This is a genomic window from Trichocoleus sp. DQ-A1 (genome assembly GCF_039961955.1).
Taxonomy (GTDB): Bacteria; Cyanobacteriota; Cyanobacteriia; order Cyanobacteriales; family FACHB-T130; genus FACHB-T130.
The window spans coordinates 57,672-115,342 of record NZ_JAMPKE010000014.1; the positions used below are offsets into that span (position 1 = coordinate 57,672).

Consider the following 57,671-nt stretch of genomic DNA (forward strand, 5'->3'; position numbering starts at 1 on the left):
TTTGAGCGCTGTACCCAAAGCGTCCCTTACTGGCTTGCGACCAGAGAGTATCTATGGTAAGAAAGTCTTCACAGGGAAGACTATTGAGCAGGGTTTTGCTGCCGTAGAGTAAGTCAGCACCCTGTCCTTGGAGTTTCTGCAATCGCTGGAAGATGGCGCGAGTCTCTACATCCGCACCCCGCCAGTCACCTGCTGCCAAAAGGCTTTTGAGGCGGCTGTAGTTGATGCGCCATTTGTTAGGAGAAGTGCTAGCGATCGCATCGAAGGTAAAGCTTTTAACGGTGTCCTGATATACCTGCCGGATGGAATCGTTCTTTTGCAGGTAGGCTCCTTGTAGGCGAAATACATAGCGACCATCGGGACTGCTGAATAGCACGTTATCAGACTCGTAGAGTCCAGTGGAAGTGTAAGCGATCGCTTTCTGTCCCGCAACGGTGAGGGGGCGATCGTCATTTTGGCTGAGTTCGCCTTTCCAACTGGTTAGGGGCAACCGCTTGGAGTTGTCGTAAATAGTGATGCTGACGATCGGAGGAGTTTCAGGTAAATTCTCCCGGTTCAAAAAATCTTTCTGCTGCCAGACTTCTAGGACTTCCAGCGGGGGACTTGGCTTCGTCGATTGAGTCGTTTCGGTAGGCGTGATGACATAGCCACGCGGGGAAACGAAGCGAAACCCAAAGCGATCGCTCAGATAAAACACATCCCGACTTTGGACAGTTGAGGTGTTGGCAGCAGGTTTGGCAGCAATTGCTACAGGTGTGGGAGATTGAGTGGAGGATGTTGGAAGATTGGTGCTACAGCCAATAGCCAGAAATGTCAGTAGCCCAACTGCAATAGAGCGCTTCATATCGCTAGCTTAAGTATTCTTTAATCTTGATGTCGTCTCCAGTCTGGCAAGTTTGCGATTGAATCGGTTGCTTTGTTTCAGTTTGAGATACAAAAGCGATCGCTCTATTGGTTCGCGAAAGGCGATCGATATGGCAATTACAGCGATCAGGCTGATATCTGCGTGCAGCAAAAGCTAACCTATGCGAGCGATCTATTTGTGCTGGGTTGAGATCGCACTTGATACATGAGAGGTATGTTAATTAAGAAAGAGTAAGCCCTGAGCGAATCAGGGTTTATATAAAAAACATGAGAAATTTGAAGTTATCAAAATGAGTAATTTTCCCACAAGTGTTCCTGTTCCGATTGGGACAGGGGATGTCAGCATCAATGGAAACATCGCAACATTCCAGACTCCGTATGGTATAGTCAAATTTGATACGAACCAGAATCCTGTCCGAGTTCTTGACAAAGAGATGCGTCAGAGTCTTATGCAAAGTACAGATGGTGAATGGTTTATTGAAACGATTTCTGGCGGAATCAGCCTTCTAGTAGTGAGATTATTCCATCAGGTCTATCTGATGAAGTTACCACCTACTCATGAATTGATTCCCAGCAATCAAGGCAAGTAGAGGCAGGTTTGTCTAACACCTCACTGCACCGGACAGCTAGGTAATACATCAAATTGCCCGATAGCGACCCGCCTCAAAATCAGCGATCGCTTCAATAGCTAAATCTTCTAACAAGTCATTAGCAATGTCTTTCTCTAACTGCTCGGAAGTTTCTGAAATTCGTCAGGCGGAAGCTTAAGAATGGCAGCTTCAATTTGCTCAACAGTCATAATCGCCATGCGTGGTTAGTGACTACATTTTAATATGCGCGTAGATGCGTTTGTGGAGCGTTGCCGAAGGCTCGAAGCTTGTCGTCAGACACCGCTTTCCTTGTTCGCAAAAAGCGATCGCTATGACACTTACACATGAGTTTTGAGAATAAGCGATCGCAGTGATACCTACGCGCAGCGTTGTTTTACCCATCAGCTCAAAGCAGTGTCTTACCGGCAACCTTGCCCTAACTTAAGCCTAAACACAAATAGATAACCTTCATAGTGCCATAGTGCTGTGTGCCCTAGTGCTGTCCGCACGGATAAACTAAGAAGACTCACGGCAAAGTTAAGCCGCCTTTGCTGCCGACACTCGGCTGAGCTTCGTTGTGGTGCAACACTTACAAGCCTATGAGACTGGTAAACCAATTTGCGTGAACCAAGTGTACTTGTCTATGTAGCCACGCTGGAAACGAATTTTGCCATCAATGACCTGAAAGAAGCCACACCCGCGTAGTGTAAAACTCTTGCCGGTTGGTGGGTTGCCGCCAAGCTCACCCAAGAATGTACCGCCACCGCTCCACTCAATGATGACCCACTCACCATCCTCGAAGATATTTTCCGGATGCGTGTAGTTGTCTGGAAAGGCATTGAAGAAGGCGATGAAACTCTCAAGCAGTACCTTGCGCCCTTGAAGTGGGGCACCAAAAGCAACTTGATGGTTGATGGCATCATCGTGATAAAGCTCGATGAGTGCGTAAGGATCGCGAGCGTTATAGGCAGCAACCCAGTCGTGTAGAACTTCTTTGGGCGATTTCATATCGCTAATCATACCAAAGACAATTGCGACCAAATATTATTTGGCTGCACAACGGTGATGCTAAGTGCTGGCAAACAACCGCAATGCTGCCAAATGAATCACATAAATATTGTTAGTGGGTGATTGACAACTGAGCAGGTATATAAAACTTATGATGGTCCAATCCGATATATCGCGATAGATTAGTTTTAGATTTAAACGATATATCGCGATAACTCACAACCACAAGGAGCAAAGTATGTTCAGACACAGACAATTTCATCCCAGTTTTTTTGTACCAGCATGGGCAGGAGAAGGACAAGGACTGAGCAATCCATTCTTTATGAGTGGGCGACATGGACGCAGAGGTTCGTCGGGTGGCGGATGGGGAGATGAGCCTCGCACTCGTCGCGGTGACATTAAGTTCATTCTGCTTGGGCTTCTATCTGAGCGTCCCCAGCATGGTTATGAATTGATGAAAGAGCTAGAAGCACGTCGCGGTGGCTTTCGCCGCCCTAGTCCAGGCTCTGTCTATCCAACGCTTCAGATGCTGGAAGAAGGCGGTTATTTGACCAGTGAGGAAGTCGAGGGCAAGCGGGTTTATACGATTACCGAGAGTGGCAGACAATTCTTGAGCGATCGCAACCAGCACTCTCATTCAAGAAACCCTCACGACAGTTTTACGGAAAATAAGCCTTCTGAATTGATTGAATTGCGGCATACTTTAACCCAGTTGAATGATGCTGTCACCCAAGTTGCTCGAAGTGGCAATGTGGAGCAAGCCAATCGAGTACGCGATCTGCTTGTTCAGGTAAAGCGTGAGATTTACAAGCTGCTTGCAGAGCAGTAAGCGGGAGGTTGTTATGTTAGAGGGAGCGAACTGCCCAACTTGCGGTGCTGTCTGTCGTATTCCCGGTCAAGACGCTGAGGGTTTACCACAGATGAGAGCCTTTCAAAACACTGATGCACAGCAGAAAATTGAACGGTTGAAGAAATCTCTACACCATCTTCGGGAAACGCTTCACCAGGAACGGGCGACTGCAAAAGCCAAGATTCTAGATCGAGAAACGGAACTCTCAAACTTGCGAAAACCGATTGGCGTCGATTGAGGCAAGTTGCTGTAAGCATTCAAAACCAAGCTATCAGAGCTTGTATTATATTGTAGTATGTTGGATGAAGCTTGCAGAGTTAACTGGAGTTCATGTGGGAATGCAAATTGAACCATACGAGCCTCGCCACCTTGATGCTGTTATTCGTCTTTCGCTTCGGGCGTGGACTCCAGTCTTTGATTCGATTCAGAACGCGATGAACGCTGAGGTGTACCAGGCATTCTATCCCAATCATTGGCGTGTGAGCCAGCAAAAAGCTGTTGAGGATGTCTGTGCTGCGGAAGACACGAACGTATGGGTTGCTATCGATGCAGGTTCTACTGTGGGATTTGTAGCCGTGAAACTACACTCAGACGACAGCATGGGTGAAATCTACATGGTTGCTGTCGATCCAGACTTTCAAGGTCATGGCATTGGTAGTGCTCTGATAGAATTCGCTCTGGCTTGGATGAAAGATGCTGGGATGTCTATTGCTATGGTTGAGACTGGAGGTGATCCTGGTCATGCCCCAGCGCGTCACACCTATGAAAAGGTGGGCTTTGAGCTATTCCCAGTTGCCAGATACTTCAAGAAGCTCTAAGTGCAGATGTATTGATTTCGCGATCGCATTGTATCCTTCAACTTAATGCGATCGCCCGATCTTGTAGTTCGGGTTGAAGTATGAAACCCGACACTCATCACTGCTTCTCCACCTGAACCCTGGTGCGATCGCCCAATCGAGTCATGTTTGTCACGTTACCTACTGATTCATACGCAAGGACTTGACACTACTCAACCCAACCTACAGCGAGAGGCGATCACACCCCAATCAACTAAAGCACAGCCGTCCGACTTCACCCAAGCCGTAAAACAGACCGCGCAACGACTGAACACCAAAGCCGAATATCTCCTAGGGGTGATGTTGTTTGAGACGGGTGGCGCTCTTGATCCGTGCCAGAAGGGTGCGATCGCGCTCGATGGAACCAGAGCCACTGGCTTGATTCAATTTATGCCGGATACTGCGAAGGAACTGGGGACAAACTCAGAGGAACTGTGCCGCATGAGTCAGGTTGAACAGATGCAATCGGTTGAGAAGTATCTAGTGCAGCGCGGTTTTAGTAGTGGTGGGATTGAAAAACTTTACAGCACTGCGTTTGCGGGGCATCCAAGCGATGACTCAAGCATCGGCGATGGATACCACACACTCAGCGGCGCTGTGAAAAGGATTGAACGCGAACACTTACCCCTAGCAAAGAATGTGTTAGGAAAATGAGCAGCTAAAGGCACTTGAGGGGTTTGAGTAGCAATCGTGCAGAAACTTACGCGCTTGGCTGAAACTTTAGACCACACCAAGAACGGCAAGACTTCCACAGGTAAGCAAAAGTTCAAGTGTAAACAATGTTCTAAAACTTTCAGCATCTAATTTATTCAGCCTAGTAATTGCGTAAGCGGGTTTTCGCTTCCCGCCTAGGCAACCTACAAAGGGGAAATCAAGACTATACAAGATTAACTACTATGCGAAATTAGTAACCATAGGATATCAAGTAATCTGCAATATTTGCAACGACAGGAAAAGCCTCAGCCATTTGTATGGGTGCAAGGATGATTGTAATTAAAATTGTTTGTTTAGTTTGTGCTGTGATAGCTCCATTAGCTCCTAGCTTTGCCAAAATCAAGTTTTCCTCAATATTTAGAAGCATATATTTTTTTCCATCAAGAGTAATACCGTCCTCATAGGCTTTCTGAGGATTATTGTATATATCAGCTAATGCCTTCCTTTCATTTGCTGAGGGTTCAAATCCTTTACTATGCGCCCATATACTATTACCATCTTTGCTAAGAATAGCGGCTTGAGATATCTTCCCTGTCCCAATAAGGTTAGTATCAATGTAATCTTGCCAGCTCATAGCTATGATTTTCTATGTGTATATACAAACATTTAGAAAATTAGCACGACTGAGAAAAGGAATGCAAGGACAGTTAAAACAGTTAAAAATATTTAATAAAAATTTTAGATTTCGAGAGCATAGATTCTCATTCTCATACGATTAACTCCCAGTCTCCCGGTGCGATCGCCCGCTCTTGTAGGTCGGATTGAAGGATGAAACCCGAAACCGATCGCTACTTCTCCACCTCAACCTTGGTGCGATCGCCCCATCGAGTCAGAAAAGCTATCTGTGGGACAATTGCAAACGTACTTAAGCTTGGGGATCAACTGAATGCTATGGCTTGTTGTACCCCTTGGGGTATTGATTGGAGTAGTCGGGCTTGGAGCAATTTATCAAGCATTTGCCACAAGTCGTGATCGCCTTATGTTTCTGCCACCTGGAAAATTAATTCAAATCAATGGTAAAAATTGGCACTGTCAAATTATGGGTAAAGGTTACCCAACAGTCATTGTAGATAGTGGAACCGGAGGGACTCACCTAGACTGGGAATTAGTGCAGCCTGAAGTTGCAAAATTTACAAAAATCTTGACCTACGATAGAGCAGGCTATGGCTGGAGTGCTATAAGTTCAGAACCACGCACAGCTGAGCAAATTGTTAGTGAGTTGCGGCAACTTTTGAGAGAGGTTGAAATTGAGCCGCCTTATGTCTTAGTGGGGATGTCTTTAGGTGGTTTATTCAGTCGCTTATCTGCCTATCACTATCCAGAAGAAGTCGCTGGGATGGTTTTAGTGGATGTTGCTCATGAAAGAATGTATGAGGACACACCAGTCCAATGGGTTGAATTAAACAAACGACTGGAAGGACTGTTAACTCATCTAGTGCCCATTATGGGACGTATCGGTCTGCTTCGTTTGCTTGTCGCTTTTGATTCTGTGCCTATGGCGGCTGGTTTATTCCAAAAATTTCCACCTTCACTTCAACCTCTGGCTAAAGCACTCTATTCTCAAACTCAGTTTGGGAAAACTTTTGCTCAGGAATCGGCAGCGGTATCAATCAGCATGAACCAGGTTGAACAAGCACGGCAAACAAAGCCGTTTCCTGATATTCCTCTGATTGTTTTGTCGGCTGGAAAGCCAGACTTCGACATAACACAAGATGTGCTTGAGAAACTGCAAGAATTACACGCAGAGCTAGCCAATGAGTCGCCTCAAGGCGTTCACATTATTGCTCATGAAAGTGGACATGCAATCCAACTTGATAAACCAGAATTAGTCATTGATGCAATTCGTCAAGTTGTTGAAAAAGTGCGTTGCAGTAGTGATCCTTAACAACCCTATTGGAGCGGAATGTCGATAGATGCTAGTCATGTTGCAAAGGTTAGTTGATTTCGCGATCGCATTGTATCTTTCAACTTAATGCGATCGCCTTTTCGTTCTTGTAAATCCTTGTTTAGAATCGGTGTCTAGTGCAGTTTTGGCTCAATTAGTGTTTGTTTAGGCAATAGTACAACTCAAATACGATAAGAGCATGGAATGTAATGATAGAGGAAAATACGCGGACAGACTTGCAACAACGGCAATGGATTTTTGATGTCAAAGATATAAATCTGATACCACAAGGAGCTTCATTTGTTAGCTTGTGGAAACAGTATACAAATGGCGTTGCGATCGCGCTGTCTATTCACTCTGAGAACGGTCAGTTTGCGTTGTATCAAGATGTGGGTCATGCGGCATCTGGAACAAAAAGAACTAATTGCGGTACATTTTCAACCGCAGATGCTGCGGTACATCAACTGATTCAAGAGTGCGATAGCTGGGATAATACGTGGGGTATCTAATAGCAAGCTGAGGGAAATAACGGGTGGATAAATGAGCATTGTGTAGATAGCATCACGCTTTATTACCGAGGGCATCAGAGTATGGTGACTGAAGTGCTATGGTTTGACGATACTGGAAAAGTAAAGAAAGCTTTGGTTTGTTACGCCATTAATATAACAAGGAAAGGTGAGTTATGAAGCAATCGCCAATTTCATCTGAATCGATTTCAGCACCGAGCGGTAAGACGATATATCCAGAACCTTATGCTTCCCTTGTGAAGGGACGACAAAAGCGAAAACTGGGTGACTATTTTGGGTTGACTCATTTTGGAGTTAATTTAACCCATCTCTCACCCGGTGCAATTTCTGCTCTTGCTCACAGCCACTCAAAGCAAGAAGAATTTATCCTGGTATTGGAAGGCAACCCAACGCTGGTACTCGGCGAAGAGGAATTCGTTTTGCATCCCGGTGACTGCTATGGATTTCAGGCAGGCACAGGTATCGCCCATCAACTGATTAATCGATCTGAAGAAAACGTAACCTATCTTGAGGTTGGCGATCGCACTGAGGGAGATGAGGTTGTATTCCCAAATGACGATCTCAAAGCAACACAATTGCCGAATGGCGAATGGGCTTTAACGCACAAAGATGGTCGCGCATATTAATAGCACTGCCTAACAACCGCGCTGCATCGAAACGTTGGGCGATCGCATTCTATCTTTCAACTGAATGCGATCGCCCAATCGAGTCGTGTTTGGTTTCACATTACCTACTGATTCACAAGCAAAGACTTGACAGACTCAACCCAACTTACAGCGGGGGGCGATTGGACTCGTTCCAATACTTTGTCTTAAAGATAAAGGTGTTATAATTTAAACTCGTTTTTTGTGTTCTTACTGACATGAGTGACTTTCAAACTCCTGAAGGCTCCAGTATCATTTCGCAGCAATCTGGGCAACTTGTACCTCTTGATGAATTTAAGTCACTCTTCTATCAACTTAATGCAAAGCCAGATACCGAAATTCGCTTGTTGCGTGGTAATAAAAATTTAGAGTTAGCGGATATTATAAGCATTAACGAACGGATATCAGATAAACTTCGCAATCATGATTTAATTGCAGAAATTGCCTCGATCAACTTTATACTATCAAACAGAAAAATAAAGGACTATTCTACTTGGGCTGAATTTGAAAGAGAAAATTGGGATACAGTCAACGAAAAAGTCCGCACAGTTACTATTAAGTGGGATGTTGCAATTAAATTACCTCAGTATAAATTACCCCAAAGACATTCTTTGAAGGTAAGAATTGGAAGCGAGATTCCACCCAAGGATATTTTTCAACTAATTCTCACAAGTGACGATATTACAGAGCTAATGGAGGCACGAACACAAAGTATATGCAAAGTCGATTTTGTAAATGACATTCTTGCTGCTGAGTTGATGAATATTGTAGTTAACTGGTATGAAGGATTGCGCGATTTACCAAAAAGCAATTTCATCAACAGCTTTCTCAGCAATCAAGGTAAGTTGTTAAGTGAAATAATTCGATATGCCTCGCCCATTGTTTTACTACTAATCTTTTATCAATATTATGATTACTGCATACCTTTGCTTAGAATACAAGAGCAAGTTTCTCTCAAAAGCTTGGGGGCGTTGCTAATTCTGCTGTTATTCATATCCACAACTGGCAGTTTTTTAGGTGTTAAGTTTGAAAGATTTATAGATAAACGAATTGACAAATTTGAAAAACATCCTACATTTTCTATAACAAGAGGCGACAGAAAAGCGGCTGAAGAATTTGAAATAACAAATAAGAAGTTGACGAATCAAATTCTAGGTCGTTCCTTTTGGGTATTGTTTAGCTTAATAGTATCTTCCTTGGTCAAGTTTGTAGTCAAATATATTTCCTCATGAGGTTCAGGCTAACAATTCAAATGCAGCGGGCAGTCGATATCTATTGATGCTGAGTTCGAGGTTGTCTGCCGCCGTTGCATTTTGCTATTAGATCGCTATGTATCCGACATAAGCTAAAGGTCGTAATCCAATAAAGGCGGATCGTAAGAGGTTCTAACTGGAACTTCTAGAGATTGCAGGTACGACCAATGCTTGGAGAGTGAAGTGCGATCGCTAGATACAGTTTGAAATCTAATTTCGCGATCGCATTCTATCCTTCAACTGAATGCGATCAAGCTATATCGCAGATAAAGTTAAGCGCTGGGTAATCGCCTGCTAACAGCATTGCGAATTAAAATGATGAGAATGCCTAAACCTGTAAACACTAACGCCAAAATGCGACTTTCACGAGAGGCAAAGGCAATCAGAACTAAGTTGGAGATTAGCGCTAAAGCTGGAATCGCAAAAGGAACTTGAAAACCGGAGATTCGGGGTTCTTGCCGTTTAATGACCAGCAATGAGAGGTTGACAAGAGAGAACATTGCCAGAATCAAGGTTGCGGTTGTTCCAGCTAGGAATTTAAGTGTACCTGAAAGCGCCAGAAAAATCACGAGCGGCAGAATGACCAGCAGCGTTCGGTAAGGAGTTGCGCGGCGTGGATGTAATTTTCCTAACCAAGATGGAAGCAGCCCTTCGCGGGACATTCCGTAAAGCAGGCGCGATGCTGTGACAAAATTCAGCAAAGCAGTATTGAGAACAGCGAACAACGCAATCAGTGAAAAGACGATTGCTGGGAAATTTGGCTGCGATCGCTGAACGACTTCGAGAAGAGGAGCTTTCGAGGCGGCAAGTTCCGCCGAACTGATTACCTGAACGGCAAGCCAGGAAACGAGAACATAAATGATACCAGCAATCCCCAGGGAAAGCAGAATCGCTCTCGGAACATTGCGCTGGGGATCTTTCACTTCCTCGGAAACATTGACAATATCCTCAAACCCAATGAAGGCGTAGAAGGCGAGTGCTGCTCCCTGAACCACGGCTATCCAACCAATCGGTGGTGCGTTGGGGACGGGAATGGGAACCGGATTCGCTGCGCCTGCTGGGTTCCCGATGAGGAAAACGGTGGCGACAAAGATAACAATCAGAAGACCTGAAACCTCAAGAGACGTGCAAAAAATATTTAAGGCTGAGGACTCCTGCATTCCCCTAAAATTGACAAATGCAAGACCCGCAAATAGCGCCAGGATAATCAACCAATCTGGAATTGCTGGAGCAAAAGCATTGAGATAGCCTGCAAACGCTTTTGATAGCGTCGCCATTGAAACCAGACAGGTACAAAACATCAACCAGCCTACCAAGATTGAGAGCCAATCCCGGCGAAATGCTCTGTGGATGAAACTAGCGACTCCTCCGCTTTGAGGAACTCGATTACCAAGTTCTGCATAACTTAATGCAGTGAGTGCGGCAACAGTCATGGATACCAGGAAAGAAACCCAAACCAAAGAACCGGAAAGTCCGGCAATTTTTCCAACCACTGCATATATTCCGGCACCGAGAATATCACCAACCCCATAAATCACCAGCGTCGGCAATCCAAACACTCGCTTGAGTGAATCCGCTTCTGCATTCGGTTCCATAAAATTTTTCTTATCCTTGTATTTACCCAATCTTGCAATCTTTCTGCTCGTCAGTATAGGGGGTAGGAGGTGGAAGCGCGATCGCAAATTGCTAAGACACAAGCCACGATTAAACAAGGCTTGCAAATAAGGACTGTTTCGCCACATTTAGGCGATCGAGAATGGCTTGGGTAGCAGCTTCATCAAGAATAATTAGTGCAGCAGCAGCAGATCCGGCATCTGAAATAATGATTCATAAACCAGTACTGCACCACCAATCGCCGCCGAATCTTCTCCAAATTGGGAAATCTCTAACCGGAATCGGGCTGCACTGTCAAAGCCATATCCGCTTCTATCGGGCAGACAATTTTGCAACATCTCATCCAATTGCTCTTGTACGTAGGGCACCAGCACCGCCAGCGATCCTCCAAAGACAATCCGTTCCGGGTTGAGTACACCCACTAACCCCCGTACACCCCAACTCAGATACGTTCCCCACTGTTTCACAACCGCTTGCGCGATCGCATCCGCTTGTTCCAACCGAGACAGCAGCGTATTCAGGTCGATCGACTCTCCACTTTGTTGATGATAGGCACTCAATAGCCCAACCTTGCTGCATAAAGCTTCTAGCGTCCCCGCACGCCCCCCTACGGATGTCTGAGAACTATGCGGGTCAATCATCAGTTCGCGAACTTCGCTCGCAGTGCCCCCCGCGCCCCGTAACAAACGATTATTCAGTACCATTCCCGCCCCCACCCCGACACCCAGAAACAGGTAGAGCAAGCTCTGGCTGGCCATCGAGCCACTCAAATACGTCTCGACAAGCGCACCTGCATTCGCATCATTCTCGATAAACAACGGCACATCCAGATGAGGATTCAAATAAGGTCGCAAGTCCACATTCTGCCAATGCAATCTAGGGGCACGAAGGATAATACCTTCCCGATTTAAGGAACCGGGAACCGTGATGCCAATTCCCCGATATTTCTCTTGGCACTCTGGATTTGCCTGCCAGACTTGTTGAATCAAGCCGACTAATTGCCGGGTAACGGTTGCTGGATCGGTGTCTGCGGTCATGGATGCTTCTACTCGACGAGTAACTTGTGCTGCCAGGTTGAGTTCAATGACGCGGATATTTTCATCCCCAAGGGCAACTCCGATAAAAAAGGCTCCCTCTGGATCGAGTTCTAACTCCACCCCAGGACGCCCCCCTTCTGTTCCTGATGCAGTTTCCTTTCCTTCTCGCAGGAGTCCAGTTGCAATCAGTTCTGCCGTAATCACGGTGACGGTTGAACGAGTTAAGCCGGTTCGTCGTGCAATCTCGGCGCGGCTGAGGCGCGGGTGATAGCGTAGCAAACTGAGAATCCGAGCGAAGTTGATTTGCTTGAGCAGGCTGGCGTCAGTCGTGAGTTTTTTCTGGTTGGCATTTGTCTTCATAAGAAACTATCCGCCCTGTTGTTTGTTGTAATGACAAACTATCATAAGTTAGTTTGTTCGTTAAACAAACAATCTAAGATGAAATTATTGAAGTTAATCGGTCTCAGTTATGCGAACCTTCCAACAAAAACGGAATTACAACCAGCTTGAACAACTTTCTCCCCAGGTAGGTGAGTTAGTCGGTTTAAATCTAAAGGGGATGTGGCAGGCTTTTGTCAATTACTGGTACACACCCGCTGGCGAACCGCGAATCCAGCAAAAAAGCGATCGCGCTGGCAACAAATACTGGCGAGTTTGCGATCCGGCAAGCGATCGCACTATCCGCTTTGACGACAGGCAAGAATTGACGATTTGGCTGGATGAACGACATTATCGCAGATCGCAACCGAATCTCTGGAACATCAGCGACTAAGCCCATACGGTAAGCGATGTTCTTGAGAACATGAAAACTCAATTTTGCTGTGTCAAGGTTATTACCCCATCATCTCAACCCCGATTGCACTGTGCTAACCCCTGTGTAACTTCCCGCGCAAGCAGGATAGGGGTTCTAGATTTCAACCTGTGCAGCACTCGACAAACCCACTGATGAAGGAAATATCCATGAACTCCACAAAGAATATGATGACCTCTCTGTTCTCAAAAGCTCTCACCAGCCTACCGGAGCAACCCTCCTCGGCAAAAAGCCTAGGTCGCGTGCTACTGGTGGCTTCTAGCACGAACACACTGCAACTGAAAAATTATCGCGTCGTTCCCACAGGGTACTCCCTAGAAGACCTTACCGTGCCAGTCCAGCAGTTCATTGAAGCTGGCTACGAGGTGGTCATTGCCACACCCGATGGCAAAAAACCCGTCATTCTTGCTCATGCCAACGACTCCCGCTTCGACAACGATCCAGAAGCGCTACAACACGCGATCGCATTCGTTGACACCTACCCCAGTATGCAGAATCCGAAGACATTGAAAGCAGTTTTGTCAGAGGACTTGGATCGCTACATCGGTGTCTACGTTCCCGGTGGTTATGCACCGATGAATGACTTAATGCAAGATCCGGATCTCGGACAGATACTGCGCTACTTCCATAAAACGTCGAAGCCAAGCGCCTTCTTGTCCCACGGCTCAGTGGCAATGCTAGCCGCTTTGCCGGACACCACCGCCTACCGGAAGGCTCTCGTAGATGGCGATCGAGAGGCGGCGAAGACGGCTGCTGCGGATTGGCAATATGCTGGCTACCGCATGACCAGCTTCTCGAACGAAGAAGAGTATCCGATTGAACGGGAGATCCTCGACAGTCAGGTGCCGTTCTACGTCGCCGATGCGCTAGCCAGCGCTGGCGGTCGGGTTGAGCATGGTTCGAGCGACCAAAGCTTTGTTGTGCAGGACAGAGAGCTGATCTCCGGTCAGAATCTTGCCTCGGCTCGCGCGATCGCCCAAGAGTTCGTCGAAGCGCTCGACGAGGCGCGAGTTATCCCCATCTGGGTCAGGAAGCATTTTTTAGGAAAGGCTTAATGTAAATTTGCCAAGACACTGACGCTTGTCCCTTGCACCCCAACCCGTTTCGCAATCGTCTTTGTCTGTAACCCTCATCTCACAGGAGCAGAATGGCTGTTCGGATCTTAAAACGAACAGCCATTCTTGCCTTTGGTCGTGATGTCCAATAACGGTTGACGTTGCTTGTGGTTGATGTCCCTAATCGCTACTCAGCGCTTTAACTTTCCAGAAAGGTTTGATCGCTGGATTTTGCCTGTACTTGTTGTTACATTTTTGGCAACGGAGATATCAATAAGCTAAATTTAGCTGAAATTAGCAGAAAATACTCCTTTATCCAGCAATTAAAAAATCTATGCAGAAAATAACTCAGATTTTATTCGCTACAGCCCTAACCTTAAGCATTCTATGTTTTCCCACCAAAGCATTTGCTAAAGCTAAGATTCAGATCGCCATCCTTTTAGATTCTAGTAATAGTATGGATGGACTCATAGACCAAACTCGTACCCAACTTTGGCAAATTGTCAACTCTTTAAATAAAGTAACCAAAGATGGCGAAGTCCCAGAATTAGAAGTTGCTTTATACCATTATGGAAATGATAATTTACCCTCAGAAGAAGGTTTTGTCAGACTTTTAACTGGATTTACTCCAGAATTAGATTTAGTTTCAGAAAAGCTATTTAGTATCCAAACCAACGGCGGTCAAGAATATGCTGGCTGGGTAATCCGCTCAGCCGTAAAAGAATTAAACTGGAGTAAAGATAAAGCAGATTTTCGGGTTATTTTTATTGCGGGTAATGAATCATTCGATCAAGGCCCGATAGTTTGGCGTGAAGCAGTCGATCTCGCTGCTAAGGGAAATACTTTAGTGAATACTATCTACTGTGGTTTATCAGAAGATCGGGAGCGACAACTTTGGGCTTCAGGAGCTGATTTAGCACAAGGTAGCCACTTCAATATTAATCAAGACGAAAAAACTGAATTTATTAAGTCTCCTTACGATGAGCAAATTGCTACTTGGAATGATAAGCTCAATCAAACTTATATTCCCTATGGTGCAGAAGGAGAAGTTGGACAACAGCGTCAGACGATTGAAGATAGTAACTCCGGCATGAATTTGGCTATGCGTGGGAACTCCAAAGCTTCTGTCTATTACAACAATGCTTCTTGGGATTTGATTGATGCTCTCGATAAGGGAATCGTTAGCCTAGAGAAATTACCGAATAATGCTTTGCCGAAAGCTATGCAAGGGATGACTTTAGCTAAAAAGCAAGAATATGTAGCAGCGAAGAAGGCCGAAAGAGAGACAATTCAAAAAACGATCCGCGACTTATATCAAAAACGTAGCGAATATGTTGAAAAACAGCGCCAGGTTAGTGCTAGTAGTAGCAAAAATACCATTGATTCTGTAATTATTCAAAGTCTCCGCAAGCAATTAGCAGCTAAAGGATTTAAGCTTCAATAACTCCTGGGCTACTCTAGAGTTAATTCAAACTTGGTTTGAGATATTCAGGACTTACGCAGAAGCCGAAAAGGAAACAAAGATGCAACCGTAACGGGTTGGTGCATAAGCCCTATTGTGTATTAGGTGTATTAGCGATAGGGCGAGAGCGGGATACAATTTTCCTGTCCCAAAAACAGCTTGTAGGCGGGATTCTTGCTTTCATCCCAATAGCGATAACCGAGGGTATCGAGGAATGCTTGCCACTCTTCCATCTCGCGGGGAGGCACTTGCATCCCTACGACAATTCGCCCGTAGTCTGCGCCATTGTTGCGATAGTGGAACATACTAATATTCCAGTTGGGACTCATAGAACCGACGAACTTCATTAATGCGCCGGGACGTTCGGGAAACTCGAAGCGATAAAGCAATTCATCGCAAGCGAGGGGAGAACGTCCGCCAACCATGTGACGTAAGTGCAATTTGGTCAGCTCGTCATCGGTTAAGTCAAGGGTTTTGAACCCGCAAGCTTCAAAACTTTCTGCCATCTTTGCAGCATCGGCACGGTTTTGAATTTGCACGCCGACAAAAATCTGGGCTTCTTTTTCATCAGCAATGCGATAGCTAAACTCAGTAAGATTGCGTCTGCCAAGACATTCGCAAAACTTGCGGAGACTGCCCGGTTGTTCGGGAATTGTAACGGCATAAATAGCTTCGCGGCGTTCGCCAAACTCGGCTCGTTCTGCGACAAAGCGGAGGCGATCGAAGTTCATATTAGCACCGCAGGCAACAGCAACTAGCGTTTGTCCTTCGATTTGCTCCCGTTCGGCGTAGGCTTTCGCACCTGCGATCGCTAATGCACCTGCGGGTTCTAAAATCGATCGCGTATCCTCAAATACGTCTTTAATTGCAGCACAAGTGTCATCCGTATCCACCAAAATGATTTCATCGACGTACTCTTGACACAGCCGGAAGGTTTCTTCCCCCACTTCCCGCACGGCAACCCCATCGGCAAATAAGCCCACATTCGACAAGCGCACCCGATGTCCTGCTTTCAGGGATTGAGACATAGCATCAGCATCGACGGGTTCAACGCCAATAATCTTAATATCGGGACGCAACCGTTTTACATACGCCGCAATCCCAGAAATCAATCCGCCTCCCCCAATCGCCACAAAAATAGCATGAATGGGTTGCTGGCACTGCCGCAGAATTTCCATTCCAATTGTCCCCTGTCCAGCAATAACGTGAGGATCGTCAAAGGGGTGAATAAAGGTTAAGCCTTTTTCGGCTTCCATCTGACGGGCAAAAGCATAAGCATCGTCGTAAGTATCTCCATGCAATACAACTTCTCCCCCACGCGCTTTAACGGCATCCACCTTGACTTGAGGCGTGGTGACTGGCATGACGATAAGCGATCGCGTTCCTAGCTGACGTGCAGCCAGGGCGACTCCTTGGGCATGGTTCCCTGCGGATGCAGCAATGACACCCTGCGCCAGCATATCCGGCGACAGGTGCGCCATCTTGTTGTAAGCACCCCGCAACTTGAAGGAAAAGACTGATTGCATATCCTCCCGTTTGAGCAGGAGTTTATTATTCAGCCGTGCGGAGAGATTTGGGGCGTATTCTAGGGGCGTTTCTTGGGCGACATCATAGACACGAGCCGTCAGGATTTGTACCAGGTAGTCGCAAAGCATGGGGTGAAGGGGGTTACAGATGGCGGATGGAAGACAATTTTACTTCACTGGCGATCCTGTGGTGTGGAAGTGAGAAGCGATCGCACTTCATGACTCAACAGGTGATCGCTCAGATTAGTTCTAGCTGTAAGTGCGAAGTGCGATCGCTCACTTTCATGCAGATGATCAAGTAGCTCTACCATTAGTGGTACACACCTGATAAGGAGCGATAGAAGATTTTATAATCATAAATTCAGTCAAGTTTTAGGGAACCCTAGAACTAGCTCCTAAGCAGTTGAGGGATGATATAGCCATGCAACCACTTTCTGAAGAACAACTCCGCCATCAATACGAAAAACTGACTGATTTTGTTGAAAATGGTGCAATCTGCCTGCATTGGGTTGGCTCGGATGGCACAATTTTGTGGGCAAATAAATCTGAGTTGCAATCTCTGGGCTACTCTCCTGAAGACTATATCGGTCAACACATCGCCGAGTTCCATGCTGATGAAGATATCATCAACGACATCCTCTGTCGGTTGACTGCAAACGAAACCCTCCATAATTACGAAGCCAAAATGGTGTGCAAGGACGGATCGATCAAGCACGTCCTGATTGATTCCAGCGTCTATCGAGATGAGAAGGGTCAGTTTATTCACACGCGCTGCTTTACTAGAGACAATACAGCCCGCAAGCTGGCAGAAGAAGCATTAAAACAAAAAACTCAACAGCTAGAACAAATTCTGCAAGCTCTGCAACAAACCCAATCGCAACTCGAACAAACCAACAAAGACTTGGAATACCGAGTTGAGGAGCGCACAATTGAACTGCAACAAGCCAAAGAACTTGCTGATAGCGCCAACAAAGCCAAAAGTGAATTTTTGGCAAACATGAGCCACGAACTCCGCACCCCGTTAAACGGCATTCTGGGCTATGCTCAAATTCTTCTGCGCGATAAAGCGACAAACCCCAAACAAAAAGATGGTGTCGGCATCATTCACCAGTGCGGCTCCCATCTCCTGACGTTAATTAACGATATTCTGGATCTCTCCAAAATAGAAGCCCGCAAGCTAGAATTTTTCTCCAAAAATTTCCACCTTGACTTCTTCCTAAATAGCATTGTGGAAATGTGCCGCATCAAAGCCGAACAGAAGGAAATTCACTTTACCTACGAAGCTCTCAACCATCTGCCTAATGCCATTTTTGCTGATGAAAAACGACTGCGGCAAGTGCTGATTAACCTGCTAGGCAATGCGATTAAATTCACTGACCGAGGAGGCGTGACCTTTAAAGTTGGCATTATTGCACAGTCTCCTGCTATAGAGGCGCAACCATCCGCCGTTGCGACAAACTCACCCCTCACCAAGATTCGTTTCCAAATTGAAGACACTGGCGTAGGCATGACCTCAGAGCAGGTCGAGAAGATATTCATGCCGTTTGAACAGGTTGGGGACAAAGAACGGATGGCAGAAGGAACTGGCTTGGGACTGGCGATTAGCCTGCAAATCGTCCAGATGATGGGCAGCGAAATCAAGGTTGAAAGTCTTCCTGGCAAAGGCAGCAAGTTTTGGTTTGATGTAGAACTGCCAGAATCCAAGGAGTGGATAGAGTCAAACAATGGTAATGCAGCGAATCTGATCGTTGGCTATGAGGGCAAGAAACGCAAAGTCCTGATGGTCGATGACCGTTGGGAAAATCGTGCTGTTATTGTCAACTTGCTGGAACCATTGGGATTTGAACTGATGGAAGCGGTGAACGGACAAGAGGGCTACGAAAAAGCGGTGGAGTGGCAGCCTGACTTGATTATTACTGACTTGGTGATGCCTGTTCTGGGTGGGCTGGAGATGACCCAAAAGGTGCGATCGCTCCCGGAATTCCAAAACACTGCGATTATTGCCTCTTCTGCTAGCGTGTTCAACTTTGATCGCCAGCAAAGTCAGCAAGCAGGCTGCAACGATTTTCTCCCCAAACCCGTACAATCCAATGAATTGCTTGAACAATGCCGCCAATATCTGGGTTTAACTTGGATTTACGAGATGAATCATACGCAAGCACAACGATCGGGGAACACTCCAGCCTCTGCTTCGTCTGCGCTGATTGCACCGACCTTTGAGGAACTGAAAGCATTGTACGCAGCAGCTCGCATCGGCGACATCGACAGCGTTGAGCAGGAAGCTCACCGACTCGCACAACTCAACGTTCAATATCAGCCCTTCGCCCAGCAGTTGCTTCAGTTTGTGCAAGCAATGGATGATGAAGCCATATTTAAATTTGTGAAGCAACACGTTGAACCAGCTGAGTAATTCTAACTATGAGTGCTCATCAAACCAGTCTAATTATGATTGTCGATGACAATCCGAACAATACAAAGGTCTTGTTTGAGTTGCTCAAAGAGGCAGGGTATCGAGTGTTAGTCGCTAAGAGTGGCGAAAGTGCGCTGGAGAGGTTGCAATCTGTCTCTCCAGACCTGATCCTGCTAGATGTGATGATGCCGGGAATCGATGGCTTTGAAACTTGTCGTCGTCTCAAAGCCTCGCCAGCTACTCAAGAAATTCCGGTAATCTTTATGACCGCTCTTTCTGACACCTTAGATAAGGTGAAAGGATTGACACTAGGGGCAGTAGATTACATTACTAAACCTTTTCAACAGGAGGAAGTGCTTGCGCGTGTGAAAATTCACCTCAAGCTCTATCACCTCAACCAAGAACTAGAGAATCGAGTATTGGAGAGAACAGCAGCGCTATCAACTGCACTAACCCAACTGCAACAGTCGCAATTGCTGTTGGTGCAAAATGAAAAAATGTCTGCACTGGGTCAGCTTGTGGCAGGAATTGCCCACGAAATTCACAACCCGATTAATTTTGTGGATGGTAATGTAGTCCACGTTGATAAATATATGCAAGATATCCTGAGTTTACTTCAGGTTTATCAGCAACACTATCCCAATCCTGTGCCAGCAGTGCAAGCGAAAGCACAAGAAATCGATCTCGAATTTCTTCTATCCGATCTGCCGAAAAGTTTATCTTCTATAAAAGTAGGAACGCGCAGAATTTTTGAGATTGTCCAAGGCTTACGCAATTTTTCTCGACTCGACGAAGCTAGCGTGAAAACCGTAGATATCCATGCAGGCATTGAGAGTACTCTTCTGATTCTGCAACATCGCTTGAAACCAAATCCAGAGCATACGGGTATTCAGGTAATAAAGGAGTATAGTGTTTTGCCTGAAATTGAGTGTTATCCAGCTCAACTGAACCAAGTGTTTATGAACTTAATTGTTAATGCCATTGATGCCTTAGAGGAGTCAATGCTGAATAGTTCGCTTTCGGAGGAAAATAGCCAAAAAAACAACGGTGCCACAATCCGGATTCGCACTGAAATGTTAGATCAACGTCATGTTTGTATCCGAATTAGTGACAACGGAACGGGAGTTAAGGAGGAAGTCAAACATAAGGTGTTCGATCCATTCTTTACGACCAAGCCTATTGGCAAAGGTACAGGTTTGGGGTTGCCGATTAGCTATCAAATTATTACCGAGAAACATGGCGGTCAACTTGAGTGCATTTCAGCACCAGGTCAGGGTACAGAGTTTAAGATCGCCATACCAATCCGGCTAGCCACTCTAGCAGCAGCTAGGGTCACGTAGAACTCACTGCTGCTATTAAATACCTCATACGGTGAAAGTTCTGAGTTGAGCAATGAAGCTATTTAGGGTGTGTCTAACCCTGCCATAAGAGCGCGATCGCAAGCAGGAATGAAGAAAGCGATCGCTCGTGGAGGTTGGTTTTGGCTGTATGTAGAAGTGCGATCACAGTTGCAACCGTGTCAAGTTACCGCTAGGTTATCTGTGGAACGACCAAGATTACATTGCCTCGTCAAGTTCGGTTATAAGTGAGTTTCAGGCTCTTGGATTAGAACAGAACAGTACAATGATTACAGAGTATTTTCTGCAACAATGCAACAACCATGACCAAGCTACTTGAACAGGCGATCGCAAGAGTCATGCAGCTTCCTGAAACCGAACAAGATGCAATCGCAGCATTTATCCTTGAAGAGCTTGAAGATGAAGCTTGTTGGGATAGAGCGTTTTCACAGTCTCAGGATATGCTTGCCAAACTTGCAGCAGAGGCATTAGCTGAAGATCGGGCAGGCAAAACCCAAGAGTTAGATCCAGAAACCCTGTGAAATCTAGAACAACATCTCAGTTTCGCAAAGCATTTGCCACTATTCCTCAACAGGTTCAGCAACAAGCACGCGACGCATATTGGCAGTTCAAGCAAGATCCTTGGCATCCTAGTCTTCGCTTCAAGCAAGTCCATCCCACCCTTCCTATCTATTCTGCTCGTGTTAGTAAAAGTTATCGTGCTGTCGGCGTGAGAAACGAGAATGGTATTGTGTGGTTTTGGATTGGTACACATACAGACTACGACAAGTTGCTCTCCCAGTTATAGCGATCGCGCACATTGGTTTCGGCTGTATATACAAAATGCGATCGCCTTTGGTACGCTACGCGATCGCTTTTCATGAGTGAACAATTCAGAGAATCTCTTAGCCGCCCATTTCATTGCGTAGTAAAGGCCGTAGGCAATACATCTGAGATATGTGGCTTTGCAGAACACGATGAATTTTAACCAAGACTGAACCATCCTTAACCTTGCCAGGTCTAAGGTAATACAACAATCGAATGCGTTGTTGCTGCACACTAACAACCTGGAATTCTCACACTTATGAAGATGAAATCTTTGTTCTTCTTGCCAGGAGCGATCGCGTTGATGCTTGCCGCTTCCCCAATGATTCCCGCTTTCACCAACGTTGCCTTTGCAGGTCCTGGCCGTGGCGGTGGCGCAGGAATGAAGTACGACCAGCTGAATTTGACTGATGCTCAAAAAGCACAAATGCAGCAAATTAAAGAGTCTACGCGGCAGCAAATGGATGCTATTTTCACCGCAGAGCAAAAGGAACAAATGCGCCTTGCTAAAGAGCAACGGCAAAGACCGAATCTAAACCTGACTGAAGACCAGAAAACAAGACTCCAAGCGGTTCGCCAGAGTAGCAAGAGCCAGATGGAAGCAGTGTTGACTGCTGAGCAAAAACAACAACTTGAGCAATTACGCCAGCAATGGCGTCAACGCCGTCAACAACCACAGTCCTAACGGGGCGTTGCTATTGCTTTGTAAGAAAAAGTAGCTTGCAAAGAGTTTACCTATCAAGTACACAGCATCAAGGGGGCATGGGAATAATCACTTCCCATGCCCCCTTGTTTTCATCAAACGCAGACTGCATTTGGTCTAGCAAAACATCTGTTTCAATTTCCAATAATATTGAACAATAATTTTATAAATATTCTTTCATAGCTATTAATTATAGGCTTGTTTTGCCTCTAAAAGTTAATCGATCCAAAAGAGTTATGAAATATAAATAAATCCAAGGCTCAAATTTTTATCGAGTACAATTCAAGAAAAACCTTATTTTTCAAGGAAGCAACGTATGGAAAAATCAATTATTCAGTTGGTTGATGAACTACCAACTGATAATATTACGGTTAAAGTTTTAAAGGCTCTTGATTATGTAGTGCCAAGTCAGTGGAATAACTTAGTAGGGTTTGATAATAGTATCCGTAGTATTACTGGAGAAACTGATGCCAAGATAATTCAAAAAATCCGCGATCGCGCTGTTGCTTTATATCACGATCCTCAACAAGGCTATCAGACCGCAATCAAACTTTATCAAACAATTGATAAAGCAGATACAGCGATGGCAGCGGCGGCTTTAGCCAATAAAGTTAGTGAAAAAATAAGCTTTCTCTCTTTTTTGGGCAACATCACTCCCAAAGCAGATGTAACTCAAAGTATTGACCTTGTTCTAAAAATCGCTATCGAAATTATCGCCTTCTGTAAACTGAATGGCATTCCCCAACCGAATCCACAAGAATTTGCTAATTCTCTCGCTAACAACTATAAAGATGCATCCCTAACGCGGATGATGGCTTTAGTTTCTATAGATGGAATTCTGCCATTGGGTCCTGACTTTCTCAACAAGATTCAGGGAGTGATTAGTGGTGCTGATACTGGCGTATTAGCTCAAAATCCGGTTTTTTCAGCCGTCCAGAACTTTCTACCAGGGAATAATCCCTCTGATAAACTTGGTTTTCTCACTCAGGGTTTCAATTCTGTGCAAGGCTGGATGCAGAATTTAGTATCTAAGACAGGCGTCACGCCGCAATCTATTTCTAATAGTTTGGGTAACTTTATCCAGATTGCTGATGATAACTTAGACTTTGTGGCAGCTTTTTTGGATCAAACCACCAATTACTACGAGCATACAGGACTTCAAAGTGTGGCTCGCAATCTAATTTTAAAAGCCCATACTTTAGTAAAAGAGGAAGTTACGGAAGAGGAGCCAAAGCTCCATCAAGATGTTTCCTCAACTGTAATATCAGATACCTATCAGTATGCAGTAGGTCAAACAGTAGAAGTCTGGGATAGTGAGGAAGAAGATTGGTATCAAGCAACGCTTCAGAAAATTAAAGATAACCAATACTTTGTTCATTACATCGGTTACGGTTCATCCCATGATGAGTGGATTGACGAAGATGACATTCGTATTCCCAATAGTGGCTCATCCGATGACAACGGATATACTGTGGGTCAAAAGGTAAAAGGTTGGGATGATGAAGAAGAAGATTGGTATTCTGCAACGATTGAGAAGATCCAAGGCCAGCAATACTTTATTCATTACATTGGTTACGATTCATCTTATGACAAGTGGGTCGATCTGGACGAGATTTGCTAACTGCTGAATGAGCAAGGAGCCGAATCAGCGATCGCTCTCACGGTTCATTTCAACCATTAGAGCGATCGCTCTGTTTTTCAGGCGGGAAACAAAGGCGTAATCCTATAATGTAATTTAGAGGTATTTCATCCACAAGCTTATCTGTGAATCAGGAAGCATAAAATGCTTAAAAGTCAATGGTTGAAATAATTATTATTTTTCTGCTCGTTGGACTGATTATCACTGGGATTTTAGTCAATCCCGCCCTAGTTAAACGGCGACGGAACCGTCTGCAACAGCGCCCTTTTTTACCTCTATGGAATGCGATTGTTGAGAATAATCTTCCTGTTTACCTTTTTCTTTCTCCCGCTGAACGAAAACGGCTTCAGGGACACATTCAAGTGTTTTTAGCAGAAAAACAATTTATTGGTTGTGGAGGATTAGCGGTAACGGAAGAAATGAAGGTGATTATTGCGGCTCTCGCCTGCTTACTCCTACTCAACGAGCGAGAAACCTACTTTCCTAAACTTCGTTCGATTCTGGTTTACCCTAGCACATATCTTGTTAATGAAACCGCTTACACCGGGAATTATATTGTTGAAGAAAGACGTGTAGCCAGATTGGGGGAATCGTGGACAAATGATCAATTGGTACTGTCTTGGGAACAGGTGAAGCGAGACACCTACAATTGGCGGGATGGACATAACGTAGTGCTTCATGAATTTGCCCATCAGTTGGATCAAGAAGATGGTAAAGCTGAGGGTGTTCCTATTTTGCAGCGAGATTCAGACTATGACCTTTGGGCAAAGGTGATGACAGAAGAATATCAACAACTCTGCAATGATATTCAACGAGGCGTAAAAACCGTAATGAATAGTTATGGTGCAACGAATCCTGCTGAATTTTTTGCTGTAGCAACAGAGACTTTTTTTGAAAAACCCCGCCAATTGCTGAAGCAGCATCCAGCACTTTATGATCAACTGCAACGCTACTATCAACTAGATCCAGTGCAATGGGTTTAAATAGTTTTAATTTCATCGAAGGTTAGCGCGATCGCCCAACTACACCGATCGCAAGCGAGGCTGTTTAATCGCAGACTGCAACGAAACCACGCAATTCTCCCAAAGGCTTAAGCTGCGATCGCTCTCGTTTAAGCCTTTCTACTGAAACTTAAGCTCAAATGATGTTTCTAAAGTAGATTCGGGAACTATAAGGTAAGATTCCATACTTTTGTGTACTTCCTTGAAACCTTCTGCTGAGCGACCCCCTTGAATATCAAAACAGCTCGTCCTGCTAAGTCTACGCACCAGTTTCCCTTGCGTCTGATTCTTATCGTTCCCTTTGTATTACAAATATTTGCAGCGGTAGGGTTAGTTGGCTATCTGTCATTTAGAAACGGACAGAAAGCAGTCAATGACCTAGCCAATCAACTGATTGACAAAGCGAGTCAACAGGTTGATGAACACTTGGATACATATCTGGCGCTCCCACAGCAATTAAACCAAGTCAATGCAGATGCGATCGCTTCTGGACGATTGAATCTGAATGACCCTAAAGCTAGCGAACAGTATTTCTGGAGTCAAGCTAGAGCATTTGAAACAATCAGCTACATTGGCTATGCTCTACCGAATGGTGCCGAATCAGGCGCTGGGCGTTGGGTAAATGGCGTGAATCTCCTGGTTTTTGAAAATCTCCCTGGAAACGGTGTGGCATCGGATTACATCGCCGATCAACGGGGCAACCGGAAAAGCCTTTTGCAGAGTTATCAGGCCGATCCTTTTTTACCACCAGGAGTGAAAGACATCATTAAAGCAGGTAAGCCAGCCTGGGCTGGTATCTACACATACGCATTTGAGAACACGGTACAGATTACTGAAGCAGGTAAGGCAATAAAAAGCCACAGCGGCACTTCTGACATTGGTCTTAATTACTATGTTGCAGTCCCTGCTAGATACCCAATTTATGACCAGAAGGGCAAGCTACGCAGCCTTCTGATGGTAGATTTGCTACTCACGAATGTGAGTGAATTCTTGAGGAACTTGAAAGTTAGCCCTTCCGGACAAGTCTTTATCATGGAACGGGATGGCTTGCTGATTGGCAGTTCCAGCACTCAACCCGTTGTACACAAAGTCAAGGATGAGACAAAACGCCACAGTGCCCTAGACAGCCCAGATCCCTTGATTCGCACCGTAGCAGAAAAACTCAAACAACAATTCCAGAATTTCACAACCCTTCAAAATACTCAAGAACTTGAGGTGACTTTCAACCGACAGCGTCAGTTTATTCAAGTCACGCCCTGGCGCGATCGCTTTGGCTTAGACTGGCTGGTGGTTGTCACCGTGCCGGAATCGGATTTCACTTCTCAAATTAATGCCAACACTCGCACAACTATCCTCCTGTGTCTGGGAGCATTGGCAGCGGCAACGATTTTAGGAATCTATACATCACGCTGGATTACTCGTCCGATCTTAAAGTTGAGCCAAGCATCCGAAGCGATCGCGACTGGACAGTTAGACCAAACCGTTGAAACGACCAACATCAAAGAACTAGATGCCGTGGCACAGTCCTTCAATCACATGGCTTCTCAGTTACAAGATTCCTTTAACGAACTGGCGCAGACGAACGCCGAATTGGAAAATCGAGTCGAAGTCAGGACAGCAGAACTCTCACAAACCCTGGTTGATTTACGGCGCACTCAAGCACAAGTGATCCAGACCGAAAAAATGTCCAGTTTGGGACAATTGGTGGCTGGAGTAGCCCATGAAATTAACAATCCGGTCAACTTTATTCATGGCAATGTCACTTTTGTCGATGAATATGCTCAGAATCTTCTAGAGTTAGTGCAGCTTTACCAGCAAGAATATCCCCTTCCCACACCTGCAATTGAAGCCAAAATTGATGAGATGGATTTAGAGTTTCTCAACGAAGATATGTTGAAGTTGCTCTCATCCATGAAACTAGGGACTGAACGGATTCGAGAAATTGTTAAATCGTTAAGGACGTTCTCTCGATTGGATGAAGCGGACATGAAGGAAGTAGATATCCATGAAGGAATTGAAAGTACGCTGCTAATCTTGCAACATCGCCTGAAACCCAAACCAGACCGCCCAGCGATCGCAGTGATTAGAGACTATGGAAAGTTGCCTCTTGTGGAGTGTTATCCGGGACAACTCAACCAAGTCTTAATGAATATCGTGGTAAACGCGATTGATGCACTCGAAGAAACCAAAGCCAATTGCACGTATCAGGAGAAAAAAGACCATCCCGATCAAATCACTATCTCCACTTCAGTCATTGATTCGCAATGGGTGCAAATTGCGATCGCGGATAATGGCGTTGGTATTCCCAAAGACATTCAGCAACGGATATTCAATCCCTTCTTCACAACTAAGCCGGTTGGGAAAGGAACGGGGATGGGGATGTCCATCAGCTATCAAATTGTCACAGAAAAGCATGGCGGTAAATTGGAATGCTTCTCCACTCCTGGTGAGGGAACCGAGTTTGTGATTCAGATTCCCATCCGTCAACAACTCAGCGCTGCTATCTAACGGTATTCAGGGGATGCGAGGCGGACTGAGCAAGCTTAGCAGTATAACTATGTATAAATGCCAGTGCGATCGCAAGCTTCCCAACAACGATCTAGTCGATGCGATCGCCTATACTAAAATTTAAACAATGAAAGTACGGCACAAGTGCTAGAAGAGAGTGCATAAACCAAGACTCTACCAAAAAAATGCTGTCTTACAGGTTGTGCCGCGATCGCCAATTTTGCGAAGTCAAGACATTGTCTCAGATATTCTTCAGGTTGAACACCATCATCAACCCGCTAATCAGGAGTCTGAGTGTTGCCTTCCGAATTATCTCCTCAGTATTCATCTTGGTCAACCGATTCAGTTAGAACGAACGATAGATGGGCGACGCAGCAGCAATCGTCTGGCTGAAGGTGACATTATGATTACACCTCCCTATCTACATCGCAAACTGTTTTGGGATACTGATGCGGAATTCTTGTTACTTCGCCTTGAACCGAAGCTGTTTACTTCTGCCCTATACGAATCGGTTGATGCAGACGATGCTCAAGTTGCGCCACAGCTTAAGATTTGCGATCCTTTGATCCAGCAAATTGGTTTGGCACTCAAAACCGAACTAGAAATAGACGGGTTAAGCGATCGCCTTTATGCAGAATCGATGGCAAATGCATTAGCTGTTCATCTATTACGGCACTATTCAACTCGAAGGCGAGAAATACGATCTTACTCAGGTCGTTTGCCTAGCCATAAATTGCAACAGGCGATCGACTATATCCAGGCTCATCTAGCTGAAGATGTTTCCTTAGAAGCGATCGCCACCGAACTCGGTATGAGTCAGTATCATTTTGCCCGACTGTTTAAGCAGTCTACAGGTTACTCTCCTTACCAATATGTGATTAAACGTCGGATTGAACGCGCTCAGGAATTAATGATGCAGGAGCAGCAGAGTATTGTAAATGTTGCCCTGAAAGTTGGTTTTACCAGCCAAAGCCAATTTGGCAGACACTTTAAGCGCCTTACTGGAGTTACACCAAAACAATTTTTAAAAAAGTAGCAAGAATCTTTTAAAACCGCAAAAAACGACTATACGGCAGGAAGCAGACTCTATATTATCGGTTGGGCAATTCGTGGCGTTTCGGTTTGACCAATCAGCCTTAGTCAGTACAGAGGAATCATCTAAATGCTTACCGTATTCAAGGACAACCCAGTTCTGGCAGAACTAGATATTTTTGTTACCCAGCCCGACCAACAATGGTTATTGATAGATAGTTTGATAGCCTACACTCACGATATCCTTAAACAGCAGCCTGGATACATTGCAAATGCAATTCATCGCAGCTTGGATGGGTTGCGTGTTGTCAATTATGTGCAGTGGCAAAATCTAGCTAGTTATGAAGCCTATATCAATAACCGCGATATCGCTCTGGCGACTAAGATTACTGGTTTCTTTGCTCCAGACTCTCATCTTTACGACATTTTTATGAGTGAGCCAGCAGACAGTCAAATGCAAATCACAGCGAACATGGGGGAACTCATCAACTTTGGTATGTTTAGATTGAAAGATCCTGCTAATCAGCCCCGCTTTTTAGAAGCGACAGCAGAAGCAATACGGCAAATCTCAGGACAAGCCGGATTAATCACCACACACTTTCATCGAAGTCTTGATGGTGCCCGCGCTATCAATTATGGGCTGTGGAGTTCCCAACAATTGTATGCCAAGATGAACGCGAATCCTCCGATGGCTGAGCCTCTCATGGTGATGCGCTCACTTGCCAACAATGAGTTTCAAATGTCGCTTCACGAGGTAGTCTTCACCGAATCAACTAACTCATAGCAGTGAAGCAAAATCATCATGTAATGAATGGTTTAAGAGCATAGAACTATGGTGCAGATTGACCGAACTAATACTGCGATCGTTGGGCTAGACCTGTACACTGTTGCAGAGCGCCATCAGTCAACCTTGATTGAGGCAGTTATCCAAGAGCAAATCAAATCTTGGATTGACAATCCTTACTTCGTATCAGCCAGCGTGCATCGTAGTTTAGATGGAGTGCGAGTTTTTACTTATAGCCAATGGAATCCCAAATTTGATTACCGCAGCTTGCCTCGTCCAACAGTGTTCAGTGAATTCTTCCCGCCTGATTCACGCTTACTGGAAGTAACTGCTAGTCGATCTCTATCGGCAGAAGTTGAAATTGCTGAAGGCGAACGAGTGACGCACCTTGCTGAATTTCGGATGATGCCAATTAATCAACCTGAGATGGTTAGACGAACCTCTGCTGAATTAGAACGTGCGATGAGTAACTCAACGGGGTTACTCTCAGCTACCTTTCATCGAAGTCTAGATGGTACTCGGATGTTTAATTACGGTCAATGGGAGAGCAAGGAAGCGTTTGAAGCAATTCTCAAGCAACCTGGTTTCAACCCAGAGCAACCGTATTGGGAAGGTTTAGCCCGAAACGAATTTCATCTGTACAATGTCGTACACACCCAGACTACAGCCTAATAGATAGCTGCTGTAGGTTGGTTATTAGCTGCACGTAGGCACCAGCGCGATCGCTCTTCGGAATGAACAAAGCGATCGCAAACTTTTCTTGCCATCACAGTTTGAGAATTTAGATCCCCCAACCTCTAGTCGGGTAATGCCAGTCCGGTTCGAGGATCGCGGATATAAAGCCCTAGCACTAACGATTCCATAACCGTATCCCATACAGGAATTAGGCGATCTGCATCGTCCACCCAGTAGTCAAAAGTAATCAGACACTGAACACCAGAACCTAGCCCAATACAGGTTCGGGAATAAGCTTCGCGGTGTTCTTCTGGGTCAATAAATTTGAACTGAGTCCAAACAATGCGGGCAGTTTGACGCTTGAGTTGAATAATTTCCCCTTGCTCGATCGGCTGACGTTCATCATCTTTAACTACCTTCTTTAATAACGGAACCAAGGGAAAATCTTTCCAGTTTCCAGGTGGGAGTAAATTAAAAGAAGCTTCTAAGCGAGCATCATCGTTGGGTGGCTTTTTGTCTAAAAACCGGAATGACTTCTCATCCGGTTCAAAATGCCAATCCTCAGGGACATCGAAGCGCAAGGCTCCTCGTCCTGCTACGAAGATCCGAGTTCCTGGCTTTGATTTCCAGTTGTGGTCTTCTTTTAGCTCTAAGGTTTCTTTGAGCCATTTGAGATTGTGCTTTTTGCTTTTAGACATAGCTGCGACCGTGTTAACCTCCCTCTTATTTTGCCGTAGGTTGCTTTTAATGGTAGGTGTCTGTTAGTGCGATCGCCCATACTGATGCATTCATCGCTCATCAGCCTACCCTAAGCCATCCAAAGACCGGATCAACGGTGAGGAATTTTGGGATTGGTGGCAATTCACAACCAAGAATAAAGAAAGCGATCGCTTTTTTTGGGTGTGAAGTCAGGGCGATTGATACTGCTACCGAACGGGGATCAGAAACCCTGGGAATTCTCCACAAACTGTTTCCCACATTCCTTACAGAGATAGCACTGCTTCCCCCTTCGATACCCGTTTTTAGATAACTGCTCCGATTGACAATGCGGACACTTCATTACTTTCATTACATTGTCCAACTGAGCGTTCCCTACATACGGCTCTAAATATGACACCAACAAGTCCTCAATCTGCTGCACCAACTCTTGACGATGTTGTTGATCTGGGTTCCGAAGTGCCGACAGAATGACAGCATTACTGCTGTGGACGCAAACCTCTGCCAATAGACTACATTGCGCCTTACTTAATGCCGAATTTCTTTGCTTTAAGAGACCAGCCATGAAGTCAATTGCTTCCTGGGTCATGCTTTCATCGATCGACTGGAAAATCTCGCGGGATATAAAAAACTGCACAAACACCACCCGTGACACAGGTTGTTCAAACATCTGTGCGATCGCGCTGACCAATCCATGAATCATCTGTCGGAGTGGTAATCGAACCATCTCTGGCGTATCTGCCCTCGACCACATGGCCTTAACGCGCTCGGTATGGCGTAATTCCATCGCCTTAAAAATGGCAGCTTTATCGGGAAAAAACTGATACAAAGACCCAATTGCCGTCCCCGCTTTGGCTGCAATCAGATGGGTGGTTGCCGCTTCATAGCCCACTTCGTCAAACACTGCCGCTGCTGCATCCAAGATTTTTTCGACCCGTTCTTTACCTCGCTGCTGTTTGGGTTGACGGCGCAGACTTCTTGACGAATGTGAATATTCTGTCATATTCTGAAAACACGACGGATTATTCACAATTTTATCTCTACCGGAGAACATTATGCAGTCTATGCTTTTCGGTGCGCCTTGGTTGTTGGCGCACAAGTCGATGTTGGTAGTGAACCAACCTCGGAAGATTTCTCTGTATGGTAATGATTATGTGATGTGGAAAAACGCTGCTGGAGGAATCCATGCCCTGCCCAATGCCTGTCCTCACATGGGAGCAATGTTGTCAGAAGGATGGTGCGAAGCACACACGGATGGTACGAGTACTGTCGTCTGCCCGTTTCATGCCTTGCCGTTTGATTCAGAAGGATGCACCGTTTTGCCGGGAACGGAAAAGAAAACGTTGCCTCAACTGAAACCGTTAGAGTTAACAATTCAAGGAGATTTCATCTGGTCTTACGGCGGATACGAGCCAAAAGTGCCGATTCCCGCAGTCCTGAATGACATTGCAGATACCTACTACTTTGTCGGGCATACCGCAGATACAAGTGTAGAGACCGATTTGCTGACTATGTTGCTGAATATGCACGACTATAATCACCAAAACGGTACTCACCAGGAATTATTCCGAGTTACCAATGTGGAATTTCATCAATTCATTGACAATGGGTATCATTCCCATGCCTTTTATGATATGCCCACCGCCCCTTACAGCTTGGCAGAAAAGCTGAGAAAACTCGATTTATTCCTACTCCCGACAAGCATCAAAGCCCACCTGGAAAACTACTTCCCATCTCTGGTGATTTTTCATGGTGAAATGCCATTAGGTAAAGTAGTCCAGTGTCACATCTTTATCCCAGAAGCCGAGAACCGCACAAGGACTTACATTTTGCTATTTGGTCAAGCTAAGCACCCTGCCTTTAAGCTATTTGGCAGGACATATCTCAAGTTTGGCAAGGTGGTAGTTGATCAAGATGCTGATATTTTGGGTAAAATTTATCCGAATACGCCTCAGAAAATTAAACTCAATAATGAAGTGGGTATGGACTGGGTGCGGCGCAATTTTCAAAATTTCCCAAATGTTGTGGAACCTAATCTTTCAAAGTAGACGGCGCATAGCTCTTCAATATTATGGTATCTGTTGGTTTCAGCATCACCCGATTGGGATCGCGTAACGTGCCGGAAGCGATCGCGCTTATGTATAGTGTCAATTGAGTATGATGCAGAGTTCAGTACCAATCAACCAACTCTAAGCCATCCAAAGACTCGATCAACGGTTAAATCCAAAGCGAGGAATTTTGGGATTGGTAGGCGATCGCTTCCTGCTAACTCGACAGGTTCCTGTCCTGGAATAAATGCCAAAATTAACCGCTCATCTGGATCGATTAACCATCCTAACTGAGTGCCATATTTAAGGCAGTGCAAAATGTTACTAATGACTTTAGTAGCTCTCTGTTCGGGTGAGAGAATTTCTATCGTCCAATCCGGGTAAATTTCAAAAGCATTCGGTACTTCGCCATCCGCTTCAAAAGGAATTCGTTCCCAAAGGACTACAGAAGCATCTGGAACAATCGAGCGCCCACCAAATGTACAGCGTAATTCTGGAAACGCTAAGGCAATTCGTGGAGTTTCTGCAACTGCATTGACAGCATCACAAAATTTAAGTTGTAGGCGAGAGTGTTTGCCTTGAGGCATCGGTTTTTGGTGAATTCGACCGCCAATAAATTCACTGGCAGGTTTAGTTTCTGGCAGTTTTAGGAATTCTTCGAGGGTAAGGGATGAAGGAATCGCTGTTGTCATCACCTTGAGTTCGGTATCGTTGCCGCTATGACAGAATTTTATCGTCTTTGCCATCGATAAGCTCCACAGCGCGATCGCAACCATGAATAAAAAGCAATCGCGCTTTGGAGATTGCGATCGCTTCCTACTAAAGTTCCAACACCCTATTTTGTTAGGGATTTGCTGCTGCAAAGGTGTTGCATTGTGCCGGTTCCCCTGTCTGAATCCCCCGCTTGAACCAGCGGACTCGCTGCGCTGAACTACCGTGAGTAAAAGAATCCGGGACAACATGCCCTTTGGACTGACTCTGCAAGCGATCATCGCCAATACTGCTAGCAGCATTCAGCGCCTCTTCAACGTCGCCTTCCTCCAGAATTTGCCGGGAACGATTCGCATGATGCGCCCAGATGCCAGCAAAACAGTCTGCTTGTAACTCCAACCGGACTGAAAGTTGATTCGCCTCAGCGCGACTAGCTTGACGCTGTAATGTCCGAACTTTACTCGAAATTCCCATTAAATTCTGCACATGATGCCCAACCTCGTGAGCAATTACATACGCCTGGGCAAAGTCTCCGGGTGCGTTGAGCTTATACTTCAAATCCTGATAGAAAGTTAAGTCAATATAGACTTTTTGATCGGCGGGGCAATAAAACGGCCCAACGGCAGAACTTGCAGAACCACAAGCCGACTGTACCGAATTTGAGAAGAGAACTAACTTAGGCTCGACATAGTTTTCTCCGTTTTGGCGAAACAGGGTACCCCATGTATCTTCTGTATCCGCCAAGACAACCGAAACGAAATCAGCCATGCGATCGTTCGCAGCAGATGATTGTGTTTGAGGAGACTGGGAAGAAGTGCGATCGCTTGGCGCTGGTTCTTGTCCTTGTTGCAACACTGCACCGGGATCGCCCCCCAAGAGAGCAACAATGACCGCCAGAAGGATTGTCCCAATCCCGCCCCCTACCACAGGCCCAGAAACCCCACCCCCGCGTCTGTCCTCAACGTTGCTGCTTTTACGACCGAATTCCCAGCGCATAGCTTCAAGTCTCCAAACTACTCAACCCAGCAGAAGTAAGTAAGGTGCTATTTCAGCTAACCCAGACTTTCCACAACCCACTACAAATATTAGCGATCGCCTTCATCTATATCCTCTACCAGAGGGACGGCGCTGATTTATAGACGATCCTTCTTAGGGAAGGCTATCTCATGGTCAAACAGCGGGGGCTTTTTCTGTGCTATATCCCTATGAAAAAAATGGGAGGTTAATCAATCCACACTCCTTCGTTAACCCTCCCTTTCTACCACTACTGATGTGGAGATTCAGACAGCTCAAAACCAGTATTTAGGATACGTCCTGTCTTGAGCAAGATTGTTAAAAACGACTGCACAGAGTACTAAAATAATCGAACCTTCAAGTGCCGGGGTTAGCAGAAACTGCCACGGTGCCTTCGTCATCATGACGACTAATGCAACAGCACCCGAAGGTGGATGCAACGTTCCAGTGAACTGCATCATGCCAATCGCTGTTGCTACAGCCATTCCCATTGCCCAGGGTTCTGTACCGAAAAGATGCAAAATCGTCAAGCTAACGAGAGCCGCGATAAAATTACCACCAATCACATTACGCGGTTGTGCCAAGGGACTATCAGGTACGCCAAAAATCAAGACGCTGGTAGCACCAAACGGAGCCATTAGTAGAGGAGCGCCAGTTTTTACTGATAAATAAGCTGTGGCTGCAATGCCGATAAAACTACCCAGGGAACTCCACAAAATATGTCTATGATGGGGTCTATCTAAAGGAATTGCACGTTTACTACCGCGTATTTTTAAACAGTAATTGTCTACTCTCAACCGAATGCTTTTGTAATTTAATTGAGGCAGAATGGTGCGATAATTTCGCCCTTTAGGCAGATAACTTCTCATCGTTTTTTTACTTTATATCAGATAGTAAAATCAGAAAAATTGGTCATGAAAAATCGCTCTGCTCAGCTTGCAAATTTTTATAGGGATTTGCAAGCTATGACCAGATAAATATCTAAATTCTGCAATTAAACCGTATTGCTATAGCAAACTTAAATGCTGTTATTCAATCTAGGGAAAGAAGGTATAGATGCCATAATTCGCTTTCATACAAGCAGAAGGATGGCAAAAAACCTCATCTAACATGAAAAACATTCTCCCAGGTTAACAAATGTCATGGAATCTTAACATTACCCTTAACATTATCTTTTCCTCGTTCAAAATGAAACCTCTAATTCATAAGAATAAGCAATTTAAGTAATCAGTTTTATTGATACGTTGACAGCAAAAAACGATCGCTTGCGTGAATGAAGCAAGCGATCGCTCGGATAGATGAATTTTTACTACATAGAGGAGAAGCGCGCGTTCGCCCTTGGCGCAAGCGAAGCTATCGCTTGCTTAAAAGATTGCCAGTTTATCTAATTGCAAAGCGGGAAGCCGGGAAATTGAAGAGACTTTGAAAATTAGATTGCCGTTCCGCTCTGGGTTCTGGTGCATCGTCCCAAAGGCTTTCATAATAGAAGAAAGTTACACCCAAGCCCCGATCGCGAGCTGCCCGTACTTTAGATTGAATCAGCCGCATCGAAACTGGCTTATTTCGTAACCCTGTGAGAACACCAACTCCAGTTGGAATTTTTTGTTGCACTTCTTGAATTTCCGGGCGGGTCAGCTGGTCGAGAAAACTTTGCAGATTGGGACGATAAACTTGCACAATTAACTCGTCCACAATATCTTTTCGCACCCAATTCAACCAATCTTGCAGATAAGTATTGTAAGCAGTGACGTAGGGATTAGGAGCAACGGATAAAATTGCGTTGGTTTTTCTCTCTTTTACAGCTTTATTGAGTTGTGTCATGAATGCCGTAATTTTATCTGCACGCCAGCGCACCCATGCAGGATCTTTGGGATTGGAAGGCGCATCTTTCTTGGTTTCCTGTTTGTACAAGGCAAGCGTGTAGCGATCGTAGCCAAATTCATTGGGCAAACTGGTGTGATCGTCAAACTGAATACCATCGGCATCATATTTAGTGACGACTTCCAGCACCAGATCGGTGATAAATTGCTGCACCTCTGGATGGAAGGGATTAAGCCACACAACCTCACCCGCAGCGCCAATCCAAGTTTGGCTACCATCCCGCCGTTGCGTAATCCAATTCGGATGATTTGATGTCAATTCCGATAGCGGGGGAGCCATGAAACCGAACTCAAACCAGGGAATCACTAGCAAGCCTTGGCGATGGGCTTGGGAAATCAGGTCAGCGATGATATCTTGTCCCTGTAGACCTTTGCTGACAGAAGATTGAATGCCTTCCCGTTCTGCTATGGCGCTCTCGTAGAGCGTATAGCCAGAATTCCACACTACAGGATAGATGGTGTTGAAATTTAACTGCGCCAGTTGACTTACAGCATTTTGCAGTTTGGGGCGATCTCTGAGAATTTTATTGTCATTGTTAGTCATCCAAACGCCGCGAATTTCCTGAAAACGTTTCTGAGGGGTGGCTTCTGGGATTGGGCTTTGCTCGATTGCTTCTGGTTCTGGCATTGGGCTTTGCGCGATCGCAGAGATGGGGTTGCCAGCCAGCAATACTGTGATGAATGATGCCAGAAACAGTAACAAGAGATTCTTGAGCGATCGCCACCAACCTCTAGGGATGAAATGCAATTTCATAAGTTTGAATAATAAGTTAGCTATCCGATCGCTTAGCCTGGTAATGGAATGAACGATTAATAGTTTACAGGTATTTATATCTACTGAAAAATTGATTGTTAACAGGAATCATTCAATCAGTAATCTTAAAGTATTGTATTAGCAAAGCTGAAGCGTCAGGATATCCTAAGTAGAATTACGGACTACGCTCTATCAAACATTATTATTAGCGATCGCCTTCATCTAAATCCTTTCCCAGAGGCAGTTGGATCTATCATTTTTATTCCAACTCGCTCCGTCAGTGCAATCGCGCCTGCTATTCACCTCACCCTTGTCTCACACGCTCCCCCTAGAAAGGCGAGTGAGGGATATTTAATGTACAAATACCCTCGCACTCCTCATATTGAAGGTTCCCGGCTCCAACCAGGGGATGAAGATTTGGATAGCGTACCTTTCAGCGCGATCGCGTCTCAATATGTAGCAGTCGAAGAAAAAGTCGATGGAGCCAATGCTGCCATAAGTTTTAGTTCTGATGGGCAAATTCTGTTGCGAAGCCGGGGACATTATTTAACTGGAGGAGAGCGAGAAAAGCACTTTAACTTGTTCAAACAATGGGCGTACAGGCATGCAGGAACGTTCTGGGAGGTGCTGGGCGAGCGCTACATACTCTATGGCGAATGGTTCTATGCCAAACACACCGTCTTTTACGACTCCTTACCCCATTATTTCTTGGAATTTGATGTGCTAGACGTTGAACAGCAGCAGTTTCTCAGTACTCAACGTCGCAAGGAATTATTAGCTTACCAGCTTGGCGGGAGTTACCACCCATCGAGCGATCGCTTCTGTTTGCGGCTGCCCTACTGCATGATGTGGCAAAACCTGCTGCAACTGAAATTGAAGCGGATGGCAGCATCACCTCCAAGGGTCATGTCCGCCAAGGGGCAAAGATGGCGCGGCAAATCCTCTGGTCGCTCAACGTGCCATTTCATCAACGGGAGGCGATTGTCTCGCTGGTGCAGCATGGCAGTCTTCCCCTCTGGTTTTGGGACAAACCCAACCCGCAACGCGCTGTCATTAAAGCCAGTCAAGTGATTCGCTGCGACCTGCTGGCACTGCTAGCGGAAGCTGATGTTCGGGGTCGCGAGTGTGACGACCAGCTAGAACTGCTGGAGCGCGTCCAGTTCTTTCGGGAATTTTGTCAAGAGAATAATTGCTTATTTTATCCCCGACCGTTTCCTTCAGATCACAGTCGATTTGTCTATTTCCAAAAAGACAATCGCGATCCAAACTATGCTGCCTTTGATGACACTCGATTCGACGTTGTCCTGATGTCAGGATTACCGGGTGCTGGCAAAGACTATTGGATTCGGGAGTACCTTCCAGACTGGACAGTAATCTCTCTGGATGAACTGCGACAAGCGATGAGCATCTCTCCTAAAGATGACCAAGGTGCTGTAGGCGAGCGAGCCAGGGCGATCGCTAAAGAATGCATGAGAGCCGAAAAATCGTTTGTTTGGAATGCGACAAATCTCTCTCGGCAACTGCGTTCGTCGTTAATTAATCTATTTTCGGCTTACCAGGCACGGATTCGCATTGTCTACCTAGAAGTGTCTTGGGAAGAATTGCTGCGGCGCAATCATTCTCGCGCTGCTAATGTGCCGGAAGCGGTGATTCAGCGAATGCGCGATCGCTTAGAAGTTCCAGACCTTACTGAAGCCCATCAGGTAGAGTGGGTTGTGGATACTTGAGTGCATAGTAGCGCGATCGCTGTAGTCTACCGACAATACACCAGTCCATCTAGAATCTTCCGACGAAGCCCCTACTCTTCCAGAGCTATCCCAGGCATTAGCTAACTAGTCCCTCTAGAATCTGCCGAACTCGTCCTAGAACTCATCAGGTGAGCGATCGCCATATCCCGAATCAATTGGGGGTTACAAGCTTTCCCAGTCAAGCAGTAAGCTACTTGCTTAAAAAGACCACAGAACGTTTCCGAGGTAAAAGGTTTGCCATTTTCCTGAAAAAACACCACTACTTTTATCAAAGTCGAACTCTATGTCCTACGCTCGATAAAACTAGATGATCGATCGGGATAGGATGAGTGCGACCTGCGCTAGCCTTCGGCTTCTCCAACGGAGTACGCAGCAGCGCTAGGCTTACGCCTCGCTTCGCTAACGCTATCGCTAGCAAGAAATAGATACGTGCTAGTAAACTATGGCAACCGACCCTCTCCACCTCCCTCCGTTTGACTCAGATGATGCCGAAACGCTCAACGTCATCATTGACACGCCCAAGGGCAGCCGTAACAAATTTGAGTGGGACAAGAAGTACGGGTTGTACAAGTTGGGCGGCGTACTGGCAGCAGGCGCATTTTTCCCATACGACTTCGGTTTCGTGCCCTCGACTCTAGCCGACGACGGCGACGCTATCGACGTGCTGGTATTGATGGAGGAGCCTGCCTTCGTCGGCTGCCTTGTCCCATCGCGGCTCATTGGCGGCTTTGGCGCTTTTCAAACCGAGGAGGGGAAAACCGCACGCAATGACCGCTTGCTCGCTGTTGCCGCCAACTCCCGCAACCAGCATGACGTGAAAACGCTCGACGACCTGAATCAGAACCTCATCCACGAGATTGAACACTTTTTCGTGTCGTACAACGCGGCTAAGGGCAAAACGTTTGAGCCTCAAGGTCGCTTTGGACCGGAGCAAGCCCGCCAACTGGTTATTGAGGCTGCGGAGCGTTTTCGTGAGTGTTAGCAAGTTGTCGGATTCATCAAAATCGTTGAGGCAGTTTAGGCGGCGTAATAGAAACGCTCGTGGATTACTTTGCCATTTTTCCATCTCTGCACAGAGACTTGATCGTGCGTAACTTTGCCCCATTCAGAATGAGTGTAATCGACAAACCACTCAGAAATAATCACATCTTCGCCATAAGCAACCGCTTTCAGTTCTGCTGCCCGAAATTTAGTCACTTTAGAAAAGAAGTCCAGTTCTCTAGCGCGATTCGCTGCTTTCCCCACAGTGGCAGGCGTTTCATTTTCCTGCATCACTACATCCTCTCCATAGTATTTCTCAAAGGCTTCCATCGCTTTCCCTTGTAAAACCAGGGTCTTGATGTCTTCAAAGTTGGCTTTCAGGTCTGTTGCTGTAATCATGATTTTTGTTCTATTGGTTAGCTCAGAGTTGTCAGGTGAGAAACTTGATTTGGCTCACAACATTAATCATGTTTCATTCCTTCGGGTTTGAGAAGACTGCAAAATGGAATATGATTTATTCCGTTTGAGAATCAATCCCCATGTCAGACCTGATCGCCTGCATCAAGAGTTTTGTGCGAACAGTGGAAACAGGCAGTTTCTCCGCCGTCGCTAGAGAGATGGGTACTACTCAACCCACGATTAGCAAACAGATTGCTGCACTGGAAGACTATCTGGACGTGCAATTACTGCTGCGATCGACACGCCAAGTGAGTTTGACCGATGAGGGAATGCGCTTTTATGAGCGTTGCCAATCCGTTCTCGAAGCACTCTCCGAAGCCGAATCTAGTGTGGGAAAACGGCAGAACCCGTCTGGACTATTACGGCTCAATTGCTCGGTTGCGTTTGGGCAGATGCAGGTACTCCCTCGCCTGAAACGATTTCTCGATCGCTATCCAAATATCAAGATTGACCTAACGATGTCTGACCACTTTGTCGATTTAGTCGGAGAGGGCATCGATCTAGCGATCAGAATTGGCAAGTTTGTCGATCTCAACTTAATCTCACAGCCGCTCGGCACATACCGATTTGTCGCCGTCGCGTCAGCAGCCTATTTGGAGAAGTTTGGTGAGCCGCAATTACCAGCAGACCTTTTGCAGCACAACTGCATTGTTTATACCAGGCAGTCTACAGGTAATGAATGGCATTTTCGAGGCACAACGGTAACGGTAAGTGGAAATCTGCAAGTCAATAACTCGATGGCGCTACGTGAAGCCGTGTTGGCAAACATTGGCATTGGCACCTCCCCCATATGGGCGTTTACTGATGAACTCCGAAATCAATCGGTCAAAGTCATCCTTGCAGAATACGAACCTGACCCAATACCGATTCAGGTCGTTTACCGTCGAGGACGCTTTCAGTCAGCGAAGATTAAATGCTTTATTGACTTTCTCATAGATGAGTTTAAGGCTGGACTGTCTTGATACAATAGACCTCTTGCTCTCATTCCCTGCTGGGATACTATGCGGCCTGAAATTAGGCGATAGCGAAGCGAGAAGAGCGAAGCGCAACTTGATTGATGCGTCGGCACAGATGCCTTCACCGCTGATGCCAATGTTAGAAGCTGCTTATATAGATTCAATGACCCTAAGAATATCTTCATCAGTAGCCGGACTATTATTATCAATAACCGCATCCCATTGAGGGTTAATGCTTGCTGCTATCTTATTGTATTCTTCTACTTTCTCATCTGATACGAGTATGTGTTCTGAATTGTCTCTGTTTCTCACTCTTCTCAAACACTCTTCTAAATCAGCATAGACTTTTATTAACTTGACTTCGTATTTATTTCTTAATGACGAATGCATCTGATTGAATCCGTCTCCTGCCCCTAAACTTTCAATCATCACCTTACTATGCTGCTGAAACTCCTTATCGATTTCCTTCTCAACTGTTTCCCAACCATTTTCACCCGGCGCTAATTTCAGCCAGATCGGCTCTACTCTTAAGAACTTTATGTCTGTATTTTTATTGACTTGACTTCCAATATAGGTTTTTCCTGAGCCTTTTGGACCAATGAGTATGTATAGTATTTTCCTCATCTTGTTATTACCTGTAACGGCTCTACTGGTATTGCAAACATGACGACAGGAGTTTACCCCCTAGTTCACACCGTTAACTGTATCTGCGTTACCCCTTGGCGCAACTGGCGCTGCCTTTGCAACCAAGAGTGGCGCACGCCCTTGCCCAGCAGGGGTGCTAGCTGACTCACCGCCCATCGCAGCAGTGCGCTTTTACGCAGTAGCTCAGCCTGAGCAGCTTCCTGACTTTGAAGCTGCTGCGCTCGAATAATCTCTGGCTCCCGCTCAGCTTGAATATGTGGCAAGGCGGCATCAATTGCCGTATCTGTTGCCCCTTGACGCAACGGGGGAACCAGATGATTTGCTGCAACGATCGCATCCCGCAAAGCCATATTGATGCCTTGGGCGCGAATCGGTGACATTGGGTGAACAGCATCGCCCAACAGCAGTAATCCTGGTGCATACCAACGCGGACAACGCCCGACGACAACGGATAACAGAACAGGACGCTCAATACTTTCCGCATGAGTCCGGATATGCTCGGCTAACCACGGGGGCGATGCTTCTGCCAAAATATCAGGCCAATCGGCTTGCTTCCAGTCCATTGGGGCATCTTCATGAAGTGCCCAGCCTATCTGAAGATTCCCCTCGGAAGAGCGAAACAGCCCAAATGCATTGCGATCGCGCACAATCGAATAAAATACGTTCTCGGATTCAAAGCGCGGACTATCTGCCAATTTAAACCAAAGAATATCAAAGCTTCCGGACTCTTGCTCTAGAGGTAAGTTGGCTCGCTGCCGAACAACAGAATTGCGACCATCTGCCCCTATAACTAGATTCGCAGAAATAGAGCGCTCGTCACCCAGCTTCACGCCCGAAACTCGGCGATCGCTCCACAGCAAATCTTGCACAGGACTGCCGGGGATAAACTCAAAATTGGGATAAGTGTTTGCCTTGTCAATTACTGCTTCCAGGAAAGCTGGCTGTGAAACGAGGGTGCAGGGCTTACCACCCGGTTCGATTGGCTCATCAACTCGAAACAGAAACCGATTCTCAATCAGAACTTCCCAAGCATCTAAAGGTCGATGAGGGATGCTCTCTAGCACAGACGACAATCCCATCTGCTCTAGAGCATCTAGCCCACTGGGCATCAGTCCCTCACCGCGAAAAACTCTCCGGAAGTTACGGGAGGATTCAATCAGTTTGACGGCGATGCCACGTTTGACGAGAAGCAGTGCAAGCGTTGCACCAGCAGGTCCTGCCCCGACAATTACAACCTGAGTCATCACTTTAAAACTGCTTTGAATGACTTCAGAATACCAAAGTTATCTGTGCCATCTAACTCCTAGTAATAGCGTGGCATAACCCATTTGAGGTAAGTAGCTCCAGGCTGTAGAGAAGATGCAATCAACAATCTGTATCCCTAATCAGAAGGAAGAAGCTGATATAGCTCTAAGATTAAAAAATTAATCAGGCTTTAGTCAGAATTACGGGGTAATCTTTGCTATGTCCAACAGCATTGGTGATGTTCTTGAACCCGAAGTTAAGGATTTAGGTGGATTTGAGGCGAGGCGCATCTTGCCTCACGCAACTCGGCAGATGGTTGGACCATTCATCTTTTTCGACCATCTCGGTCCAGCTACCTTTGCACCGGGTCAAGGGATGGATGTGCGACCGCATCCGCATATCAATTTAGCAACACTGACTTACTTGTTTGAAGGGGTGCTGCTCCATAGCGATAGTCTCAAGGTTGTTCAAGAAATTCATCCCGGAGCAGTCAACTGGATGACTGCGGGTCGTGGCATTGTCCATTCGGAGCGAACGCCCAATGCGGTTCGGAGTCGCGAAAGACGGCTACATGGCATCCAGACGTGGCTCGCACTTCCTGCGGAACATGAGGAGACCGAACCTTGGTTTCGTCACTACCCAGCGACTGACATCCCCGCTTGGCAAGATGGGGGTGTCGAAATCACACTGATTGCAGGGCAGGCGTATGGTCGCACATCACCCGTTCAAACGTTCTCGCCGATGATTTACCTTGATGTACAACTGCCGAGTGGAACCCAGTTCACGCTGCCTCCGGACTATAGTGAGCAAGCCGTCTATAGCGTTACAAACGGTCTGAGCATAGATGGCGAACCGTTGGAGCCACAACGAATGATTGTACTGAATCCCAATCAGACTGTGAGCATTAGTGCGAAAGCTGACGCTCGTTGCATTGTGGTAGGTGGTGAACCTGTCGGTGAGCGGCACAAGTGGTGGAATTTTGTCTCTAGCCGCCTCGATCGCATTGAGCAAGCGAAAGCGGACTGGAAGAACGGACGGTTTGAGCGGGTTCCAAACGAAACCGAGTTTATCCCACTGCCTGAAGAACCCCTCTCGCGACCTGAACAACCTCTCTAAGAGACTACCTCAAACTTGTTTTAACGCTGTTCAGCCCTACCTGTTTAAAATTATCTTTCTTAGGTACAGGAGCTTATTCCTACTGAGGCGTGGCAGCAGCTTGTTGCATCCAAAAATCATTCCATCAGCGCTATGCTCGCTTATGCGGGATTGTTTAGCCCCGTGCATGGAAGGAAGAGGATATGCGAAAACTCTTGCAAAAAACGACTGAATATGCGATTCGCTATCTTGAAGGCTTAGACGCTCGTCAAGTTGCGCCAACGGCGGAAGCGATCGCTAACCTCATCCAATTCGATGAACCTCTCCCCAATCAGTCTGTCGATGCCGAACTCGTCTTGCAACAGCTTGATGAACTTGGCTCACCCGCATCAATGGCACAGGCAGGCTCTCGCTTCTTCGGATTTGTCACGGGTGGTTCCCTGCCTGCCGCCTTGGCAGCCAACTGGTTAGCTGCCGCGTGGGATCAAAATTGTGGACTCTATCGCATCACTACAGCCACAGCTTTACTAGAACAGGTAGCTTTGCGCTGGCTCCTTGACGTACTGCATCTCCCCGCCGAGTGTGGTGGTGCTTTCGTCACGGGAGCAACTGTTGCTAACTTTACCGCATTAGCCGCCGCCCGCCACGCCGTACTCGAACGAGAGGGTTGGAATGTAGAAGCAGACGGGTTGTTTGGTGCGCCACCGATTACGGTTGCCGTCAGCGAGGAAGCACACCCAAGCTTGTTGAAAGCGTTGGGATTGCTGGGATTAGGTCGAAGCCGAGTGGTGAAAGTGCCTGTTGATGGACAGGGGCGGATGCGTCCGGATGCCATTCCCACCCTGACTCGTCCTGCGATTATCTGTACCCAAGTGGGAAATGTGAACACAGGCGCGTGCGATCCAGTTGGAGAGATTTGCGATCGCGCAAAAGTTGTCGGAGCCTGGGTGCATGTAGACGGCGCATTCGGACTCTGGGCAGCCGCCGCCCCATCGCTGGCACACCTCACCGCTGGTATGGAACAGGCAGATTCTTGGGCGACCGATGCCCACAAGTGGTTGAATGTGCCGTATGACAGCGGGTTGGCGTTTGTTCGCGATGCCAAGGCGTTGCAAGCGGCAATGGCGATTACTGCCGAGTATTTACCCACCGTTAGCGAGCAGCGCAACCCGTCAGACTATACTCCTGAATTATCGAGGCGTGCGCGTGGTGTTGAAGTGTGGGCAGCATTGCGATCATTGGGTCGTTCTGGTTTGGCAGATTTAATTGAGCGTACCTGTCGCCATGCCAGACACTTTGCCAAGGAGTTAAAAGCTGCTGGATACCAAGTTCTCAACGATGTGGTGTTGAATCAAGTCTTAGTGTCTTTTGGGGATGCAGAAACGACCCATCGGGTGATTGCTGATATTCAAGCTGAGGGGACTTGTTGGTGTGGCAGTACGGTTTGGCAAGGGCAGACGGCGATGCGAATTAGTGTTTCGTCTTGGGCAACAACGGATGCTGATGTAGAGAAAAGTTTGGCAGCTATGCTGCGAGTAGCTGGGAAATATTGTTCTAGTGAATTTTAGGATGAGCGATCGGTTAACAATTGCAGATTGCGATTGCACCAAAGCCTACATACAGCTAAAACCAAGTTACGCGATCGCTCACGGACAACTGGCGAACCTGCTTTTGGAGTTCTTCCAAGGACATGGGGGTACTCCAACCTATGCTGGTGTTTGAATTTTAGTATAAGCGAGCGCACAACGTACCAAAGGTGATCGCACGGATATGGCCTCTCTTCTAAAGGGTTAGCCCAGAGTATTACCCTCCAGAAGATCTATCAGCATTTTTACCTTAGTAAATAGTTCGTCAAAAGTAATTATTTCAATATCTTTAAGCCCATTCCGGAATAACTCGAATGATTTTCTTTTATCAGGATCTATAAGTTCTTTTTCTATATTTCCTGCTACCACCATACAGGGTGGGTTAAAGGCTTCAAAATCATGTTTCGATTTTCTAACAAGTGCATAATATTCTTTGGTGAGAGAGTCTCTGTAGTTTGCAACTTGGATAATGGCACCAGATATTTCCTTGGATATACTATAAACGCCAGATCTATATTCAGAGGCTAAAAGTTTGGTTTGAGGATTTTTTATTTCAATACATACTAAATTTTTAGTGATTTTGTTGGTATATAGATAATCTAGAATGCCTCCACCAATATTTTCTATGCCTTTCCCCCCGACATAGGCTTTGTCTTTAAGGACAATGATGGGAATAGAAAAAATTTGTGAAAAGGCAAATGAATTTTCAGATAAGTAAGACTGCCAAAATTCTTCCTCGGAATTTTGTTTATTATTTTCCCAAACAGACAAAACATTTTTTAGACTGCTTATTTCAATTGAGGCGTTAAGTTTTTGTAGCTTTTCTATATCAAGATTTCCAATTCTTTCAATAAATTGTGGAGCATCTTCAGATTGAATAGCCCAATTAAGAAGCTTAGACAACAAATCGAAACCAGTCTCCTGATTTAGTTGGAGAAAATTCTTTAATTTCTCCTCGCTAACTTCTAGGCTACCTATTGTATTAGAGTTAGATTTAATATATACATTTCTTTTCTCTATTAAACTGTTAACATCCAAAATCCTATTCGATTTGTAAATTCCAACAAGACTTATCTCCTTGTGGGCCAGCTTGATTTTTTCTAGTGTTAAAATTTCAAGTTCTGTTGAAGTTATTCTTGAGTAAAATTTTTCAAGTGCCGAGACAATATTCATGGCTTCTTCATGAGGCACTATTGTATCGTAGTGACGAATATATGCCATATCCTCAGAAATAAATGTTATTTTTTCTCTAAAGGACATAAAGCTGTTAACGACACTCTTTAGTTCGCTATCTCTTAGAAGCTTCGTTAAAATATCATTCTTTAAGTCTTGTAAAAATTTTATTTGATCCGAATTTAGTTCGTAAGTAGGTTCAATGTGATCATACTCAGGATATCCATAATCCTTTTCTGTTTGTTTGTCTATCCGCTCAATACGATTTACAACGAGATCGCAAAGATCAGGGAGTTGCTCCTTAGCACGTCTTGGTGCAGTTCTATAAAGCCGAATAATGTTGTTCTCCTGGATATCTGTAGTTAAATTGACAACCTGCGTAACTGGCCATCCATCATTGTCAGTACATAGAACTTGAAGACCAGTTATATAAAGACGCCAAATAGCCATTGCAAAGCTCTCCTTGCTTTTCAAAGATATCAGATTGCCCTTATCCTTCAATCTAAACTCTATAGAAGCAAATCTGGCTCACGATCTGTAATGACGCGAACCTGTAGTAGGTTTGACCCTTATTGTATGCCCCTTAGCCTACGAGAGGCATGAAGCAATCAACCAAGATCCCCGACTTCTGAATCAAATTTATCCAGCGCATCAGGGTTTCAACAAAGAAGTCGGGATCTGTCGGAAACATCTCCCCCCCTTTTCGCAGCAGTCCTCAAACTGGCTTTAGTTCCAAACTACGCCACAAATACCATGAGGCAATACTGCAATAAGGCTTCCACTTTTGTCCGAAACGTTCTGTAGTCTTGCGGTCAGGAAGTGCCTCAAGATTGTAGAGTTTCCGAATACCTGCACGTACACCCAAGTCATCAAACTGGCTTTAGTTCCAAACTGCGCCACAAGTACCACGAAGCGATACTGCAATAAGGCTTCCACTTTTCTCCAAAACTTTCTGTAGTCTTGGGATCGGGAAGTGCCTCAAGATCGTAGAGTTTCCGAATACCTGCACGTACACCCAAGTCATCCACAGGCAAAACATCCCACCGCTTGAGACGGAAAATCAGGAGCATCTGCACAGTCCATCGTCCGACGCCTTTGACCCGCGTTAAACTCTTGATAATCGCCTCATCATCCATGACTTCCAACTCCTCAAGCGTGGGCAATCCATCAAGCGCGTGACGTGCCAAATCTTTGATGTAAGAGATTTTAGGGCGCGAAATCCCCACGCCGCGAAGGACTTCATCTGGCGTGTCGAGGACATCTTGCGCTGAAGGAAACAGAGTGTCTGGGTAAAGCTGGAGAAACCTTTGGTGGATGACTTTAGCCACCTTAGTGGAAAGCTGTTGGTGGAGAATTGACCGGGATAGGCAAAAGAACAAGTCTCCCTCCAGTTCGTACTGGTTCAGTTGACACGCACCAATTTGGTCAATGAGTCGTCCCAGGATAGGGTCGGAATCTTTGAGAAAGTCAATCGCGATCGCGTACATCAATACAAAAAGATTGAAACTAAAATTTAGTTTTCCGCTAATAGAACGATCGTATCTTGCGGGGCAAACGTAATCAGTCGATCTTTTTTGGGATTGATCGTCACCCCATAAGCTCTACCTGAATTATTAGCATCCGCTTTGCAACGATAGCCAATTGCCGATTCACCACGTTGCTTGGCGGCTTCAACAACTGTGTAAAAATTAACGGGATGATCGAGCGCAACATACTCACCGACAGGCTTAAGATAAATTTCTGAGCCTTCAGGACTAAAGAGATCGGCAAACACAGCATTGAGGCTTTTCTGTTCGGAAACTTGAGCCAGCAGCCGACTAACAATTTGCTCGCTGATGACAAAATCATCCGGGCGAGCTACTTGTGCCAAGGCTTGATTTCGCAAATCTAAAATTTCCGTGACAACCTGAAAATTGCACTTATAGCGATCGGCAATATCCCGCAGATAAAGCAATGTAATCAAGATTTGAGCATCCGCTTGCTCTGGTTCTAAGTCAGTATTGCAGAGTACGAGAACATGGTTGTATTTAGTTAAGTCGAGGCTTTCTAATACCTGACGCTCGGTAGGATTTCCCTGAGAATACCGCACAGTCTGTTGTTGTAAGTTGAGCGATTCAGTTGATACGACCTCAGCCTCTGGAAACTCAGCAACGACTGTAACGGTGGAGCCGGGAGCAACGTAACGATCGAGTAGTTGAATAATGGTAGAAACGCGGTCATTCCATCCCAAAATTAAGGTGTTTTCTGCGGCGGCGATCGCATTTTTCTCTTTAACTTGAATCGCTTGACGATCGATAGGGATATTAGATAGTTGAGATAGATGAATGGTACTGTCATCTTCGCTAATCAAAACAAGTTGTTCGTTGGGTTGTAACGACCTGTCGATCGGTGGATTAAGCTGGATCGTCCCATCAGCGTGTTTAATTCCCAGTACCGCAGAATCGTTGTAGGCTAAAAGCGCATCGCCGTAGGTTTTTCCTTGTAAAGTTGGTTCTGCTTTGATATAAATTTCATTCCCACTAAAATCAAGTAGCTCCATGTAAACCGTTGATAAGCCTGATTGACGACAGGTTTGCACGACGATCCGCGAGATGAGATCGTTAGTCAGTAAAACCTCTATGTCGTTGCGTCCGATTAGACTAACAACGTCGGAACTCTTGGGGTCTTGAACTTGAGCAACGATGTGATAAGGCTGGGGTACGCCGCGTGGAATACTGGTAATCGCCAACAGCGTTTTAACGAGTTGAATATCAGCATGGGCATTGGATGAGCTTATAATCACGATTGAGCGTGCCGTTTGGACATTCACCATCCCTAAGTCAGTAATATTGCTGGGACTACCCGTGCGACAAACTAAGCGAATTTTGGAACGTTTACCCAAGATATTAGAAAGGGTATCTTCCATCTGTACTTTGTCCTCTTCACTGAGAATGACAATGCAAGTACCGGGTCGATTGGCATTAGCAAGGGTGAGTTCTGAGATGAGGGTAAATACTTGCAGCGACCAACCCAAAATTACAATGTGATCGGTTTCAACGACACGGGAACGTCCTTTCCGTAAGTCTTCTAGCTTCGTATCGATGCCGCTACTGAGAATGCCGATTAGGGTACTGATGATGAAGATACCGCCAAAGGTCACAAAGAGCATCGCAAACCGAAATAGCCAGCCTGTATCGCCGCCCATTGCGCCTGAGTCTAGAGTCCGCATGAAAACGCTCCAAATCGCTTCTAGAGGATGAAGGCGATCGCTTCCTTCCGGCGCAACTCCGGTGATGCTGACCAAGAATCCCATTAAAAAGATAAAGGCTAGAGAGGTCAAGGCTAATCCGCCAATCAGAGCAACAGTACCTCTAGCCATGAAATTATCGAACCCGTAGCGCACGCGCTCTGAAAGCGTAATTTTACTCATCTTGATGGAAGTTTCCTTGCTGCGATGACAAATAGTTTTAGGTGAGGGAGCGGAACTCCTAATTTTGGATGAATTTCAGGTTCCCTAGTACCTTTCGGTAATCTATATAAGTATTCCCAGATTTACTGGCACTACAGCTATTTTTTGAAAGTTTGTTACGAACGGCTGAGCTGCGTACCTTTTTAGTAGAAGCGATCGCACGTTGCAAAGAATCAATTATTGACCGGATGAAACCCAGGAATATTATGAGGAGTTACTGTCGCTCGAAGACAAAATAGATAGCTTAGTGTACCGTCACAACTCACAAATGAAGCAAGCTAATTGCCTACGGAAACCAACTTCTGGTACACGATCAGATGCTGAGCGATCGCTCTCAGTTTAGGTACCGAACTGGGCGAGAGGTGTGAAAATGCGGCTAGCCTTCACTTTGTGAATGGGAGTGCGATCGCCTCATAACACCCTTATTAGAGGAGATAGACAACTGCGATCGCCACTAGCTGTCTAATTATTAGCTGATTCCAATCGCCCTTAGGATCTCGATATTCAGCTCTAGCTTCTCTCCCAACCACAGAGAACGATCGGTGTGGTCTCCCACATCATCGCCTGTTGAGGGGTGGACGAGAATATCCAATCCCTCACGATTGAGCATCAACCAGGGGACAACCTTGCCAAATTGCTCTGGTAAGAATGCAACTTGATACATCGCCTTTGGGTGTGGACCAATGGGCTTGTCATGCCAACGTCCGAGTTGCACTTCAAAAGACGCGCCCAATCCTTCACGTACACGCGCCGCCGCATCACGACTGGAAGTATCGAAGTAGATATGAGCATGAAAACCCGTAATCTGGGCAGTATCTTTCATAGCGCTTAGCTCCACTTTATCTAGGCGTCAACTAATCGTAACGGTAGATATTCCTCTGTGGCAGGCAATACTTGCATCATAACTGACACTCTTGTCCGTCTAGTGCGATCGCCCCTTGCCGTAGGTTGGGTTGACAGAAGGAAACTCAACCTACGGCAAAGTTTGATCCAATTCCATAATGAACAATCAGTGCGATCGCAATGAGTACGCTGTGGTAGTAACTTAACAAACCTAATAGAGTTGCGATCTGCGCGACGCTTCGGTGACGCCTGCTGTAGGATGCAAGGGAGGGCTGTAGGGCGAATGCAGCAGCGCTGGACTACACCCCGCTTCGCTAACGCTATCGCACTCTTGGTTTATTGGTAATTAACTAATTGTTGCAAATCACAAATTCATTGTTTCAAATCATTTGGTAATTAACTAATTGTTGCAAATCACAAATTCATTGTTTCAAATCATAACGTTGATTATATTTCTCTTCAATTATTTGTTCATCGATTATTCCAGTAATTACTATGTGCTATTTGTTGGCAATACCCGCAATACATCAAAAAATCGACCCACACATCTTGATAGGAAAATAGTATGAGCAGCGGAAGCGGATGCCCATTTACGGGCGGCGGTCAGAAATCTCAGCCTCGTCATATGCCGTCGAACCGAGACTGGTGGCCGAATTATTTGAATCTGAGCATCCTCCACCAGCACACCCCCCAAGCCAATCCTATGGGTGAGGAATTCAACTACGCTGAAGAATTCAAGAGTCTTGACTTAGCTGCCTTGAGGGCAGATATCTACGAGCTGATGACCACCTCCCAGGACTGGTGGCCAGCCGACTACGGTCATTATGGGCCGCTCTTCATCCGGATGGCTTGGCACAGCGCCGGCACATATCGGATTGGCGACGGTCGCGGCGGCGCGGGTTCGGGTAGCCAGCGGTTTGAGCCGCTCAACAGTTGGCCTGACAATGCCAACCTCGACAAGGCGCGCATGTTGCTTTGGCCCATCAAGCAGAAATACGGCAAGAAAATTTCGTGGGCTGACCTGATGATCTTCGCAGGCAATTGCGCCTTGGAATCGATGGGCTTCAAAACGTTAGGCTTTGCTGGTGGGCGCGTGGATGTCTGGCAGCCAGAAGAAGACATCTACTGGGGTTCTGAGAAAGCTTGGCTCGGCAATGAGCGTTACGAAGGCGATCGCGTCCTCCTGAATCCCCTCGGCGCTGTTCAGATGGGCCTAATCTACGTCAACCCGGAAGGACCAGACGGCGAACCCGATCCGATCGGCTCAGGGCGCGATATTCGCGAGACCTTTGCTCGGATGGCGATGAACGATGCAGAAACGGTCGCGCTCACCGCTGGTGGACATACCTTTGGCAAATGTCACGGTGCGGGCGAGGCGACGCACGTAGGTGCCGATCCTGGGGGTGCCACCATTATCGATCAGGGCCTCGGCTGGAAGAACGCCTTCAACACGGGTGTCGGTGTCGATGCGATCACCAGCGGTATCGAAGGCGCATGGACCCCCACGCCGACGCAGTGGGACAACAGCTATCTTGAAACCCTGTTCAAATATGACTGGGAGCTGACGAAGAGTCCCGCTGGCGCGTGGCAATGGAAGCCCAAGGGCGATGCTGGTGCGGGTACGGTGCCCGACGCACACGACCCGTCAAAACGGCACGCCCCCATGATGACCACGGCGGACATGTCCATGAAGATGGACCCCATCTACAACCAGATTGCGAAGCGCTACCACGATAACCCGGATGAGTTCGCAGAGCAGTTCGCCAAGGCGTGGTTCAAGCTGACCCACCGCGACATGGGACCGCGATCGCGCTATCTCGGTTCAGAGGTTCCTCAGGAAGAGTTCCTGTGGCAAGATCCCATCCCCGCAGTTGACCATGAGTTGATTGATGAGCAAGACATCGCCGCTCTCAAAGCCAAGATTTTAGCTTCGGGGCTGTCTGTCTCCCAACTGGTTTCGACCGCTTGGGCGTCGGCAGTGACCTTCCGCTGCTCCGATATGCGCGGTGGCGCGAATGGGGCGCGCATTCGTCTTGCGCCGCAGAAGGATTGGGAAGTCAACCAGCCAGCCCAGTTGGCAACGGTGCTGCAAACCCTAGAGGGAATCCAACAGGAGTTCAACAGCTCGCAGTCTGGCGGGAAGCGGGTTTCGATCGCTGACTTGATCGTTCTGGGCGGCTGCGCGGGCATTGAGCAAGCAGCGAAGAACGCTGGTCACGACGTGACGGTTCCCTTTACACCGGGACGCACGGATGCATCGCAAGAGAAAACGGATGTAGAATCCTTCGCTCCACTTGAGCCGACGGCGGACGGGTTCCGCAACTACACGAGCGGCAAACACAGCGAATCGCTCGAAGAGCTGCTGGTGGATCGGGCGCAATTGCTGTCCCTGTCAGCCCCTCAGATGACGGCTCTCTTGGGCGGCTTGCGCGTCCTGGGTGCAAACTTTGGAGGGTCTAAACACGGCGTCTTCACCCATCGCCCAGAAACGCTGACCAATGATTTCTTCGTGAACCTGCTCGACCTGGGTACGACGTGGAAGGCGACCTCTGAAGATGAGTATGAGTTCGAGGGGAGCGATCGCAAAACAGGCGACCTGAAGTGGACTGCTACCCGTGTTGACCTCATCTTCGGCTCAAACTCTCAGCTCCGCGCCCTGGCGGAAGTCTATGGATGTGTGGACTCGCAGCAGAAGTTTGTCAATGACTTTGTGGCGGCGTGGGACAAGGTGATGAACCGCGATCGCTATGACCTTCGCACAGTCTTAGCGAAAAGCTCTGCTAGGGGTTTCTAAGCGTAAATTCAACCGATCATCAGCTGATCAGAGGTCGAGGCTACGCTAATATGCGGCAATTTTAAACGTGGGTAAAAGCCACAGACGAAAATGAGAGCGGCGTTTCAAGTCAAGTTGAAGTGCCGCTCTCAGTTTTAGGCCCTGATGCCAAAGCTGCTTAAAAATCTGCAATTGGGTTCTTGTTGGTGCCCAATTGTACGAGCGTTAGCATAACCTAAAGCACCCAGAAAATCGAATACACAACGGCTGTTCACAGCATTGCGTGGAGTTGCATACAGAGTAGATTTAACCTCTTGATGTACGTCGCTGCTGGTTCCGAAGCATAACAGCTCAAATCAGCGGCGGCAATAATCCCGAATTTAGAGCGAGTGACTCTTGACCGTCCGCTGCATTTAAATAGTTAGGCCTCATTCTTTCTGATTAATGGCACCAAGTGCAGCATGTAATCTCGTTTTCCAATTGGTACACCAGTCATGCGAAGAATATCGTAAGCTGTGACCATATGGAAGTAAAAGTTTGGAATTAAAAATTCATTCACGTAGGCATTACCAGATAACTCGACGTAGAGGTCCTGACTCAAGTTAATGCGCGTCACCTCAGCTAGCTTTGCATCTTCAGCGTTAACACCCAAAAGAAGTTCCTTAGTGTTTGCTATGTGTTCGTATGCCTGTGTGAGAGCTATGACGTCTGGATCTAGATTATTCGCAGGTTTGCCATCACACCAGAGAGCAAAGTTGCGTGGTTGATTGCAGGTGAAAGCAATCTGTGTACCGAAGGGAAACATATCAGCTGCAATGCGCTTTTGAAGAAACGACTCGTCATCACAAAAATGAGTCTGAGCTGACTTCAAGAGATGCTCAAGAGTCGCTAAGCGGCTTTGAAAGAGGGTTCGGATTAAATCTATATTCTGGCTTTGCATTTTGTGATCCCTCAAGTCTTTTCTATGAACCCTAGCTGTACTTAGAACAAATTTCAGCCTAACGCTCTTGGTCAGCGGTTGCCAACACTTTATTTAACTCCACAAGTGGCCGCTGCACTAGGGTTGTTATGCCGCGATCGCTCCAACAGATATCAATCCTCAGTAGATTGCTTGCTGCTCCAAAAAAGTTGAAGCGCTGACTCATCAACTATGTAGGCGGACTCATCATCCCTAATCACTCGTTTACCAAGCCGAGGAAAAACGCCAACATCTAAGCGTCCTGCTTCTCCACCTATCAGATATACAAGGTCTTCATCGAATGGATTACGAAGATGATGGGGCTGTTGAGGTAGCCCAAAGCCCATGAAGTCTCCTGGTTCGACTTCATACTCCACATCTCCAATTTCCGCAATACCTCGACCCGACAAAATGTAAACCCATTCTTCTTCATTTTGGTGAGCGTGGAAAATGAAGGATTCCTTGCCTGATGGTACACGAGCAATCGTTACACCAATGCGTTTAAGACCAACAGCACGCCCAAGGAAGCGTAAATAAATTTCTGAATTGGGGTTAAGCGGATGATGAAACTCAAACGCATCCATTGAATTGATGTCTGATGCTTTCAGCAGGGAATGTTGTTCATCAGTCACGTTGATGTCCTCCTATCACTATCAAGTTGGTAAAGGGTCTGAGCACCACAATAAAGCCTAAACCGCTCCGCAGATACCCTTCACCTGCCGCCCTACCGAAACCTCAAAATAATTCAATCCTGAACATCGACAGATAGCCCTTTGGTTGCCTCTTTACCGAAGACTCAGCAGCATAACGGTACAGTTGAGCCGATACAGATAACTTTGTGATTCCAACTAATCAATTTTGATGTTCGGCGGGTGCATGGGCGTTGTTGTACCGCGTAGTTATGGAACAAACCCAAACGAATCCATAGTTGTCGTGCTACTACTTGAGCAGGGCTATTCACCTGCAAATACGCCACAGTAACTTCTCCAACCGGAGTTCTCCCTAAAGCTTCACCAGATTCAATACTGGCCTGGAAATGCTCACTCCATTGGGATTAATTGGGACTATCCACGGTTTGCAGCTTGACTCAAAGCATTCATCGCACTGACAACTTGCTGAATTCCGCTCGACTGTTGTTTAGCCGTTAGAGAGATTTGCTGACTATTCACTGTAATCGTATTGACTGCATCTACGATCTCTTCCACGGTTTTACGACCTTCATCGGATACTGCCACAGTAGCTTTCGTCGCTTTTTGAATACTGGCTACCAGTTCACTAATCTGTTCAGCCGATTTGCGGCTTCTATCCGCTAGTTTTCGAATCTCAGCAGCCACAACAGCAAAGCCCCTACCATTTTCGCCTGCCCGAACTGCTTCGACCGCCGCATTGAGTGCCAACATGTTCGTTTGGTTAGCTAAATCACTGACTAAGTTAGAAATCGCATTGATTTGAGTCGTTTGATCTCTAAAGTGTAAGATTTGTTCTCCAATTTGTTCGACCTTCGCTTTTAAGCTAGAAGCAGTTCCAGAACCGTTCTTTTGCTCACGATCATCAATCAATATGAGAACTTGGCGCGCTCCAGTTGCAGCCGCTTCAGCTTGTTCAGCCGCTTGCCGAGAAGAGGTATTTAACTCATCCATTGTGGCAGTCGTCTGATTGACCGAAATAGCCTGCTGCTCCAGGTTTCTCTGTAATTCTGTCGTTTTAGCCTCCAATTCTGTCGTTTTAGCCTCCAATTCTGTCGTTTTAGCGGCGACCTCTCGGATCATTGTGTTGAATGCCTGTGCTAACCGACCTAACTCATCTTGGCTGCTGTCATCAAGAACCACCTGAAACTCTCCATTGGCAATTCGATTCGTTGCAACAGTGATTTCTTCTAAAGGAGTTGCAATGCGCCGACGTAAAACCCAAAACACAATTGCTACAACAATCATGAGGGAGCCAAAGCCTAGAAACAACGTAAAGCGAGCTAGCGAGATCGCTTTTTCAGCCAAAATTGCTTTGGGTAAAACGGTAACAAAGTACCAATCAGGTCCCTGTAGCGTAGTGACAGCTAAGTAATTGCTCTCGTTCGGATTATCGATGACGACTTGATCGGTTGCTTTATTTGTGACCGCCTCAAAAATACGTTTTAGCTGAGTGTCTCCTGATTCAAGAATTTTAAACTCACCTTTTTGTTGCTGAATTTGCTCCATCAATTGCGGATGAGCAATCAGGCGACCATCTTTTCGAAAAATTAGGTTATAACCGCCTTCAATGTGCTCCTCGATCGTTCGCTTAAATAAATCATTCAGTAATACATCCTGTCCAAGAGTACCGATGATTCTGTCATTAGAGTAGATAGGCGTTACACAAGAAAGAATCCAGATTTTAGCAACCCCATCGATTTGAGCCCCCGACCAAACCGTTTCTCTGGCTGGATTGTGCTTCTGGTCACCAACCCACACATATTCCTCCTTAGATAAGTCAAAGCCAACGGGGGCATCCTGTGCCCATGTTGGATAATCAGGCCAGTAAATAACAGCAATATTCTCTGGCATATTCAGGTAGAGATCCGGAAAGCGATTATGCCAGGGTGGACCATAGGCATTGATTAAATCGTAGGACGTTACTACGCGACGGCGAATGTCATCATTGATTAGAACTGGCTTATCAATGAACACGCCTGCTTGCCGTTTGCCATCGAACAAGTTGGGGCGATTGCGGGTTGCCCCATCGGGAAAACGCACAAATAGCTGATCGAAGCGAGCTTTCACGCCTTCGCTATCAGTATTTTCCAAGCGTCGTAGCCACTCCTCCTTAAAGATGGCATGGTTATCTTCTGCCATTAAAAAGATACTTTGTTCTCGTTGACCTCGCTCTATTACATGACTCTTGAGTTGGTCTAACGTCTGCGACTTGAGAGTAGAAACAATCTGAAAGTAGCTAATCGCTGTTGAGCCAACAATAACAGCCGTAACACTAAACGCAATTTGAATAAGTGTTCGACGAGCAAGTGATTTTTTCGTTTTAGCTTGAGAAGATAAGGATTTTTGACTCTGAGAGCC

56 protein-coding genes and 3 pseudogenes (2 of these 59 cut by a window edge) are annotated in these 57,671 nt (G+C 46.2%); 35 read left to right on the forward strand and 24 right to left on the reverse strand.

What is annotated here, in order from left to right:
• Positions 1 to 844: the 5' portion of a GUN4 domain-containing protein gene (locus NDI33_RS15225; protein ID WP_190673083.1), read on the reverse strand. It extends 350 nt beyond the left edge of the window; the window shows 844 of its 1,194 coding nt (coding positions 1–844); it begins with the start codon at positions 842 to 844; the stop codon falls past the left edge of the window.
• A 72-nt stretch (positions 845 to 916) separates the two neighbouring features.
• On the opposite strand from NDI33_RS15225, the gene NDI33_RS15230 reads away from it, so the two are divergent.
• The gene (locus NDI33_RS15230; RefSeq protein ID WP_190536348.1) at positions 917 to 1,054 is read left to right on the forward strand and encodes a hypothetical protein; all 138 of its coding nucleotides are present in this window, start codon (positions 917 to 919) and stop codon (positions 1,052 to 1,054) included.
• Between the two features lie 100 nt (positions 1,055 to 1,154).
• Entirely contained in the window at positions 1,155 to 1,454 is a 300-nt protein-coding gene (locus NDI33_RS15235) for a hypothetical protein (protein ID WP_190673086.1), read from the forward strand.
• Positions 1,455 to 1,685: 231 nt separating this feature from the next.
• On the opposite strand, the gene NDI33_RS15240 is transcribed toward NDI33_RS15235, so the two are convergent.
• Positions 1,686 to 1,856 (reverse strand): hypothetical protein, encoded by a 171-nt coding sequence (locus NDI33_RS15240; RefSeq protein WP_190673089.1) that lies wholly within the window; start codon positions 1,854 to 1,856, stop codon positions 1,686 to 1,688.
• Positions 1,857 to 2,051: 195 nt separating this feature from the next.
• On the reverse strand, positions 2,052 to 2,495 hold the full coding sequence (locus NDI33_RS15245; protein WP_206753651.1) for an ester cyclase: 444 nt from the start codon (positions 2,493 to 2,495) through the stop codon (positions 2,052 to 2,054).
• 205 nt (positions 2,496 to 2,700) lie between these two features.
• On the opposite strand from NDI33_RS15245, the gene NDI33_RS15250 reads away from it, so the two are divergent.
• The 4 genes from NDI33_RS15250 (at position 2,701) to NDI33_RS15265 (ending at position 4,802) form a co-directional block, all read left to right on the forward strand.
• Positions 2,701 to 3,291, forward strand: a complete 591-nt coding sequence (locus NDI33_RS15250; RefSeq protein WP_190673094.1) for a PadR family transcriptional regulator — start codon at positions 2,701 to 2,703, stop codon at positions 3,289 to 3,291.
• 13 nt (positions 3,292 to 3,304) lie between these two features.
• Positions 3,305 to 3,550, forward strand: a complete 246-nt coding sequence (locus NDI33_RS15255) for a hypothetical protein (protein ID WP_190673097.1) — start codon at positions 3,305 to 3,307, stop codon at positions 3,548 to 3,550.
• A gap of 100 nt (positions 3,551 to 3,650) precedes the next feature.
• The gene (locus NDI33_RS15260; RefSeq protein ID WP_190673100.1) at positions 3,651 to 4,130 is read left to right on the forward strand and encodes a GNAT family N-acetyltransferase; all 480 of its coding nucleotides are present in this window, start codon (positions 3,651 to 3,653) and stop codon (positions 4,128 to 4,130) included.
• Positions 4,131 to 4,277: 147 nt separating this feature from the next.
• Complete coding sequence (locus NDI33_RS15265) at positions 4,278 to 4,802, forward strand: hypothetical protein (protein ID WP_190432964.1); 525 nt, start codon at positions 4,278 to 4,280, stop codon at positions 4,800 to 4,802.
• A gap of 250 nt (positions 4,803 to 5,052) precedes the next feature.
• On the opposite strand, the gene NDI33_RS15270 is transcribed toward NDI33_RS15265, so the two are convergent.
• Entirely contained in the window at positions 5,053 to 5,436 is a 384-nt protein-coding gene (locus NDI33_RS15270) for a profilin (RefSeq protein WP_190432962.1), read from the reverse strand.
• Between the two features lie 342 nt (positions 5,437 to 5,778).
• On the opposite strand from NDI33_RS15270, the gene NDI33_RS15275 reads away from it, so the two are divergent.
• From NDI33_RS15275 to NDI33_RS15290, 4 genes are all read left to right on the forward strand, one after another.
• A complete protein-coding gene (locus NDI33_RS15275; protein ID WP_190432961.1) occupies positions 5,779 to 6,747 on the forward strand; it encodes an alpha/beta hydrolase in 969 nt (322 codons plus the stop codon).
• A 209-nt stretch (positions 6,748 to 6,956) separates the two neighbouring features.
• Positions 6,957 to 7,256, forward strand: a complete 300-nt coding sequence (locus NDI33_RS15280) for a hypothetical protein (RefSeq protein WP_190432959.1) — start codon at positions 6,957 to 6,959, stop codon at positions 7,254 to 7,256.
• A gap of 173 nt (positions 7,257 to 7,429) precedes the next feature.
• On the forward strand, positions 7,430 to 7,900 hold the full coding sequence (locus NDI33_RS15285; protein WP_190673104.1) for a cupin domain-containing protein: 471 nt from the start codon (positions 7,430 to 7,432) through the stop codon (positions 7,898 to 7,900).
• A gap of 236 nt (positions 7,901 to 8,136) precedes the next feature.
• On the forward strand, positions 8,137 to 9,150 hold the full coding sequence (locus NDI33_RS15290; RefSeq protein ID WP_199302300.1) for a hypothetical protein: 1,014 nt from the start codon (positions 8,137 to 8,139) through the stop codon (positions 9,148 to 9,150).
• 293 nt (positions 9,151 to 9,443) lie between these two features.
• Here NDI33_RS15290 and NDI33_RS15295 read toward each other — a convergent pair whose 3' ends face one another.
• Positions 9,444 to 10,766 (reverse strand): amino acid permease, encoded by a 1,323-nt coding sequence (locus NDI33_RS15295; RefSeq protein ID WP_190673107.1) that lies wholly within the window; start codon positions 10,764 to 10,766, stop codon positions 9,444 to 9,446.
• A gap of 192 nt (positions 10,767 to 10,958) precedes the next feature.
• Complete coding sequence (locus tag NDI33_RS15300; protein WP_190673111.1) at positions 10,959 to 12,182, reverse strand: ROK family transcriptional regulator; 1,224 nt, start codon at positions 12,180 to 12,182, stop codon at positions 10,959 to 10,961.
• A 109-nt stretch (positions 12,183 to 12,291) separates the two neighbouring features.
• On the opposite strand from NDI33_RS15300, the gene NDI33_RS15305 reads away from it, so the two are divergent.
• The 3 genes from NDI33_RS15305 (at position 12,292) to NDI33_RS15315 (ending at position 15,132) form a co-directional block, all read left to right on the forward strand.
• A complete protein-coding gene (locus tag NDI33_RS15305; protein WP_190432949.1) occupies positions 12,292 to 12,594 on the forward strand; it encodes a hypothetical protein in 303 nt (100 codons plus the stop codon).
• Between the two features lie 188 nt (positions 12,595 to 12,782).
• Complete coding sequence (locus tag NDI33_RS15310) at positions 12,783 to 13,688, forward strand: type 1 glutamine amidotransferase domain-containing protein (protein ID WP_190673114.1); 906 nt, start codon at positions 12,783 to 12,785, stop codon at positions 13,686 to 13,688.
• A gap of 334 nt (positions 13,689 to 14,022) precedes the next feature.
• Positions 14,023 to 15,132, forward strand: a complete 1,110-nt coding sequence (locus NDI33_RS15315; RefSeq protein ID WP_190673117.1) for a vWA domain-containing protein — start codon at positions 14,023 to 14,025, stop codon at positions 15,130 to 15,132.
• Positions 15,133 to 15,260: 128 nt separating this feature from the next.
• Here the strand turns inward: NDI33_RS15315 and ilvA are convergent, their stop codons facing one another.
• Entirely contained in the window at positions 15,261 to 16,805 is a 1,545-nt protein-coding gene (gene ilvA, locus NDI33_RS15320; protein ID WP_190673120.1) for a threonine ammonia-lyase, biosynthetic, read from the reverse strand.
• Between the two features lie 26 nt (positions 16,806 to 16,831).
• Between ilvA and NDI33_RS15325 the strand changes: the two genes are divergently transcribed.
• From NDI33_RS15325 to NDI33_RS15385, 13 genes are all read left to right on the forward strand, one after another.
• A complete protein-coding gene (locus NDI33_RS15325) occupies positions 16,832 to 16,978 on the forward strand; it encodes a hypothetical protein (protein WP_190673123.1) in 147 nt (48 codons plus the stop codon).
• A 119-nt stretch (positions 16,979 to 17,097) separates the two neighbouring features.
• Positions 17,098 to 19,086 (forward strand): PAS domain-containing hybrid sensor histidine kinase/response regulator, encoded by a 1,989-nt coding sequence (locus tag NDI33_RS15330; protein WP_242033024.1) that lies wholly within the window; start codon positions 17,098 to 17,100, stop codon positions 19,084 to 19,086.
• A gap of 8 nt (positions 19,087 to 19,094) precedes the next feature.
• Complete coding sequence (locus NDI33_RS15335) at positions 19,095 to 20,426, forward strand: response regulator (protein ID WP_190525947.1); 1,332 nt, start codon at positions 19,095 to 19,097, stop codon at positions 20,424 to 20,426.
• A 69-nt stretch (positions 20,427 to 20,495) separates the two neighbouring features.
• Positions 20,496 to 20,675: a hypothetical protein gene (locus NDI33_RS15340; protein WP_190525949.1), complete on the forward strand. Its 180-nt coding sequence runs from the start codon at positions 20,496 to 20,498 to the stop codon at positions 20,673 to 20,675.
• A gap of 71 nt (positions 20,676 to 20,746) precedes the next feature.
• Positions 20,747 to 20,965, forward strand: coding sequence for a hypothetical protein (locus NDI33_RS15345; RefSeq protein WP_190412440.1), 219 nt, complete (start codon positions 20,747 to 20,749; stop codon positions 20,963 to 20,965).
• Complete coding sequence (locus tag NDI33_RS15350) at positions 20,962 to 21,231, forward strand: hypothetical protein (RefSeq protein WP_190525950.1); 270 nt, start codon at positions 20,962 to 20,964, stop codon at positions 21,229 to 21,231. Before NDI33_RS15345 ends, NDI33_RS15350 begins: the two co-directional genes overlap by 4 nt.
• Before the next feature lie 276 nt (positions 21,232 to 21,507).
• Positions 21,508 to 21,933: a Spy/CpxP family protein refolding chaperone gene (locus tag NDI33_RS15355; protein WP_190525952.1), complete on the forward strand. Its 426-nt coding sequence runs from the start codon at positions 21,508 to 21,510 to the stop codon at positions 21,931 to 21,933.
• 334 nt (positions 21,934 to 22,267) lie between these two features.
• A complete protein-coding gene (locus NDI33_RS15360; protein WP_190673129.1) occupies positions 22,268 to 23,572 on the forward strand; it encodes an agenet domain-containing protein in 1,305 nt (434 codons plus the stop codon).
• Between the two features lie 176 nt (positions 23,573 to 23,748).
• Positions 23,749 to 24,573, forward strand: coding sequence for a M90 family metallopeptidase (locus NDI33_RS15365; protein WP_190673132.1), 825 nt, complete (start codon positions 23,749 to 23,751; stop codon positions 24,571 to 24,573).
• 252 nt (positions 24,574 to 24,825) lie between these two features.
• Complete coding sequence (locus NDI33_RS15370) at positions 24,826 to 27,099, forward strand: ATP-binding protein (protein ID WP_190673256.1); 2,274 nt, start codon at positions 24,826 to 24,828, stop codon at positions 27,097 to 27,099.
• 157 nt (positions 27,100 to 27,256) lie between these two features.
• Entirely contained in the window at positions 27,257 to 28,135 is an 879-nt protein-coding gene (locus tag NDI33_RS15375; protein ID WP_190673136.1) for an AraC family transcriptional regulator, read from the forward strand.
• 126 nt (positions 28,136 to 28,261) lie between these two features.
• Positions 28,262 to 28,915 (forward strand): antibiotic biosynthesis monooxygenase, encoded by a 654-nt coding sequence (locus NDI33_RS15380; protein ID WP_190432931.1) that lies wholly within the window; start codon positions 28,262 to 28,264, stop codon positions 28,913 to 28,915.
• Between the two features lie 48 nt (positions 28,916 to 28,963).
• On the forward strand, positions 28,964 to 29,587 hold the full coding sequence (locus NDI33_RS15385; protein WP_190525961.1) for an antibiotic biosynthesis monooxygenase: 624 nt from the start codon (positions 28,964 to 28,966) through the stop codon (positions 29,585 to 29,587).
• A gap of 125 nt (positions 29,588 to 29,712) precedes the next feature.
• Here the strand turns inward: NDI33_RS15385 and NDI33_RS15390 are convergent, their stop codons facing one another.
• From NDI33_RS15390 to NDI33_RS15400, 3 genes and pseudogenes are all read right to left on the reverse strand, one after another.
• Complete coding sequence (locus tag NDI33_RS15390; RefSeq protein WP_190432929.1) at positions 29,713 to 30,288, reverse strand: hypothetical protein; 576 nt, start codon at positions 30,286 to 30,288, stop codon at positions 29,713 to 29,715.
• Positions 30,289 to 30,545: 257 nt separating this feature from the next.
• Positions 30,546 to 30,650, reverse strand: a pseudogene (locus NDI33_RS15395) (TetR/AcrR family transcriptional regulator); the annotation flags it as partial.
• A gap of 57 nt (positions 30,651 to 30,707) precedes the next feature.
• A pseudogene (locus NDI33_RS15400) lies at positions 30,708 to 31,361 on the reverse strand (TetR/AcrR family transcriptional regulator); the annotation flags it as partial.
• 1 nt (position 31,362) lies between these two features.
• Between NDI33_RS15400 and NDI33_RS15405 the strand changes: the two are divergent.
• Positions 31,363 to 32,355 (forward strand): Rieske 2Fe-2S domain-containing protein, encoded by a 993-nt coding sequence (locus tag NDI33_RS15405; RefSeq protein WP_190673137.1) that lies wholly within the window; start codon positions 31,363 to 31,365, stop codon positions 32,353 to 32,355.
• Between the two features lie 131 nt (positions 32,356 to 32,486).
• Here the strand turns inward: NDI33_RS15405 and NDI33_RS15410 are convergent, their stop codons facing one another.
• From NDI33_RS15410 to NDI33_RS15425, 4 genes are all read right to left on the reverse strand, one after another.
• The gene (locus tag NDI33_RS15410; protein ID WP_190425526.1) at positions 32,487 to 33,047 is read right to left on the reverse strand and encodes a Uma2 family endonuclease; all 561 of its coding nucleotides are present in this window, start codon (positions 33,045 to 33,047) and stop codon (positions 32,487 to 32,489) included.
• A 151-nt stretch (positions 33,048 to 33,198) separates the two neighbouring features.
• Positions 33,199 to 34,062 carry a neutral zinc metallopeptidase gene (locus NDI33_RS15415; RefSeq protein WP_190673140.1) on the reverse strand — a complete coding sequence of 288 codons (864 nt, stop codon included), beginning with the start codon at positions 34,060 to 34,062 and terminating at the stop codon, positions 33,199 to 33,201.
• 293 nt (positions 34,063 to 34,355) lie between these two features.
• Positions 34,356 to 34,949 carry an HPP family protein gene (locus tag NDI33_RS15420; RefSeq protein ID WP_190673143.1) on the reverse strand — a complete coding sequence of 198 codons (594 nt, stop codon included), beginning with the start codon at positions 34,947 to 34,949 and terminating at the stop codon, positions 34,356 to 34,358.
• Positions 34,950 to 35,460: 511 nt separating this feature from the next.
• Positions 35,461 to 36,714, reverse strand: a complete 1,254-nt coding sequence (locus NDI33_RS15425; protein ID WP_190673145.1) for a glycoside hydrolase family 10 protein — start codon at positions 36,712 to 36,714, stop codon at positions 35,461 to 35,463.
• 354 nt (positions 36,715 to 37,068) lie between these two features.
• Between NDI33_RS15425 and NDI33_RS15430 the strand changes: the two are divergent.
• From NDI33_RS15430 to NDI33_RS15440, 3 genes and pseudogenes are all read left to right on the forward strand, one after another.
• Positions 37,069 to 37,494 (forward strand): annotated as a pseudogene (locus NDI33_RS15430) (RNA ligase family protein); the annotation flags it as partial.
• A gap of 68 nt (positions 37,495 to 37,562) precedes the next feature.
• On the forward strand, positions 37,563 to 38,441 hold the full coding sequence (locus NDI33_RS15435; RefSeq protein ID WP_347275851.1) for an ATP-binding protein: 879 nt from the start codon (positions 37,563 to 37,565) through the stop codon (positions 38,439 to 38,441).
• A gap of 463 nt (positions 38,442 to 38,904) precedes the next feature.
• A complete protein-coding gene (locus tag NDI33_RS15440; protein ID WP_190673147.1) occupies positions 38,905 to 39,444 on the forward strand; it encodes an inorganic diphosphatase in 540 nt (179 codons plus the stop codon).
• 35 nt (positions 39,445 to 39,479) lie between these two features.
• Here NDI33_RS15440 and NDI33_RS15445 read toward each other — a convergent pair whose 3' ends face one another.
• On the reverse strand, positions 39,480 to 39,842 hold the full coding sequence (locus NDI33_RS15445; RefSeq protein ID WP_190673150.1) for a SnoaL-like domain-containing protein: 363 nt from the start codon (positions 39,840 to 39,842) through the stop codon (positions 39,480 to 39,482).
• A 140-nt stretch (positions 39,843 to 39,982) separates the two neighbouring features.
• Between NDI33_RS15445 and NDI33_RS15450 the strand changes: the two genes are divergently transcribed.
• Complete coding sequence (locus NDI33_RS15450) at positions 39,983 to 40,864, forward strand: LysR family transcriptional regulator (protein ID WP_190673153.1); 882 nt, start codon at positions 39,983 to 39,985, stop codon at positions 40,862 to 40,864.
• A 144-nt stretch (positions 40,865 to 41,008) separates the two neighbouring features.
• On the opposite strand, the gene NDI33_RS15455 is transcribed toward NDI33_RS15450, so the two are convergent.
• Entirely contained in the window at positions 41,009 to 41,482 is a 474-nt protein-coding gene (locus NDI33_RS15455; protein WP_190673158.1) for a shikimate kinase, read from the reverse strand.
• A gap of 65 nt (positions 41,483 to 41,547) precedes the next feature.
• Positions 41,548 to 42,747 (reverse strand): FAD-dependent monooxygenase, encoded by a 1,200-nt coding sequence (locus NDI33_RS15460; RefSeq protein ID WP_190673161.1) that lies wholly within the window; start codon positions 42,745 to 42,747, stop codon positions 41,548 to 41,550.
• Positions 42,748 to 42,967: 220 nt separating this feature from the next.
• Here NDI33_RS15460 and NDI33_RS15465 point away from each other — a divergent pair, with 220 nt between their 5' ends.
• The 3 genes from NDI33_RS15465 (at position 42,968) to NDI33_RS15475 (ending at position 45,565) form a co-directional block, all read left to right on the forward strand.
• Positions 42,968 to 43,864, forward strand: a complete 897-nt coding sequence (locus tag NDI33_RS15465) for a pirin family protein (protein WP_190673164.1) — start codon at positions 42,968 to 42,970, stop codon at positions 43,862 to 43,864.
• A 182-nt stretch (positions 43,865 to 44,046) separates the two neighbouring features.
• Positions 44,047 to 45,411: an aminotransferase class V-fold PLP-dependent enzyme gene (locus NDI33_RS15470; RefSeq protein WP_190673167.1), complete on the forward strand. Its 1,365-nt coding sequence runs from the start codon at positions 44,047 to 44,049 to the stop codon at positions 45,409 to 45,411.
• A 1-nt stretch (position 45,412) separates the two neighbouring features.
• Positions 45,413 to 45,565: a hypothetical protein gene (locus NDI33_RS15475; RefSeq protein ID WP_190673170.1), complete on the forward strand. Its 153-nt coding sequence runs from the start codon at positions 45,413 to 45,415 to the stop codon at positions 45,563 to 45,565.
• A gap of 68 nt (positions 45,566 to 45,633) precedes the next feature.
• On the opposite strand, the gene NDI33_RS15480 is transcribed toward NDI33_RS15475, so the two are convergent.
• The 4 genes from NDI33_RS15480 to NDI33_RS15495 all read right to left on the reverse strand — a co-directional run bounded on the left by NDI33_RS15480 (position 45,634) and on the right by NDI33_RS15495 (position 50,873).
• Entirely contained in the window at positions 45,634 to 47,052 is a 1,419-nt protein-coding gene (locus NDI33_RS15480) for a Shedu immune nuclease family protein (protein WP_190673173.1), read from the reverse strand.
• A gap of 419 nt (positions 47,053 to 47,471) precedes the next feature.
• Positions 47,472 to 48,092 (reverse strand): DNA-3-methyladenine glycosylase, encoded by a 621-nt coding sequence (locus tag NDI33_RS15485; RefSeq protein WP_190673176.1) that lies wholly within the window; start codon positions 48,090 to 48,092, stop codon positions 47,472 to 47,474.
• A gap of 23 nt (positions 48,093 to 48,115) precedes the next feature.
• The gene (locus tag NDI33_RS15490) at positions 48,116 to 50,011 is read right to left on the reverse strand and encodes a potassium transporter TrkA (protein WP_190673178.1); all 1,896 of its coding nucleotides are present in this window, start codon (positions 50,009 to 50,011) and stop codon (positions 48,116 to 48,118) included.
• Between the two features lie 508 nt (positions 50,012 to 50,519).
• Positions 50,520 to 50,873, reverse strand: a complete 354-nt coding sequence (locus tag NDI33_RS15495; RefSeq protein ID WP_190426645.1) for a DOPA 4,5-dioxygenase family protein — start codon at positions 50,871 to 50,873, stop codon at positions 50,520 to 50,522.
• A gap of 585 nt (positions 50,874 to 51,458) precedes the next feature.
• On the opposite strand from NDI33_RS15495, the gene katG reads away from it, so the two are divergent.
• Positions 51,459 to 53,687 carry a catalase/peroxidase HPI gene (katG, locus tag NDI33_RS15500; RefSeq protein ID WP_190673180.1) on the forward strand — a complete coding sequence of 743 codons (2,229 nt, stop codon included), beginning with the start codon at positions 51,459 to 51,461 and terminating at the stop codon, positions 53,685 to 53,687.
• Positions 53,688 to 54,087: 400 nt separating this feature from the next.
• Here the strand turns inward: katG and NDI33_RS15505 are convergent, their stop codons facing one another.
• From NDI33_RS15505 to NDI33_RS15515, 3 genes are all read right to left on the reverse strand, one after another.
• Positions 54,088 to 54,606 carry a DUF1993 domain-containing protein gene (locus NDI33_RS15505; RefSeq protein ID WP_190434252.1) on the reverse strand — a complete coding sequence of 173 codons (519 nt, stop codon included), beginning with the start codon at positions 54,604 to 54,606 and terminating at the stop codon, positions 54,088 to 54,090.
• Positions 54,607 to 54,758: 152 nt separating this feature from the next.
• The gene (locus NDI33_RS15510; protein ID WP_190673181.1) at positions 54,759 to 55,256 is read right to left on the reverse strand and encodes a cupin domain-containing protein; all 498 of its coding nucleotides are present in this window, start codon (positions 55,254 to 55,256) and stop codon (positions 54,759 to 54,761) included.
• Positions 55,257 to 55,688: 432 nt separating this feature from the next.
• A protein-coding gene (locus NDI33_RS15515; RefSeq protein ID WP_190673183.1) for a methyl-accepting chemotaxis protein crosses the window boundary here: on the reverse strand, positions 55,689 to 57,671 show its 3' portion. Its footprint extends 30 nt past the window's final position; the window shows 1,983 of its 2,013 coding nt (coding positions 31–2,013); its start codon lies beyond the right edge, outside the window; the stop codon is at positions 55,689 to 55,691.

Bases quoted from the DNA above. Each gene is read 5' to 3' on its own strand.
- katG (WP_190673180.1), top strand. From the start codon at position 51,459: ATGAGCAGCGGAAGCGGATGCCCATTTACGGGCGGCGGTCAGAAATCT.
- NDI33_RS15260 (WP_190673100.1), top strand. From the start codon at position 3,651: ATGCAAATTGAACCATACGAGCCTCGCCACCTTGATGCTGTTATTCGT.
- NDI33_RS15355 (WP_190525952.1), top strand. From the start codon at position 21,508: ATGAAGATGAAATCTTTGTTCTTCTTGCCAGGAGCGATCGCGTTGATG.
- NDI33_RS15280 (WP_190432959.1), top strand. From the start codon at position 6,957: ATGATAGAGGAAAATACGCGGACAGACTTGCAACAACGGCAATGGATT.
- NDI33_RS15405 (WP_190673137.1), top strand. From the start codon at position 31,363: ATGCAGTCTATGCTTTTCGGTGCGCCTTGGTTGTTGGCGCACAAGTCG.
- NDI33_RS15440 (WP_190673147.1), top strand. From the start codon at position 38,905: ATGGCAACCGACCCTCTCCACCTCCCTCCGTTTGACTCAGATGATGCC.
- NDI33_RS15315 (WP_190673117.1), top strand. From the start codon at position 14,023: ATGCAGAAAATAACTCAGATTTTATTCGCTACAGCCCTAACCTTAAGC.
- NDI33_RS15455 (WP_190673158.1), bottom strand. From the start codon at position 41,482: ATGAGGAAAATACTATACATACTCATTGGTCCAAAAGGCTCAGGAAAA.
- NDI33_RS15390 (WP_190432929.1), bottom strand. From the start codon at position 30,288: ATGTCTAAAAGCAAAAAGCACAATCTCAAATGGCTCAAAGAAACCTTA.
- NDI33_RS15270 (WP_190432962.1), bottom strand. From the start codon at position 5,436: ATGAGCTGGCAAGATTACATTGATACTAACCTTATTGGGACAGGGAAG.
- NDI33_RS15420 (WP_190673143.1), bottom strand. From the start codon at position 34,949: ATGAGAAGTTATCTGCCTAAAGGGCGAAATTATCGCACCATTCTGCCT.
- NDI33_RS15460 (WP_190673161.1), bottom strand. From the start codon at position 42,747: ATGACTCAGGTTGTAATTGTCGGGGCAGGACCTGCTGGTGCAACGCTT.
- NDI33_RS15240 (WP_190673089.1), bottom strand. From the start codon at position 1,856: ATGGGTAAAACAACGCTGCGCGTAGGTATCACTGCGATCGCTTATTCT.
- NDI33_RS15330 (WP_242033024.1), top strand. From the start codon at position 17,098: ATGCAACCACTTTCTGAAGAACAACTCCGCCATCAATACGAAAAACTG.
- NDI33_RS15475 (WP_190673170.1), top strand. From the start codon at position 45,413: ATGAGCGATCGGTTAACAATTGCAGATTGCGATTGCACCAAAGCCTAC.
- NDI33_RS15425 (WP_190673145.1), bottom strand. From the start codon at position 36,714: ATGAAATTGCATTTCATCCCTAGAGGTTGGTGGCGATCGCTCAAGAAT.
- NDI33_RS15325 (WP_190673123.1), top strand. From the start codon at position 16,832: ATGGAAGACAATTTTACTTCACTGGCGATCCTGTGGTGTGGAAGTGAG.
- NDI33_RS15465 (WP_190673164.1), top strand. From the start codon at position 42,968: ATGTCCAACAGCATTGGTGATGTTCTTGAACCCGAAGTTAAGGATTTA.
- NDI33_RS15450 (WP_190673153.1), top strand. From the start codon at position 39,983: ATGTCAGACCTGATCGCCTGCATCAAGAGTTTTGTGCGAACAGTGGAA.
- ilvA (WP_190673120.1), bottom strand. From the start codon at position 16,805: ATGCTTTGCGACTACCTGGTACAAATCCTGACGGCTCGTGTCTATGAT.
- NDI33_RS15300 (WP_190673111.1), bottom strand. From the start codon at position 12,182: ATGAAGACAAATGCCAACCAGAAAAAACTCACGACTGACGCCAGCCTG.
- NDI33_RS15410 (WP_190425526.1), bottom strand. From the start codon at position 33,047: ATGACAACAGCGATTCCTTCATCCCTTACCCTCGAAGAATTCCTAAAA.
- NDI33_RS15495 (WP_190426645.1), bottom strand. From the start codon at position 50,873: ATGAAAGATACTGCCCAGATTACGGGTTTTCATGCTCATATCTACTTC.
- NDI33_RS15415 (WP_190673140.1), bottom strand. From the start codon at position 34,062: ATGCGCTGGGAATTCGGTCGTAAAAGCAGCAACGTTGAGGACAGACGC.
- NDI33_RS15380 (WP_190432931.1), top strand. From the start codon at position 28,262: ATGCTTACCGTATTCAAGGACAACCCAGTTCTGGCAGAACTAGATATT.
- NDI33_RS15285 (WP_190673104.1), top strand. From the start codon at position 7,430: ATGAAGCAATCGCCAATTTCATCTGAATCGATTTCAGCACCGAGCGGT.
- NDI33_RS15385 (WP_190525961.1), top strand. From the start codon at position 28,964: ATGGTGCAGATTGACCGAACTAATACTGCGATCGTTGGGCTAGACCTG.
- NDI33_RS15490 (WP_190673178.1), bottom strand. From the start codon at position 50,011: ATGAGTAAAATTACGCTTTCAGAGCGCGTGCGCTACGGGTTCGATAAT.
- NDI33_RS15505 (WP_190434252.1), bottom strand. From the start codon at position 54,606: ATGCAAAGCCAGAATATAGATTTAATCCGAACCCTCTTTCAAAGCCGC.
- NDI33_RS15445 (WP_190673150.1), bottom strand. From the start codon at position 39,842: ATGATTACAGCAACAGACCTGAAAGCCAACTTTGAAGACATCAAGACC.
- NDI33_RS15360 (WP_190673129.1), top strand. From the start codon at position 22,268: ATGGAAAAATCAATTATTCAGTTGGTTGATGAACTACCAACTGATAAT.
- NDI33_RS15345 (WP_190412440.1), top strand. From the start codon at position 20,747: ATGACCAAGCTACTTGAACAGGCGATCGCAAGAGTCATGCAGCTTCCT.
- NDI33_RS15305 (WP_190432949.1), top strand. From the start codon at position 12,292: ATGCGAACCTTCCAACAAAAACGGAATTACAACCAGCTTGAACAACTT.
- NDI33_RS15480 (WP_190673173.1), bottom strand. From the start codon at position 47,052: ATGGCTATTTGGCGTCTTTATATAACTGGTCTTCAAGTTCTATGTACT.
- NDI33_RS15310 (WP_190673114.1), top strand. From the start codon at position 12,783: ATGAACTCCACAAAGAATATGATGACCTCTCTGTTCTCAAAAGCTCTC.
- NDI33_RS15365 (WP_190673132.1), top strand. From the start codon at position 23,749: ATGGTTGAAATAATTATTATTTTTCTGCTCGTTGGACTGATTATCACT.
- NDI33_RS15290 (WP_199302300.1), top strand. From the start codon at position 8,137: ATGAGTGACTTTCAAACTCCTGAAGGCTCCAGTATCATTTCGCAGCAA.
- NDI33_RS15470 (WP_190673167.1), top strand. From the start codon at position 44,047: ATGCGAAAACTCTTGCAAAAAACGACTGAATATGCGATTCGCTATCTT.
- NDI33_RS15255 (WP_190673097.1), top strand. From the start codon at position 3,305: ATGTTAGAGGGAGCGAACTGCCCAACTTGCGGTGCTGTCTGTCGTATT.
- NDI33_RS15235 (WP_190673086.1), top strand. From the start codon at position 1,155: ATGAGTAATTTTCCCACAAGTGTTCCTGTTCCGATTGGGACAGGGGAT.
- NDI33_RS15295 (WP_190673107.1), bottom strand. From the start codon at position 10,766: ATGGAACCGAATGCAGAAGCGGATTCACTCAAGCGAGTGTTTGGATTG.
- NDI33_RS15335 (WP_190525947.1), top strand. From the start codon at position 19,095: ATGAGTGCTCATCAAACCAGTCTAATTATGATTGTCGATGACAATCCG.
- NDI33_RS15250 (WP_190673094.1), top strand. From the start codon at position 2,701: ATGTTCAGACACAGACAATTTCATCCCAGTTTTTTTGTACCAGCATGG.